This window comes from Planctomycetota bacterium (genome assembly GCA_018242585.1).
Lineage (GTDB): Bacteria > Planctomycetota > Planctomycetia > Pirellulales > PNKZ01 > JAFEBQ01.
The window spans coordinates 1-57,671 of the sequence record JAFEBQ010000009.1; the positions used below are offsets into that span (position 1 = coordinate 1).

General features: G+C 61.9%; 42 protein-coding genes (1 of these 42 running past the window's edge). 27 read left to right on the forward strand and 15 right to left on the reverse strand.

Features of this window, described 5'->3' with window-relative positions:
• Nucleotides 1-110 precede the first annotated feature (110 nt).
• On the forward strand, nt 111-446 hold the full coding sequence (locus JSS27_04390) for an Hpt domain-containing protein (GenBank protein ID MBS0208173.1): 336 nt from the start codon (nt 111-113) through the stop codon (nt 444-446).
• 39 nt (nt 447-485) lie between these two features.
• On the opposite strand, the gene JSS27_04395 is transcribed toward JSS27_04390, so the two are convergent.
• Nucleotides 486-1,952 (reverse strand): sigma-54-dependent Fis family transcriptional regulator, encoded by a 1,467-nt coding sequence (locus JSS27_04395; protein ID MBS0208174.1) that lies wholly within the window; start codon nt 1,950-1,952, stop codon nt 486-488.
• A 427-nt stretch (nt 1,953-2,379) separates the two neighbouring features.
• On the opposite strand from JSS27_04395, the gene JSS27_04400 reads away from it, so the two are divergent.
• From JSS27_04400 to JSS27_04410, 3 genes are all read left to right on the forward strand, one after another.
• A complete protein-coding gene (locus tag JSS27_04400) occupies nt 2,380-4,062 on the forward strand; it encodes a response regulator (protein MBS0208175.1) in 1,683 nt (560 codons plus the stop codon).
• Nucleotides 4,063-4,377: 315 nt separating this feature from the next.
• Nucleotides 4,378-4,575, forward strand: coding sequence for a carbon storage regulator (locus JSS27_04405; GenBank protein MBS0208176.1), 198 nt, complete (start codon nt 4,378-4,380; stop codon nt 4,573-4,575).
• A 208-nt stretch (nt 4,576-4,783) separates the two neighbouring features.
• Nucleotides 4,784-5,071, forward strand: coding sequence for a BON domain-containing protein (locus JSS27_04410; GenBank protein ID MBS0208177.1), 288 nt, complete (start codon nt 4,784-4,786; stop codon nt 5,069-5,071).
• A gap of 18 nt (nt 5,072-5,089) precedes the next feature.
• Here JSS27_04410 and JSS27_04415 read toward each other — a convergent pair whose 3' ends face one another.
• The 3 genes from JSS27_04415 to JSS27_04425 all read right to left on the reverse strand — a co-directional run bounded on the left by JSS27_04415 (nt 5,090) and on the right by JSS27_04425 (nt 7,309).
• Nucleotides 5,090-6,082, reverse strand: coding sequence for a DUF1571 domain-containing protein (locus JSS27_04415; protein ID MBS0208178.1), 993 nt, complete (start codon nt 6,080-6,082; stop codon nt 5,090-5,092).
• A gap of 163 nt (nt 6,083-6,245) precedes the next feature.
• Complete coding sequence (locus JSS27_04420; protein MBS0208179.1) at nt 6,246-6,413, reverse strand: DUF1328 domain-containing protein; 168 nt, start codon at nt 6,411-6,413, stop codon at nt 6,246-6,248.
• A 491-nt stretch (nt 6,414-6,904) separates the two neighbouring features.
• On the reverse strand, nt 6,905-7,309 hold the full coding sequence (locus tag JSS27_04425; protein MBS0208180.1) for a response regulator: 405 nt from the start codon (nt 7,307-7,309) through the stop codon (nt 6,905-6,907).
• A gap of 247 nt (nt 7,310-7,556) precedes the next feature.
• Here JSS27_04425 and JSS27_04430 point away from each other — a divergent pair, with 247 nt between their 5' ends.
• Nucleotides 7,557-8,144, forward strand: coding sequence for a hypothetical protein (locus JSS27_04430; protein MBS0208181.1), 588 nt, complete (start codon nt 7,557-7,559; stop codon nt 8,142-8,144).
• Nucleotides 8,145-8,271: 127 nt separating this feature from the next.
• Here JSS27_04430 and JSS27_04435 read toward each other — a convergent pair whose 3' ends face one another.
• Nucleotides 8,272-10,749, reverse strand: coding sequence for a TonB-dependent receptor (locus JSS27_04435; protein MBS0208182.1), 2,478 nt, complete (start codon nt 10,747-10,749; stop codon nt 8,272-8,274).
• A 353-nt stretch (nt 10,750-11,102) separates the two neighbouring features.
• Between JSS27_04435 and JSS27_04440 the strand changes: the two genes are divergently transcribed.
• The 4 genes from JSS27_04440 (at nt 11,103) to JSS27_04455 (ending at nt 15,537) form a co-directional block, all read left to right on the forward strand.
• Nucleotides 11,103-11,891 carry a phytanoyl-CoA dioxygenase family protein gene (locus tag JSS27_04440; protein ID MBS0208183.1) on the forward strand — a complete coding sequence of 263 codons (789 nt, stop codon included), beginning with the start codon at nt 11,103-11,105 and terminating at the stop codon, nt 11,889-11,891.
• Nucleotides 11,892-11,919: 28 nt separating this feature from the next.
• Nucleotides 11,920-13,221 carry an MFS transporter gene (locus JSS27_04445; protein MBS0208184.1) on the forward strand — a complete coding sequence of 434 codons (1,302 nt, stop codon included), beginning with the start codon at nt 11,920-11,922 and terminating at the stop codon, nt 13,219-13,221.
• A gap of 27 nt (nt 13,222-13,248) precedes the next feature.
• Entirely contained in the window at nt 13,249-14,214 is a 966-nt protein-coding gene (locus JSS27_04450) for a VOC family protein (protein ID MBS0208185.1), read from the forward strand.
• Nucleotides 14,215-14,283: 69 nt separating this feature from the next.
• Nucleotides 14,284-15,537, forward strand: coding sequence for a PQQ-binding-like beta-propeller repeat protein (locus JSS27_04455; GenBank protein ID MBS0208186.1), 1,254 nt, complete (start codon nt 14,284-14,286; stop codon nt 15,535-15,537).
• A gap of 17 nt (nt 15,538-15,554) precedes the next feature.
• Here JSS27_04455 and JSS27_04460 read toward each other — a convergent pair whose 3' ends face one another.
• From JSS27_04460 to JSS27_04470, 3 genes are read right to left on the reverse strand one after another with little or no spacing between them, the layout of a single operon-like run.
• The gene (locus JSS27_04460; protein MBS0208187.1) at nt 15,555-17,039 is read right to left on the reverse strand and encodes a hypothetical protein; all 1,485 of its coding nucleotides are present in this window, start codon (nt 17,037-17,039) and stop codon (nt 15,555-15,557) included.
• Nucleotides 17,036-18,400, reverse strand: coding sequence for a DUF1501 domain-containing protein (locus JSS27_04465; GenBank protein ID MBS0208188.1), 1,365 nt, complete (start codon nt 18,398-18,400; stop codon nt 17,036-17,038). The genes JSS27_04460 and JSS27_04465 overlap by 4 nt, the downstream gene beginning before the upstream one ends.
• A gap of 15 nt (nt 18,401-18,415) precedes the next feature.
• On the reverse strand, nt 18,416-19,903 hold the full coding sequence (locus tag JSS27_04470) for a DUF1553 domain-containing protein (protein ID MBS0208189.1): 1,488 nt from the start codon (nt 19,901-19,903) through the stop codon (nt 18,416-18,418).
• 1,034 nt (nt 19,904-20,937) lie between these two features.
• On the opposite strand from JSS27_04470, the gene JSS27_04475 reads away from it, so the two are divergent.
• Nucleotides 20,938-21,105: a hypothetical protein gene (locus tag JSS27_04475; GenBank protein ID MBS0208190.1), complete on the forward strand. Its 168-nt coding sequence runs from the start codon at nt 20,938-20,940 to the stop codon at nt 21,103-21,105.
• 152 nt (nt 21,106-21,257) lie between these two features.
• On the opposite strand, the gene JSS27_04480 is transcribed toward JSS27_04475, so the two are convergent.
• Entirely contained in the window at nt 21,258-22,157 is a 900-nt protein-coding gene (locus JSS27_04480) for a response regulator (protein ID MBS0208191.1), read from the reverse strand.
• Nucleotides 22,158-22,461: 304 nt separating this feature from the next.
• Between JSS27_04480 and JSS27_04485 the strand changes: the two genes are divergently transcribed.
• The 11 genes from JSS27_04485 to JSS27_04535 all read left to right on the forward strand — a co-directional run bounded on the left by JSS27_04485 (nt 22,462) and on the right by JSS27_04535 (nt 38,267).
• Nucleotides 22,462-22,821, forward strand: a complete 360-nt coding sequence (locus tag JSS27_04485; GenBank protein ID MBS0208192.1) for an STAS domain-containing protein — start codon at nt 22,462-22,464, stop codon at nt 22,819-22,821.
• Nucleotides 22,822-22,876: 55 nt separating this feature from the next.
• A complete protein-coding gene (locus JSS27_04490) occupies nt 22,877-24,046 on the forward strand; it encodes a SpoIIE family protein phosphatase (protein MBS0208193.1) in 1,170 nt (389 codons plus the stop codon).
• 145 nt (nt 24,047-24,191) lie between these two features.
• Nucleotides 24,192-24,734: a chemotaxis protein CheW gene (locus tag JSS27_04495; GenBank protein ID MBS0208194.1), complete on the forward strand. Its 543-nt coding sequence runs from the start codon at nt 24,192-24,194 to the stop codon at nt 24,732-24,734.
• Complete coding sequence (locus JSS27_04500; protein MBS0208195.1) at nt 24,731-26,155, forward strand: protein-glutamate O-methyltransferase CheR; 1,425 nt, start codon at nt 24,731-24,733, stop codon at nt 26,153-26,155. Before JSS27_04495 ends, JSS27_04500 begins: the two co-directional genes overlap by 4 nt.
• Nucleotides 26,152-26,748 (forward strand): chemotaxis protein CheW, encoded by a 597-nt coding sequence (locus JSS27_04505; protein MBS0208196.1) that lies wholly within the window; start codon nt 26,152-26,154, stop codon nt 26,746-26,748. Before JSS27_04500 ends, JSS27_04505 begins: the two co-directional genes overlap by 4 nt.
• 125 nt (nt 26,749-26,873) lie before the next feature.
• Complete coding sequence (locus JSS27_04510) at nt 26,874-28,550, forward strand: methyl-accepting chemotaxis protein (protein MBS0208197.1); 1,677 nt, start codon at nt 26,874-26,876, stop codon at nt 28,548-28,550.
• Nucleotides 28,547-31,126 carry an Hpt domain-containing protein gene (locus JSS27_04515; protein ID MBS0208198.1) on the forward strand — a complete coding sequence of 860 codons (2,580 nt, stop codon included), beginning with the start codon at nt 28,547-28,549 and terminating at the stop codon, nt 31,124-31,126. The genes JSS27_04510 and JSS27_04515 overlap by 4 nt, the downstream gene beginning before the upstream one ends.
• 51 nt (nt 31,127-31,177) lie before the next feature.
• Entirely contained in the window at nt 31,178-32,224 is a 1,047-nt protein-coding gene (gene cheB, locus JSS27_04520) for a chemotaxis-specific protein-glutamate methyltransferase CheB (protein ID MBS0208199.1), read from the forward strand.
• The gene (locus JSS27_04525) at nt 32,221-35,142 is read left to right on the forward strand and encodes a response regulator (protein MBS0208200.1); all 2,922 of its coding nucleotides are present in this window, start codon (nt 32,221-32,223) and stop codon (nt 35,140-35,142) included. Before cheB ends, JSS27_04525 begins: the two co-directional genes overlap by 4 nt.
• Nucleotides 35,143-35,434: 292 nt before the next feature.
• The gene (locus JSS27_04530; GenBank protein ID MBS0208201.1) at nt 35,435-36,004 is read left to right on the forward strand and encodes a sigma-70 family RNA polymerase sigma factor; all 570 of its coding nucleotides are present in this window, start codon (nt 35,435-35,437) and stop codon (nt 36,002-36,004) included.
• A 16-nt stretch (nt 36,005-36,020) separates the two neighbouring features.
• The gene (locus JSS27_04535; GenBank protein ID MBS0208202.1) at nt 36,021-38,267 is read left to right on the forward strand and encodes a protein kinase; all 2,247 of its coding nucleotides are present in this window, start codon (nt 36,021-36,023) and stop codon (nt 38,265-38,267) included.
• Nucleotides 38,268-38,300: 33 nt separating this feature from the next.
• Here the strand turns inward: JSS27_04535 and JSS27_04540 are convergent, their stop codons facing one another.
• Nucleotides 38,301-39,701, reverse strand: coding sequence for a c-type cytochrome (locus JSS27_04540; protein MBS0208203.1), 1,401 nt, complete (start codon nt 39,699-39,701; stop codon nt 38,301-38,303).
• Nucleotides 39,702-39,917: 216 nt separating this feature from the next.
• On the opposite strand from JSS27_04540, the gene JSS27_04545 reads away from it, so the two are divergent.
• Nucleotides 39,918-40,700, forward strand: coding sequence for an SDR family oxidoreductase (locus JSS27_04545; protein ID MBS0208204.1), 783 nt, complete (start codon nt 39,918-39,920; stop codon nt 40,698-40,700).
• Nucleotides 40,701-40,746: 46 nt separating this feature from the next.
• On the opposite strand, the gene JSS27_04550 is transcribed toward JSS27_04545, so the two are convergent.
• Both JSS27_04550 and JSS27_04555 read right to left on the reverse strand, forming a co-directional pair.
• Entirely contained in the window at nt 40,747-42,816 is a 2,070-nt protein-coding gene (locus tag JSS27_04550; GenBank protein ID MBS0208205.1) for an FAD-dependent oxidoreductase, read from the reverse strand.
• Nucleotides 42,817-42,935: 119 nt separating this feature from the next.
• Nucleotides 42,936-44,033: a beta-lactamase family protein gene (locus tag JSS27_04555; GenBank protein MBS0208206.1), complete on the reverse strand. Its 1,098-nt coding sequence runs from the start codon at nt 44,031-44,033 to the stop codon at nt 42,936-42,938.
• A 381-nt stretch (nt 44,034-44,414) separates the two neighbouring features.
• Here JSS27_04555 and JSS27_04560 point away from each other — a divergent pair, with 381 nt between their 5' ends.
• From JSS27_04560 to JSS27_04580, 5 genes are all read left to right on the forward strand, one after another.
• The gene (locus tag JSS27_04560; GenBank protein MBS0208207.1) at nt 44,415-47,024 is read left to right on the forward strand and encodes an SMP-30/gluconolactonase/LRE family protein; all 2,610 of its coding nucleotides are present in this window, start codon (nt 44,415-44,417) and stop codon (nt 47,022-47,024) included.
• A gap of 66 nt (nt 47,025-47,090) precedes the next feature.
• Nucleotides 47,091-49,595, forward strand: coding sequence for an SGNH/GDSL hydrolase family protein (locus tag JSS27_04565; protein ID MBS0208208.1), 2,505 nt, complete (start codon nt 47,091-47,093; stop codon nt 49,593-49,595).
• Between the two features lie 230 nt (nt 49,596-49,825).
• The gene (locus JSS27_04570) at nt 49,826-52,951 is read left to right on the forward strand and encodes a PSD1 domain-containing protein (protein ID MBS0208209.1); all 3,126 of its coding nucleotides are present in this window, start codon (nt 49,826-49,828) and stop codon (nt 52,949-52,951) included.
• A gap of 3 nt (nt 52,952-52,954) precedes the next feature.
• Complete coding sequence (locus JSS27_04575; protein MBS0208210.1) at nt 52,955-54,382, forward strand: DUF1501 domain-containing protein; 1,428 nt, start codon at nt 52,955-52,957, stop codon at nt 54,380-54,382.
• A 68-nt stretch (nt 54,383-54,450) separates the two neighbouring features.
• Nucleotides 54,451-54,600, forward strand: coding sequence for a hypothetical protein (locus JSS27_04580; GenBank protein ID MBS0208211.1), 150 nt, complete (start codon nt 54,451-54,453; stop codon nt 54,598-54,600).
• Here the strand turns inward: JSS27_04580 and JSS27_04585 are convergent.
• The 3 genes from JSS27_04585 to JSS27_04595 form a co-directional block, all read right to left on the reverse strand.
• Nucleotides 54,597-55,073 carry a hypothetical protein gene (locus tag JSS27_04585; protein ID MBS0208212.1) on the reverse strand — a complete coding sequence of 159 codons (477 nt, stop codon included), beginning with the start codon at nt 55,071-55,073 and terminating at the stop codon, nt 54,597-54,599. The two genes, JSS27_04580 and JSS27_04585, sit on opposite strands and share 4 nt — an antisense overlap.
• A 30-nt stretch (nt 55,074-55,103) precedes the next feature.
• On the reverse strand, nt 55,104-56,471 hold the full coding sequence (locus JSS27_04590; protein MBS0208213.1) for a PQQ-binding-like beta-propeller repeat protein: 1,368 nt from the start codon (nt 56,469-56,471) through the stop codon (nt 55,104-55,106).
• A gap of 370 nt (nt 56,472-56,841) precedes the next feature.
• Nucleotides 56,842-57,671 carry the 3' portion of a tetratricopeptide repeat protein gene (locus tag JSS27_04595; protein ID MBS0208214.1) on the reverse strand. It continues 1,300 nt past the right edge of the window, so the window shows 830 of its 2,130 coding nt (coding positions 1,301-2,130); the start codon falls outside the window, past its right edge; the stop codon is at nt 56,842-56,844.

Sequence of the window (57,671 nt, forward strand, 5' to 3'; positions counted from 1 at the left end):
ATTTAAGTCAATAACAGGCTCTAGTAATGACGCCGCAACAGGCAAATCAGCAAGAACGTGCGCCGGCGCAAGCCGCCGTGCCACGAGGGCCAGAACCCTTGCTCTTCGATATGAAGAATGCGCTCCGGCGCGTGAATGACAACACGCGACTCATGGCCGAGTTGATCGCGTTTTTCTGTGAAGATTCGCCGGTGCTGCTAACGCGCATCGACGACGCAAAGGCCGTGGGCAACGCGGCCGACGTGGGGCGCGCGGCACACAGTCTGGCAGGCTTGTCGGCCACGTTCGATGGCCATTGCGTGCGCGAGGTGGCGCTCCGCGTGGAGGAATTGGCCGATCAGGACCGTCTGGCCGACGCGACGACCGACATCGAACTGCTCCGCCAAGAAGTCGATCGTCTGTGCGCGGCCTTGAGAGCCTTCCCACTTTCGGCCTCGGCGACCTAGCGGTGTCGTCCGCAGACGCCTTCTCGTAAGCGCGACTGTCTAGACGGCCGCGCCGTTCACCGCGACCGCGTCCTCGATTTGCACGACGTGATCGATGGAAATGCCCAGGGCGTGAATCTTGTTGCGCAAGCTGCCGCGGGTGATGCCCAACATCTGCGCCGCCTTCGACTGGTTGCCGTGTGTAATCGACAAGACGCGCGTGATCAAATACGCCTCCATCATCGCTTGCGTCTCGGCGAACAATTGATGCGAGTTGGCGCGCAGGCGTTCGTCCAAGAAAGCGGCCAGGTCGCGGTTGGGAGACTCACTTGCCGCCGCGCCGCTGACGGGCTTTGGCGAGCCACGCAGCTCACTGGGGAGCGCGTCGGGCATGATCACGGGGCCCGTGGTCTGCAACAGCGCCTTGCGCAGCACGTTTTGCAACTCGCGGACGTTGCCGGGCCAGGCGTAGTGCGTCAGCAGTTCCAGCGCTTCGGCGGAGAAACCATGCACGTCCTTCCCCATTTGGCGCGCGAAGCGCTCGAGAAAATGCTCCAACAGCATCACCAGATCGGCCTCCCGCTCGCGCAGCGGAGGCAACGTGATCGAAAAGTCATTCAATCGATAGAACAAATCAGCGCGGAATTTTTCCTCGCCCACCAGTTGGTCCAGCGAGCGATTCGTGGCGGCGATGATTCGCACATCGCTGTTGATGGTTTCGTTGCCCCCCACGCGTTCAAAATCGTGTTGCTGCAAGACGCGCAGCACCTTGGCCTGGACCATTGGCGACATATCGCCGACTTCGTCCAGGAAAATGGTGCCGCCGTGGCACTGTTCGAACTTGCCAATGCGCCGACGGTCGGCGCCAGTGAAGGCCCCTTTCTCGTGGCCGAACAACTCGCTTTCCAACAATGTCTCAGTCAGCGCGGCGCAATTGACGGCCAGGAATGGCCCCGTGGCGCGCTGGCTGTGATGATAGATGGCCCGGGCGATCAACTCCTTGCCGGTGCCGCTTTCCCCCAAGATCAACACCGTCACGTCTTGCGAGGCGACGCGCCCGACAGCCTTATAGACGTCGAGCATGGCCGGGCTGCGGCCGACAAGCCGCTCGGAACCGTCGTCTTCCATCTCGCCGTTGGGCAGGCCGACGGGAACCTGCATCAATCGCCGGCTATCGAGCGCCTGCTCGACTTGCGCGCGCAGTTTGTTCAGATCAAGCGGCTTGGGGATGTAATCGTGCGCCCCCATCTTCATCGCTTCGATCGCCGTGTCGCTCGAGCCGCTGGCGGTGATGAAGATGATCGGCAGCTTGGCGTCGAAGGCGTGTATCTTTTGAAAGGTTTCCAAGCCCGACTCATTGGGCAGCACGACGTCGAGTAACACGACGTCGATCGGATCCTTTTCAAACAGCGCCAAGCCTTCGGCCGCGGAGGCGGCGGTTTTGACGTTAATATCGGTGTCGCGAAATGCCTCGCGCACCAGATGGACGACCGAACGGTCGTCATCAATGACCATGACATTGGGCATATACCCCTCCCAAGTTGATGGAAGTTGGCGCCAAGCAACCCGCCTTGTTCGTGGACCCGCTTGGGTGACCGTTGCGTCCCGGTCGCCTATAGTTTACGCATTCCCGGGGTCGCGAGCCATGAAGGGGTGCAAAGATTGCGCCAAACTAATCCCCTTCGTGGCGCGAGGTGTAATAATGGCGACTGCTAAGCGCAGGATAACTTTGACGACGCTGGGACGATTTGTCGCAGTGCTACAACCACCGTGAATTGCTCGTCGCGATTGATTTGTTGGTAACTGCCACGAAACCCACGATGGCATTACCACTGCGCAATGTCACTCTCGGGAAAAATCCACGGTCGACATGCGCCAGTTGCGCAAGTGAGTTCACTCAACACTTTCACATGATCTGCTGGCACGAACTGGCGGCGATCGAAGGGGCGTAGTCGTGTTCGAGTTTTTATCTCGGCTGTTCGATACCTCCGATTTTCCAGCGCGCTGGCATTGCGGCGCCTGGACCAGCGGCCATGGCTGGCTCCATATCATTTCCGATCTGGGAGTCTGGGCAGCCTATGTCACCATTCCCTGCGTTTTGGCCTACTTTGCCATTCGCCGCCGCGATCTGCCATTTCGCTCGATCTTTTATCTGTTCATCGCGTTCATTCTCTGCTGCGGCACAACTCATTTGATGGAAGCAATCATCTTCTGGTGGCCGGCCTATCGGCTGGCGGGAGTAATTAAGCTGATCACCGCCTTGGTGTCGTGGGCCACGGTGATCGCGCTGATCCCGACAACTCCCAAAATCCTCGCCTTGCGCAGCCCCCAGGAACTGGAACGCGAGATCGCCGATCGCAAGCGGGCAGAAGAAGAACTGCGCAAGCTGCACGTCGAATTGGAAGCTCGCGTGGCGCAGCGGACGACCGAATTGGCCCGCGCCAACGCCGCGCTGCAGGTCGAAGTGTCCGAGCGGTCCCATGCCGAGGAAGCGCTCAAGGAAGCTGATCGCCGCAAGGATCAATTCTTGGCGATCCTGGCCCACGAGCTCCGCAATCCGCTAGCGCCCATCAGCAACGCGCTGGAACTCTGGCCGCGGGTCGAGCATGACCATGGCCAGATGGAAATGCTCCGCACCATGATCGAGCGCCAGACGCGCCAGATGGTGCGCCTGGTCGACGATCTGCTGGACGTTTCCCGCATTACCCGCGGCAAAATCCAGCTTCGCTTGCAGCCGGTTGACGTGGCCAATATTGTCAACGGCGCGCTCGAAGCGGCCCGACCCTTGATCAACCAATGCGGCCATCAACTGACGGTCTCCTTGCCGGAACAGCCATTGTACATCAATGGCGACGTCGCCCGGCTGCTGCAGGCGTGTGGCAATATCCTCCACAACGCCGCGAAATATACGGGGCGTAACGGCTCGATTTGGGTCTCGGCCCAGCGCGAAGGGGAGCTAGCTGTCATCCGCATTCGGGACAACGGGCCGGGGATTCCGCCCGAAATGCTGGCGAAAGTGTTCGAGATGTTCACCCAGGTCGATCAAACGCTCGATCGCGCGTTCGGCGGCTTGGGCATTGGGCTGACGCTGGCCAAGACGCTGGTCGAAATCCAAGGGGGCAGCGTCGAAGCCCAGAGCGACGGCCCCGGTTGCGGCAGTGAGTTCATTGTCCGCCTGCCCGTCCTCGAACAGCCGGTGCCTGCGACCAGCCATCAAGAAAGCGCCCCCCCTGCCGCCAGCGGCGGCGTCCCATCGCATCGCATCGTGGTGGTGGATGATATTTCGGCTTCGGCCAAGACGCTGGCCATGATGCTCAAGGCGGCTAACCAGGAAGTCGAAGTCTTTGTCGACGGGCCGACGGCCATCGAGGCCATTCGCGCGACCCGGCCTGACATCGTCTTCTTGGACATCGCCATGCCAGGCATGGACGGTTATGAAGTCGCCCGCCGACTGCGGCAAATGACGGAACTGAAAGGACTGGTGATCGTTGCCCTGACGGGATATGGCCAGGACGACGATCGCCGCAAGACCCAGGCCGCCGGCTTTGATTATCACTTGGTCAAGCCAACGAGCATCGACACCCTGGAGCAGTTGCTCTCGTGCATCCCCGCCGGCGATCATCCAACGCGACAGTGACGCCAAATGGCGACGCGCATTGGTCGAACGACGACCAACATGGATTCCCATTTCGCAGCGTCGCCATCGTTAAACAAGGCATTACTAAATTCTCACAATTGCGTCGCAATGACTTTCTCGCCGAGGAATCTTGGACATTTTGTGGCGAATCTCGATGCAAGCCCAGCCGACACCAGGCGATGATTCGCTTTGGCACATAACATGCATGTTCCGCCGGGCAATGTTGCGTGGACCGCAACGATGGTCGATAGCGATTTGGCTAACGACCCGGGGCCTTTTGGATTCGGCTGGGGAATTGATCTCGGAGGAGCCGCGATGTTAGTGCTATCTCGCAGGATCGGTGAGGAGATTGTGATTGACGGTTCGATTGTCATCACCGTATTAGGCTCAGGCCGCGAACGGGTTCGCATCGGCTTGACCGCTCCCCGCTCGGTGCGCATCGATCGTAAAGAGATTCAAGACCGCCGCGAACAGCACGCGCCAGAGGAACTGGCGGTAGCTACCACGGCCTAGGACGGTCTCGGCCAACCAGGCGGCACATCACTCCAAAGACTTACGACACCAAGAGTCTGCGCCGCGGGGGTCGTGCGGTGATGCACGTCGCCGTTGATGGTGTCGCTGGCTTGCTCCGCCAGCGATGCCGGTCGTTTGCCCCTGGCTTTATCCACGGCAGACAAAACTGCTTTGTTTCCTCGAGACACTCAAGCCCCTGGCATTTGAAATGATCCCTCTTTGCAACGCCACTCAGTCGTTCGACGGCGAAGTCACTTTGGCTCAAACCCGCGACGAAATGCTCAAGCAAATCATTCACTGCTCGCTTAGCCAGACAGGCTACACCTATTTCCGCAAACTTGACGTTTCGGTCAGCAGCGGGATCGTCACCCTAGAGGGGTTGGTGCCGAGCTACTACATGAAGCAGAAAGCGCAAGCGGCCGTGCTGGCCGTCGCGGCAGTGGTGGCGTTGAAAAACAATCTGCTGGTCGGCAAGCCGAGCGAGCGGGCGCGTTGAGGCCGGATAGTTGGCGTGTTATTCCGAATCACGCCATTTACGGAAGCCATATGCCTGGTTCGACGTGCTGAAGTCGTCGTCGGTCAGCCCCAGATTGGTCGTCAGCCGCTCGTAGGTATAGTCATCGATTCGTGGTCGCGTGCCGCTGGCCGTGGCGGGCCAGCCGTCGCTTTCGTAGCGGATGGGCAAATTGGTTTCCAGATCGATATAGATCCGGGCCACGTGAAAGGTAAAGTGATCCTGCCGCCATTGATGAGTGATTTCCAGGCAAGCGCAACCTCGCCCGTTGACCGTTTCGCCGGAAACTAACCGAACCGCGCAGTCGTCGTGCCGCAGGTCTTGTTCGCCAACTTCGATCAATTGCTCGATCAATCGCCGGATGCCGACATCGGTGATCGGATGTCCGCAGGCTTGGGCGATCGGGTTGGTGGGTTTGAGTTCGACCACGCCCAAAAGCGATCCCTTCAATCCCGGCGGTCGAGCCAGCAACTTGCCGTTGTGCTGCCCCACCACGTAGAGGCACTCCTGTCCTTTCACGGCAACCGGCGCCAGAAAACGCAAGTAGACGCTGAAGGGCTCATGTCGCACTTTCATTTGAATTCGCTCACACTCGCGTAATCGCCCATGGACGAGTTCGCGCCGCACCAGAATGGCTGAGTAGTCCCTGATCTGCTTGATGTCGGCCAGCTCCGCTCGCGCCCAACGTAGCACCGGATTCAATGGATGCTCACCCGGCCGCTTGCACAACGTCGCGGCGATGCGCGAGTGAGCTCGCGCCGCTTCTGGGCCCAACGCGCCGTTGAGCGCCGTCGACTGGCCGCCAGCCATCACTCGTGGCGCCGGTTCGACCTTGGGTACGTCCGTAAGTGAGACTCCGGGACGATTGGATTCTTGGGCGCGGGCGCTGAACCAGGCTTCGTTCACACCGGCAATCCACGACATCGTTGCTAAACAACCAATGGCGAGCAGCAGTCCCAGCCGCGTGCGACTTAGACACAGAAGACGGTTCATTGTTGCTATTCCTCAACGATGCGCGTGGCTGGCGCACGTAACAAACATTTTTCCCAGCGACTGGCGCCAAGTTCCACGCCGTGGCACCAGCCCGACGGTGTCACTGCGAAATCATGCAGTTCCCGCGCTGGCCGGAACTGGGTATGCGGCCGCACGTTCGCGCCTAGACGATCGGACCTCGTCGTCCCACGAACAGACTCAGGACGAACAAGATCAAGAACAGCACGAATAGAACTTTGGCAATCTCGGCGGCCAGTCCGGCCAGCCCCGCAAAGCCGAAGAAGGCGGCAATAATCGCGATCACCAGAAATGTGAGTGACCAACTTAGCATGATCCGGGTTCCTTTCGCTTCTCAATCGATGACTGAGGACTCAGGGTGCGCGAGCACAAGGCCCCGGTTTGCTAGAAGGCAAAAGGCATGCCACGCGCGCATTCTTTTATCACTCCAACGCACATGCATTCGGCACGGAAGGTGCATCATCTGGTTCTCAGTGAGATCGAGCGAAATGCGTCGAATCACCAACTGATGATGGGAGCGCGAAGCGCGGGGAAAACGCTCCGGCGCTACGCAACCAAGAGGACCACACCTTCGCAATACACCCCTGAGGAAACATCAAAAAAGCGGTTCGCCGTGCTGTCAGGCCGCGCGACATTATGCCCCGGTCGCAAGGCCGAAACGGCACGGCGGCCGCGTTTGTTTTATTGGGCAGGAATGATTTCGCCCGAGCGCGAGTAGCGGGGAAGGACGAGAAGAAACGTCCATCTGGCCCTGGAAGTGGCCGACATTTGTCGCTGGCCTTTGACGGGCCGCACGTCGTTGACCTAGTCGTCAGTGGCCGGGCTCGCGCCGGGCGGGCCGACCAATTCGCGGACCACGCGCACCAGTTCGACGGCATTGACTGGCTTGGCAACCACATGGTCCAGGCCGCAATCAATGGCGGGAAAAACCTTGTCGATCGTGGTATACGCGGTCAACAGAATCCCGTGCATTTTAGGTTGCAACTCGTGCATTTTCTTGAAGACATCGATGCCATTCAGCGTTGGCATCTGATAGTCGAGGATCGCCAGATCGAATGTTTTGCGAGCAGCCAGCTTCAAGGCCACGTCCCCCGAACCGGCCGTGTCGATGTCGTAGCCTGCCATGGAGAGAATGCTTGAGACTGCGGCAATTTGGCCCCGATCATCATCCACCACTAACAGTCGTTGCGCCACCATACCTTCCCCCATCAGGGGCCTCCCGATTCCTCAAAATTTACACGCCCCTCGGAAAGCTCTGAGCAATTTGCATGCCCGGTTCAACGCCATCGGGACGCTCGACAGGTGCTGATTGGGCGACAAAAACTACTTTGGGGGGTCAGCGCTGAGCCGAGACGACTTCAACGCCTTGTCAAAGGTAGCGATGCCGCGTTGTGACGCTGATAGCTGGACACCAACCCTCGGATTGATCTTGCCCCAATCGATTCGAGCGGCTTGAATGGCCCCTCGCAATGGCATCGTCTGGCGTGCCGACGACCGGCTTGGCCGCGACGCTACCACATACTTCAAGGATGAACGTGTCATGAACAATCGATGGTCACGCCTGGCGATGGGTGTCTTGGTGGTAGCGGTGGTGGCGCTGATGTGCGGCCGCGGTTGGGCGATCTACAATGGGCTTGGCCCGTCGAAGGACGAATGGAAGCTGAAATACGACGTCCAGGTCGTTGCTGCAGATAGCGACACGCTGAACGTCGCGTTCACGCTTGTTGACGATGGGCGGCTGAAGCCGATCTATTCGATCGACCTGGTTGCATTTAGTAAGCAGACCGACAGCCAAGGTGGCCGCGCGTACGACGTCAAAGCGCCCGTCGTGTTGAAGCCGACCAACGATGGCAAGCGAGTCGGACACGTGCAAATCCGCAAGGAGTTTGCCGATCGTGCCCTGTTTCGGATTCTTACCCTGACGGTCGACGGCCAGAAACAACAGTATGCGGCCTACTACGACATTCCGCTGAACAAGTTCTTGGGCAAGACCTCGACGCAACCTTCCCTGGCCACCCCGCCCCGATCGAAAGTCACCAAGTAACGATCGGCCGGCGGCAGAGCGCTGGGGCAACGCCGATGATAAGGCCGTTTTGCTTGTGCGGCGCACATTCGCTGGTTCCAAGCCGCTTTGGTACGCGCCGATGCCAAACGAGGCACGGCGATCGCGATTAGAACGTCGCTCCCAGGCTGATACGGACATTCGACGGCATACCTTGGATCACCTGGTACTGGTTGATCGAGCTGACGGCGTAGTTAACATTGAAGATGTTGTCCCACACCAGGCCGCCACTCCACCGCCCTTGGTTGTAATAGACGCCGCTTTGCCAGGTGTTATACGATGGCAGGATGAGCGGCGAAGCATAGTCGCCGACGCGCTGTCCGACGTAAATGGTCCCCACGGCCAGGCCGACCGTGCGGTACTGGTTTTGCAGCAGGTTGTAGCGAGCCCACACGCTGCCAGTCCAATGCGGCACGCCACGGACGCGCGTTTGATCGATGGGCGTGCTCGAACCGGTCGCCGCTTGGGCTACACCGAACAGCAGGCTGTCATTGTAGCCAAAGTTGCTGATCGTGCTTAGCCGGCGGGTGAATTGCCCGGTCAGGTTGGTTTCCACACCTTGGCTGGTTTCCAAGCCGGCCTGCGACAGGACCGGCGTGGCGCCAATTACGGACTCGACATTCACGTTCTGTTGGCGCATGTAGTAGCCCGAAGTGGTCATCATCAGGTTATCGGTCAGCCTTTGCTTGACGCCACCTTCCCAAATGTCGCCGTATTGCGGCAGGAGGACCGTGGAGGACAGATTCGCCACGCCTACGCTGGGCGTAAACGAGCGTGCATAGGTCCAGTAAAGCGACGTTTCGTCGGGAACCAGGTCGTAGGTCATACCCACGCGAGGAGCATAGTTATAAAAGGCGTTTTGCGTGTAAATGTCGCCAGTGGCGAAAACCGGACCAACGCCGTTGATGTTGAACGTGTTGCTCCGCGAATAGGTTTGTTGCAGGTAATCGAAGCGACCGCCCACGAGCAAGTGCAACCGCGGCGTGAGGTCGATGATGTCCTGAAAAAACACGCCATAGCGGTTCTGGCGAAAGGCCGGGTTGTCGAACACGTTGCTGCCTGAGAATGGCGCTGCCGGTCCCAACGGAAACGAACTGCCACTGGCGAAGTTGGCCGCGCCAAATGAGCTGCCGGCGCCGAATGTCCCCGAGGTCGAAGTAAACGTGTCGTGATTGGTGATGAACCAGTCTTGCTCGGAGCCGAATACCGCCCGGTGGCGGAACACCGGACCTTCCACGTCGCCGGCCAAGGTTTCGAGAATGTCGTGGTTCTGCTCGTTGAACGGATTGGCCACCGTCTGATCGCGCCCCATGATCGGACTGGAGATGAGGCCGGCGCCATTTAGCGTGCCGTTGTCCGGGACCGTCGTCACCGACGGCGTGTTGTACCAGAGCGACATCTCGCCAACGCGGGCGGTCCAGTTATCGTTGATTTGGTGTTCCAACGTCAGCGTGGTGCGGTAGCTGGTGTAATCGGCAACGTCGCCATTCGGATCGCCGGTAAACGTGTTGCGCGAGATCGCAAATGGGTCGCCGTTGATGGCCGGCACGCCTTGGTACATGCGGAACCGGTCTTTTTGATATTCACCCGACCAGGTCAGGCTGGTGTCGTCACTGATCAGCCACGTGACGGTCGGAGCGATGAACGTGCGTTCGTTGAACACCGTGGCTACGTTGCTGTTGCCGTTCTGGTACGCGCCGTTGATGCGGAACAACAACGAGCCGTCACGACGCAAACCGTTGTTGACGTCGAACGTATAGCGCTGCAGGCCATAGCTGCCCGTCATAAAGCCAGCACGCGCGAACGGGTCGACCTGCGCCTTCTTGGTGACGACGTTAAACGTACCCGTGGGCTGCGCCGAGCCATACAACGTCGACGAGGGGCCCTTCAGCACGTCAATCCGCTCGATATTCGCCGGATCGCGCGGCATGTACGTGGGGTCAAGGTAGCCGTCCTTGCGCCAGTTCTGCGACGTGACTTCAAAGCCGCGGACAAAGAACTGGTCGGAGCGAATCACGCCGTCGCCGCCAAACGACTTGACCGCGCTCGGAATGTTGCGGATCACGTCATCCATGTACAACACATTCTGATCCCGGATCACGTCACCGGTAATCGTGTTGATCGAGCCCGGGAACGTCATCTGGGGCACGTCCATGAACGTGCCGACCGTCGAACTTTGCGCGTTGTACCCGCGCACCGGAGGGCTGGCGAAGACTGTCCCTTGTAATATCGAAGGGATGTTCATCCGATCGGCGTTGGCATAGTTGCCCGGCGCCGGCGGTTGGGCGGTAATATCAACGTCCGGTAGCGTCGGAACTCGCGGGGTGGCGGGCGCTGGCGTCGCGGGGGCCGGCGTCGCCGGAGAGGGTGTGCCAGGGGCCTGGACAAGCTTGACCACTTGAGGGCGCACGGCGGGCGTGTTGGCCTCTTCAACGGCGAACGCTGGAACGTCGGATGGCGGGACAGGCATGGCCGGCCCATTGGCCGACACGGGCAAAATGCGCTCGGCGCGAACCTCGAGCGGAACCCCACACAGACAGAGCCAACCGCACAATCCGAACAGGCTTCCACGTCCCAAACGCTTCATCATTAGTCCCTTCCGTGGTGCGCGCGAACCTATTGGTGACCACGAACGCTTGTGTTCATCGTCGCGCTTCGATGGGTCGGGCAACGGAAACATTCTGCCGTTCATCAAATTGACAAACGCCTGTTGTGTGCTGCCCCCTACAGCCCACACCGCCACCACGGTTTAACCTCCGGCTCTGCCGTAAATACCGTCCGCTCGGCGCTTGCTGCCTGTGCTGGCGCGACAATCCAAAGACACAATCCAGCAAGGGCTTAGCATTACCAGGCCTAGACTGGTTTCCCTTGCGTCCAAAGTGGTTTACGATATTCTCACGTTCGTATGATTGGTCGTATCAAGCACTTGCGAGTGACGCCGTGTCATCGACTTTGGAAACGCCCACCCCGCTCAGCAACGAACAATTGGCGCGCTATCGGGAAGACGGCTTTTTGATTTTGCGGAACGTGTTCTCCGCGGATGAAATGGCCGCGCTCGAGGCCGAAGCCAGCGCCCTCTGGTGGCGGCAGGATCTGGTCGACAAGGACAACATCCGCTGCCGCTGGAAAGATCACGTCGCGACCGGCGAATGCACCTTCGAGTGCTTCGATCCGGTCATCGACATCAGCCCCGTCTGCGAGCGGTTCGCCCGCGATCCGCGCGTCTTGCGCCCGTTGCAAGCGATCTATGGCTCGCCGGCGCACTTGTTCAAAGACAAGCTGATCTTCAAGCCGCCGGGAACCCTGGGCTACAACATGCACCAGGACTACATTGGCTGGGCAAACTTCCCCGAGTCATTCATCACGGTGTTGATCGCCATCGATCCGGCTGACGACGACAACGGCGCCACCGAAGTCTTCCCGGGTTATCATCGTCAGGGATACTTGTCGCCGAAGGACGGCATGTACCACGACCTGCCCGAGTCGGCGGTCGATCTGTCGCGCGGGGTCCGCTTGGACCTGCAGCCGGGGGACATCGCCCTGTTCGGCGCCTTCACGCCGCACCGTTCGGCGCCGAACCAGAGCGACCGCTGGCGGCGTCAGCTCTATCTGAGCTATAGCGCCGACCACGAAGGGGGCGACCAGCGCGACGCGCACTACCGCGAATTCCACGCCTGGCTCGTCGAGCGTTACGCCGAGTACGGCAAACTCGGCGTCTTCTTCAAGTAATGGTGCGGGGCAAGGGATTGGTCAATCGATGAGTAACGCGGAGTCGTCACCACCTGAGTCAACCGAGCGCGCCGGCCAGCCGTCGAACTACGGCTGGCTATTGTTGCCGCTGGCGTCGTTGGCCATGGTCGGCACGCTGCCCGGTCGGACCCACGGCCTGGGGCTGATTAACACGCCCCTGATGGAAGACCTCGGTATTTCAGTTACGACCATGGGGGATATCAACCTGTGGGCCACGTTGATCGGCGCGCTGTTCTGCCTGCCGTGCGGCTGGATGATCGACCGCTGGGGACTGCGGCTGTCGTCGACGGTGGTGATTCTTTCACTGGCTGCCGTCGTGATGGGAATGACGTATGTCACCACCGCGCCGCAACTGTTCGTGGCGGTCACGCTGACGCGCGGCTTTGGTCAAAGCATGCTCTCGCTGGTCAGCCTGGCCATCGTCGGCAAATGGTTCGGCGAGCGGAAGCTCGGCCTGGCGATGGGACTTTACTCGGTGTTGATGAGCATCGGCTTCGCCGGCGCGTTCCAAGGGGTGGGAACGCTGACCACGAACGAGGGCTGGCGTTACTCGTGGTGGATCGTCGGACTTGTTTTGGCGTTGGGACTGGCGCCATTAGCGGCCTTGCTGGCGCGAGACCCGCGGCCCGGCGCATCTGGCAAATCGTCACAAGCTCCGTCGACCTCGATGGGCGCGACGTTTGCCCAAGCGCTGACGACCCCTTGTTTCTGGGTGTTTGCCGTTAGCAGTTCGTTCTTCTTGGTCATCAGTTCGGGCATTTCGCTCTATAACCAGGCGATTCTGGCCGAGCGAGGATTCTCGCGTGAGACGTTTTTGGATATTGCCTCGTGGAGCTTTCTGATCGGCATGGCGGCCAACCTCGCTGGTGGCGGCGTGGCCCGGTTCTTTTCACTGCGCTGGCAATTGGTGCTGGCCATGACGCTGATCGCGGGCTCGCTGGTGGCATTTCCGTACGTTGACACGTACGCTGAGTTATACGTTTACACGGCGATCATGGCGGCCGCCGGTGGGCTGATGACCGTCGGTTTCTTCATGGTCTGGTCCCAAGCCTTCGGCCAGCGCGAACTGGGCAAGATTCAGGGGGCCGCCCAGAAAATGACCGTGCTCGCCTCGGCCGTCGGTCCGCGCATTTTGGCCGAAGCGCACGACAGAACTGGCTCGTTCCTGAATGTGTATCCTTACCTGGCGGCGGTTGCGGCATTGCTGGCCCTGGCGGCCGCGTTCACACCCTTGGCACGACTGGCCGACGGCAATCCATCCCCCGCTGAACTGACACCCGCGGCCCCATCGCCGGAAGCCTCGACTTGATCCAAGCGTTACCACGAAAGGTTCCCCATGTCTGTCGTTGACGCGACGCGCGACGTCGCCAATCCCAACACCGCCGAGACGCTGGTACGTTTTCATCTGTCGCTGAACGTGGCCGAGTTGGCCCGCTCGGTGGCGTTTTATCGGCAACTGTTAGGGGTCGAGCCGGCCAAGCTGCACGACGACTATGCCAAGTTCGAGCTGGCCGAGCCGCCGCTGGTCTTGTCGCTGATCCCGCACGGCCATGCGGGGGGCGGCGCGCTGAACCACGTGGGCATCCGCCTGGCCGACGCCAAACGGCTGGTCCAGGTGCAAGCCCGGCTCGAAACCGCCGGCTACCGAACCGAGCGCGAGGAAGGGGTCGAATGTTGCTACGCTAAGCAGACCAAGTTCTGGGCCGCCGACCCTGACGGCACGCTGTGGGAACTGTACATTCTGCACGAAGACATCGATCATTGCGGCGATGCCCAGACCACCGAACAGGCGATCATCAACGTGTCGACGACTGCCACGTCGAGTCAACCCCAGACGCCGGTGGCCGCCCCGACGAAATGCGAGTGGCGGCATTTGCTCTCGCAACCGCTTCCCGCGCGGATTCCGCACGACGACGCCAGCCTGGATGACATTTACCTACAAGGAACATTCAACCTCCGCGTCGATGCCGCGGCGCTCGACAAGTTCCTGCACGACGCCTGGCGAGCGTTGAAGCCGGGCGGGCGAGTGAGCGTGCATAGCCTGACGGCCGATCGGACATTCGACGGGACGCCAGCGTTGCCCGGCCCGGCCGCTCTGGTGCAATACGTGCCGACGCTTAGCGCGGTGATCGAAGCGCTGGGCAAAGCGGGCTTGGCCGGCGTCGAGTTTCAGAAAGTGGGCAAGTCGGCCTGCTTCACGGTCGACGGCGTCGAGATGCGCGAGTTGCAACTGACCGCGCGACGTCCGGACCCGAACGGCAAGAAGTTGTCAGCCTCGGCCTGTCACGGCGTGAATCACTAACGGCCAGACGCGACTACTCAGCTTGGCTAACACGTCGTCGCACCCTGCAAGCGGAAAGGAACAGCGAGCGTGTCGAAAATAATCGTGGCGATCGCGTTGCTGACATTGGCCGGGCCAGTCTGGGCCGCCGATTGGCCCCATCGGTTCGGTCCCTACCGGAATAATACGACACCCGAGAGCGTTGCGCCGTGGGCCGAGTCGTTGTCGGAAGCGTGGCGGCTCGACTTGGGCGAGGGGTACAGTTCTCCCACGGTGGCCGACGACCGGCTGTTCATCCACGCCAAGGTCAAAGACAAGAACGAAGAAGAGGTGCTGGCCTTCGACTCCGCGACGGGCAAGCAACTGTGGCGAGTCAGCTATGAACACAAGCCCTTCGAGAGCAACGTCGGCAACGGCCCGCGCACCGCGCCGACGATCGTCCGCGGCCGCGTCTACACGCTGGGCATCACGGGCGTATTGACATGCCTGGACGCGGCGACTGGCAAACAGTTCTGGCAAACGAACCTGCTCGACCAGTTCCAAGCGCCGATCATGAACTTCGGCACGTCGTCGGGGCCGTTGATCGAAGGGAACCGGCTCTACCTGGCGGCCGGTGGCGCTGGTTCATGCTTGGTCGCGCTCGACTTGGAGACGGGCAGCGTCGTCTGGAAAGGGCTCAGCGAGCCGCCAACCAGCGTCACGCCGATCATGTTTGCCCCCAAGATCGCTGGTCGCGGCGTGGTCCGGCACATCATTTACACGTCGACGCGCGGATTGATCGGCGTCAACCCACAGGACGGCCACGTGTTGTGGGAGTTTCCGCTGGCCGACTTGGCCATTGGCACCCTGCCGCCGCCGACCGTCGTGGGCGATACCGTCGTCGCGTGTTCGATGTTCACCGGTACGTTCGCGTTTCAGTTAGAGGACGTCAACGGCAAGCTCCAGCCGAAGGAAGTCTGGCGCAATCCCAAGCTGACAACCTATTTCACCCAGAATGTTACCGGTCCCGACGACAAGTTGTTCGCCATCAACGCCACGCTGATTCCCCAGGCTGAAATCGCATTGGCTTGCGTCGATATCAAGACGGGCAAGTTCCTGTGGCAGAAGCCGAAGATCGGACTCTATCAACTGAACATGGTCCGGCTGGGAGACGATCGACTATTGATGCTGGACGATACTCACGGCGATTTGATTTTGCTCGACACGCGCGCCGACGAGTATCGCGAGTTGGCCCGCGGCAAAGTCTGTCGACCGACGATCATCAGCTTTGCCGTCTCGAACGGCCGGCTTTACACCCGCGATGACCGGGGCGTGAATTGCCACGTCTTGCCCAGCGCCAAGTAGCGGGGAGCGTGGCGGCGTTACTTGCCGCGAGCTTCCGTGGCCGAAATCAAGCCATCGCTGTCGCCATCGAGGCGGCGAAAGGCGTCGGCTGGCCCCAAGAATTCGCGATCCGAAACATCGCCATCCCCATTGCGGTCCATCTTCTGGAACCAGGTCGGCCCGGCGGCCGTTGCACCTTTCGCCGCAGATTGTGAGGCAACCGCTTGGTGCGGACCAAGGCTCCAGGTCAACTCACAGGCGCGCGGCAACTCGGACCATTCCAACCGTTGATCTTGATTCACATCCCAGGGACTCAACGCGCCCCAACCGTGGCTGAGTTCGCGGGCCGTTAACTGGCCATCCGCGTCGACATCGAGCGTCTCGAAGAGTGGCACGCCCGACTGTCGGACACCGAGCACGACGCGCAGCCCGGCGCCGTCGCGCAGCAATGTTAGCCAGGACTCCAAATTCTTGAGATGCAAGCCTTGCCGATCGCCCCCGGTGACCAACAAGCCCAGATTGTCGCACGCTTGCCGAGCGCTGGATCGTTCCAACTCGGCGCGATCGAGCACTTGATCGCGGCTCACGTCGGCTTCGTCGAACTGTTGTAGCAGCGACTCGCGGGCAAACACAAACCCGTCGGCCCCCTGCCCTGCCGTTACCTGCAATGAAAGCAAAGAGGCCGGCCGCAAGGGAAGCGTCATCGTCATGCGGCGCCTTGAGCGACGACCGCGTGAAATGATTTCGCCCGCCACGGCCGGTGTTGACTTGCCGGCGCTCGAACCGAGGAGGTTGATCTCCAGGCGCTCGGTGACCGACTCGGGTAATCTTTCCTTGTTGGATGACAGGCTCGCGACGCTAAGCACGGGGCGAGTGTTCGGCGGAGAAGGCGGCTTTTCGCTCACTTGTTGCGCCGCGTTGTCCACCTGCTCGATTTCATCGCGCGAAAGCCATTCGTCGCGATTCAGGTCATATTGGTCCAGCGTTTGCCGCCAATGCGTCAGCGTGGCCGGCGTGACTGCCTGGCCCGACTCCGCCAGCCGGGTGAATAAACCTCGCAATGCCGGCTCGCTCAAGTTGCTTCGATCGGTCAGCGACTTCAACTCGGGAAGCGCGATCCCTTGCCCAAGATAGTACCGTGTCAATTGGTCCACATCGATTCCGGCCGAAGGCGACTTCTCCTTGAGTAGATCGGTCGATTTGACGAACTCCACCACTAGGTTGTCGAAGTCGCCGCGGAGCAACGTGGTCAACGTCGCCATGTTCGGAATGCGTTCCAACTCCTGGCCGGTCAACAAGCCGTCACGGTTGCGATCGAGCAGCGTAAACAGCCGGCCACACCAGTCGCTCCACCGGGCCTCGAAGGGGTCACCGCCGTAGCGCGCGGAGACGTCCAGCGCGATCGGGCCACCGGCGGTCTGAATCGTGACTTGATAATCAGCCGCAAGTTCGGCCTGGGCTGCGGAGCACCACGCGACGCCCACAAATCCGAATACAAGACGGAATAGCGCCTGGCGCATCATCGCACCAAGCCTGTCAGTGGCTGGGCGTCGTAATCGACCAGATGAATCGGACGCCCCGCGTTCGATGGGTTGGTTTTGTGCGGGTCGATGTCAAGCGCCTGGCACACCGTAGCCAGCAACTCCGAAATCGCGCACGGTCGATCGGTGACGGTTGTGCCATCGTCGCTCGTTCGGCCGACGACCTGACCTCCCTGGATCGCGCCGCCCCCCAGGACCGCGCTCCACGCCAACGGGAAATGATCGCGACCGGCGGTGCCGTTGATCTTCGGCGTGCGGCCGAACTCGCCCATCCAGACGACCAGCGTCGAGTCGAGCAGCCCATGGTCTTGCAAGTCGCGCATCAAAGTCGACCACGCCGGATCAAGCACGCCGCACAAGCGTTGCACGGTGTCAAAGTTGCCAACGTGGGTGTCCCAACCCATGCCACCGCTGTTCACGCCGCCGAGCGAGACTTCGACAAACGGCACGCCGCGCTCGATCAGCCGCCGCGCCAGCAAGCAGCCCTGACCGAACAAGGTGCGACCATAGGCGTCGCGCAGCTTTTCGGGCTCTTGTTCCAGGTCGAACGCGCTGGCCGCCGCGCTGTCCATTAGCCGAACCGCGCGCTCGTACGCGGCCTGGTGACTTTGGCCAGGGATGTCGGGATGGCCCGCGACGAACGAAGCTTCCATGCCGCGCCACAAGTCAAGTCGGCTCAACTGTCGGCGGGCGGCGATGGCCCGCCCAGGGACCAGGTCGGCCACGCGCAAGGCCGATTGGTACGAGTCGGCGGCTTGCTGTTGTGCCAGGGCGGGGGTCACATCGCCGACGATGAACGGCGCGTAACTCGGCCCCAAGAAGCCCGAGTTGTAGGCGGCCAAATTCGTGGCACGGTAAGGGGCCACACTGACAAAGTTCGGCAGCGCCGCCGTCGGGTTGCCCAGTTCCTTGGCCATCACCGAGCCGAACGCCGGATACTGAATCGCCGCCTCGGGGGCCCGGCCGGTGCGAACCAGGTACGACGCGCGACCGTGATCGGCCTCTTTGCCCGTCATCGAGCGCACGAGGGCCAGCCGGTCGGACCATCGGGCAAGTTGCGGCAGATGCTCGCCGATCTGCATGCCGGGAGTCTTGGTGGCGATCGGCTTGAACGGGCCACCATTCTCGTGATTGGGCTTGGGATCGAACGTGTCGATCTGGCTGGGACCGCCGTTCATCCACAGCAAGATGCACGATTTAGTTCGCCGCGTATCCGTCGCGGCCCGGGCCGCCAGCGCGCCAAGCCAGCCTGACATCGACCCACCCAGAGCGCCCAACGTCGACATGCGCAGCCAATCGCGGCGTGACAAAACCGGCAGCGAACTTTTTGGCCATTGATTCATCGATTGCGTGGTGCGTTAGTGGTTCAGTTTGAACTCGGCGCTGTTCAACAAGGCCCAAAAGACGTCAGCCAAGGCTTCGCGCTCGTCCAACTGGCTGCTTAGGTAGGTTCTCATTTGTGCCGACTCGGCCTCAGTAGGCTGGCGCGACAGTGTCGCTAGATATAAAGTCTCGATCTTAGCGTTGAGATCGAGAAACGGCGCGTCGATAACCGCGGCCAGCGTCTTGCTTTCCGACGGCGACGTGACCGTCGAAGCCAACTGGCCGTTCATCACTGCCAGCGACTGCAAGATCGACGTCTCCATTTCGTTGGGACGCTCCAGGCTGCTGAACCTGGTCTTGATCGCGCCTCGGCTTTCCTCGCCACAGCCGGTGGCGACCGCCAGGCTGGCAAACAATTGCTCGGGTGTCAGGCCGCGCAGCACCATTCGGGCAAACAGCGCCGGCTCCTGTTGCGAAGAGTCCGTTTGACGGCTGGTTCGTTGATAGGCCTGGCTCGAAACGATTGCGCGGATCAGAAACTTCAGATCGTAGCCGCTGGCCACGAACGCCTGGGCCAGTTCGTCGAGCAACTCGGGATGGCTTGGCGCGCTGATTCCTCCCAAGTCATCGAGCGGATTCACCAGGCCTCGCCCGAAGAAATGCGCCCATAGACGATTTACCGCGGCACGGGCAAAGTAAGGATTGTCATCGGCCGTGATCCAATCGGCCAACGCGGCGCGCGGGCTTTGCCGCTGGGACCAGTCGGGCTCGGCCCCGTCGAGGAACCGGGCCTGCACCGTGCGCTCGGTGCCCACGATCATCAGCGAGCGTCGGTCCATCATCTCGGGGGCCGCGGCAAACGCATTGTCGGGACGCAGCCGCTGGACGCCGGCGAAAAAGCCAGCGAACTCCCAGAACTGTTCTTGTTTCCAGCGCGCGAACGGGTGGTTGTGACACTGGGCGCATTCCAAATTGACGCCTAGAAAGACACGCGACACGGCGGACGCCAATGTCTCGGGCTTGAGTTCATTGGCCTGGTAAAACGCCAACGGAGTCGCCACGATTTGCGTGGTCGAGTTCGACGCGATCCGATCTCCCAACGGCACGGTGAGAATCTCGCGGACCATCTGATCGTAAGGAGCATTCTCGCGCAGCCGCTGGGTGAGCCAGCTTTCCAGTTGCGATTCGACAAAGGCCATGTCCTGCGCCGTCGCTTGAGCGAGCAAGATGGCGCGCCACACATGTGCGAAGTTGCTGACATACTCGGGACTAGCCAAGCGGCGCTCGATAGCCACGCGGCGCTTGTCGGCGGAAGTATCGGCCAGGAAGGCGCGAACTTCCGAGACGTACGGAATTCGCCCTGTAAGATCGAGCGACAGCCGGCGCAAGAACTCGGCGTCGTCCGCTTGGGGCGCTGGCTTGACGTGGGCCTGGGCGATTCGTTCGTTGAGGCGCGCGTCGATTCGAGTTGCCAGCTTCTCGGTGCCCGCATCGGAGCCGGCTTCCCCCCCCGCGGAGACCATCGCCCCGCCAAGGCATGTACCCAAGGCAACGGCAAGCGCGGCAACTACCCTTGGTCTCCGTACTTGGGAAAAAACTTGCATCATCACGTAAAGAAAAAAATCGGTTCGGTTTCTGGCCATTGAATTCATCTGGGCAGCCGCCGTGCTCGCCCTGTCTGTGATCGCGACCCAACGGGCGTGAGGAAAACCTTCACTAGTGTAACCAAGATGCGAATCCCTGTTAAACACCAGGGACGACGAGACCAATCAGGGGCCAACGCCTGGCTTGCCCGGCGGGTTTTTTCGATGATCGACACGACGTCTTCCATCGCAGCGGCGGCAACCACACTGGGGACGGTTCCTGGCGAAGCTTGACACCCCGTCCCTGCGCGTACGGCAGCGTCAAAAAAGGTGTCCCCCGGCTCAACTCGCTTTCGGCGCCAATCTTGCCGCCGCTCTGTTCGACAATGCCCCACACCACGGCCAGCCCGAGCCTCGTTCGCACCGAGCGCAACTAAAAGGCCCCGATTCGTGAGCCAGCCTCTCCGGGCCATCGCTGGCAGATCACCTGACAAGCAGCTCAGGAATCGAATCAAAGGTGGAACCGCTTTCCGACTGCGGCGATCTTTTGCGGCCCCTCAACGTCGCGTTATCTGCGCCCAGGCTTATCCGCAACGATCCACCTCAACAAGTTTGCCAACACCATTCGGGGGGCGTCCCCGACCATGACAAGGCTAGTATTTCAGCATCACTCTGGAAAAAAATGCCAAGCGATAATCCAGCCGGGGCCGCGTGCGCCAATATGATGCCCATCAGGGGCTTGCGCCTTAATCTCTTCCCCGCCGAAACGCACGAAACTGGTATACCAAAACGCCAAGCTTCGACAACACGTCGAAATGGTGACAGACGCCGGCAATATTCTATGCGGAGCAAGGGTGCTACGCGGGCCAAACGCCCCGCGCGAGCTCCCCAGCCCCCAGGGGAGGGTGTTGGGCAGGGAACACTTTCAACAACTTCTGTTGAAGGGCCGAACACCCCTTATCGGAGTCAGGGCTATGGACCAAGCAGAAAAAGAAGCCACGCGGGCAGTCAAGGCGGCGGTGATCGAAATGGTCCGCCGTCGCGCCGAAACGGCGGGGCGTCTGGCCACGACCACGTTCGTTTCAAAAGGCACGGACACTCTCAATCGGAACACGTCCTGGCGCGCGTCGGCCCAGCGTTAGACCAACCAAGGCAGCAACCGTGAGCCAGCGGTTATGCAACGCAAGCCCGAGGGGGTAGCCAGCCGGGCAGAATCTTGCGCTGCGGCACGACAGGCGTAAACGAGCAATGCCAGGCATGAAGCCTGGCTTTTTTTGCCGCAACCTTTTTCGCGCTAGTTCCGCGAACTAGTCAACAGCTCGCGCCGCTTGACCATCGTGATCTCGTTGCCGCGCGAGTTGTAGCGCACCTCGTCCAGAAAGGTGCGAATCAAGAACAAGCCGCGGCCGCTCAGCTTCTCGAGGTTCGCTGACTCGGAAGGATCGGGCACGATGGCTGGATCAAAGCCGTCCCCTTCGTCGCGGACGGCGATCACCGTTTCGGTGCGCGAGACACGCGCCACCACGGTCACGCGCCGCTGGGCATAAGGCTCGATTTGTCGGCGTTCCGCCACCAGTTTATCGAATGCGTCGCCGCTCCCCTCGCGCAGTTCGGAACTCACCTGCAGATTGCCGTGATAGATGGCGTTGACCAGCGCCTCGTGGATGGCCACGCCCAGCCGCATGGCGGTATTGTCGCCGCATTGGTGAATTTCCATCACCATGTTTTGGATGTAATTGGTCAGCGCCGGCACGCTTTCCACTTCGTTGTCGAGCTGGAAAATGGCCTCGGCCTGCTGCAGATATTGCATCAACTGATCGGGATGACGCATCTGGGCCACGGCCAGCAAACCATTGACCGTGCGGAGCAGATCCTGGGCTAATCGACGCTTGGGCACATAGCTGGCCGCGCCGCGTTTGAGGGCCTCGACCGCGATGTCGTCGCTGCCAAATGCCGTCATCAAGACGACCGGAATCGATGGACATTGATGCCGCATGGCCTCGACGAGTTCCAGGCCATTCATCTCGGGCATCTGCAGATCGGTCAGCACCAGTTGCGGATTGCCATCGACGGCCTGCTGGAGCCCTTCGCGCCCGTTACAGGCCAACCCGACCTCGTGTCCGCCAATCTGCAGCAACGCCTGGATCAGGCGGGCTTGAGACTCGCTATCCTCCACGACCAGCAACTTGGCCATTGGACGTTTACTCCCGCAAGCGACTTCCAAGCACCCATCCCGAAACGGGATGATCGTACCCTATCCTGTGAACGGCCAAGCATTTCGGCTGATGCCAACGGCGACACCTTGCCGTAGTATTATAGATGGGAGTTGCCAACCCCCATTAGAGTGGTATCATGCGTGAATCACCTGGAGAATGCAAACGGTTTTCGGTCGGCAAATTGTCGACAAGCAAAGCCCGACCGACCACCACTACGCAAGTCGGGGGGGTAATCCTGCACGAGGTGTGCAGCGGGATTCGTACGAAACGGAGGCCACTGTTATGAACGCCTACGAACACTTCCAAGTCTGCCAGCAGGAGGGCGCGACGGTCATCGAACTAAGTGACGCCCACTTGCTGGACCGCGTCTGTCTGAACGAGTTGCGCGGCGAGTTGGAAGACTTCATCACGACCACTCAGCCGAACCCATTGGTGATCAGCTTTCGCAACGTGACACGCTTCGGGACCGAAGCGGTCAACGTCATGCTGTTCACCCACAAGCAGGTCGCCCACTACGGCGGCGAAATGCATCTAAGCGATATGGATCGCGACATTCGCGAAATCTTCTCCGTGCTGCGGTTGGAACGGACGGTGTTCAACATCGTCGATACTTCGACCGCACTGGGCTCGAGCTCTTGCTAGGCCAAGGCGGCTTTGGCCGGCGACGCTTTGGGGTGCTTGTGGCGGGTGACTGACGATGGCTGATTCGTTTCGCGTGCTGGTGGTCGAGGATAACCCGCTCGACGTTCGCGTCATTGCGGAGCACTTGGCTCGCAGTCGGTACGCCAGCTTCCAGGCCGAAATCGCCAACTCCGTCGTGACCGCGCTCGACAAGCTGAATAGCGACCGCTTCAGCGTCGTGTTGCTCGATCTATCGTTGGGCTCGACGATCGGTCTGGAAACCTTCCGGTTGATTCAGGGCGCGCACCCGCGAGTGCCCATCGTGATCCTGACGGGGACCAATCACGAAGAGACCGCGCTCGTGGCGATGCAAAACGGCGCGCAGGACTATCTGCTCAAGGACCGGATCAGCGCCGATTCGCTGGCCCGCGCGCTGCGCTATGCCATCGAGCGCCACAGTCGGCGCCAACTCGAAGATCGCATGCGCGAAACCAACGCCGAGTTACGAATCGCGCAACAAATCCAACATGCGCTCTTTCCACGCCAGGCGCCGCAACTCGCCGGTTTTGACCTGGCCGGCACCTGGCACCCGGCTCAGGCGACTTGCGGCGATTACTTCGACTTCTTCCCCATGGGGGATCGCCACCTGGGCATTGCCGTCGGCGATGTGTGTGGCCACGGCTTGGGACCGGGGCTGGTCATGGCCGAAACTCGGGCCGTGCTCCGCAGCCTGGCGCCGACGCACTTGGATGTCAGCGAGATCATGACGCTGGCCAATCGACTGCTGGCCCAGGACCTCGACGGACAACGGTTCGTGACCTTGTTCTTTGCCCGACTGAACCTCGACACCCGGGCGTTGAGCTACGCCGGGGCGGGGCATCGGGCCTATTTGATGCATGCCGCAGGGGACGTCGAGATGCTGGACAGCACCAGCATGCCCTTAGGGCTCGATACGACCGAAGACGTCGAATGCGTGACCGGACTGACGCTGATGCCGGAGGATCTGCTGCTGATTGTGACCGACGGCGTGGAAGAAGCGACCTCCCCCAGCGGTCACATGTTCGGCCGCGAAAGTCTACTGCAGTTGGTTCGCGGCTTCCGCCACGAACCGGCTCGGCGGATCGTCGACCATCTGGTCCACGAACACCTGCACAGCTTCATCAACAATTCAGCCCCCGACGACGACTTTACCGCCGTGGTGCTAAAGGTCGACCACGACAACCAAACTAACGGGAAAGCAAGTTAAGCGGAGCCAGCCGTCACACGAGTTGAAACCAGTGCCAAGAACACCGACTTCATTTCCGTACAGGACACGCGGATAATACATTAGTCGCTCGCCAACGCGCAACAATCCGGAGGCGCTTGACGCGACGTTTGCCGCGAGGTGTCGTGTGACGCACGCGACCATCTCTCATACCGTTGCCGCCGACATCGCACGACCCGCCCCAGGCCGCGCCTACCTGGTCTTCATCTTGGCAGGCCAGCGTTACGCCCTGCCTGCGTCGCATGTGCGCGAGGTGCTGGCGCTGCCCGAGCTGGCACGTCCGGCCGGCATGCCGCCGCTGTTGGCCGGCTATGTCCGCATCGGGGCCACCGTCATCCCCGTGCTCAGTCTGGCACGTTTGCTTGGCGTGGCCGATACGGAGCTAGGCCTGTTCACACCCTTGTTGATACTGAACGTGCCCGATCGCCCGTTGACGCTGCTCGTTGATCAGGCCGACGAGATCGTTAGCCTCACCCCCGGCCAACTGACGCCGATCAATCGCGAGCAGAGCTTCAATGACTGCTCGATCGCGGTGGCGAGCGTCAAGGAACGCACGGTGATTATTCTCGATCCGGAACGGCTGCTGAGCGAACAGGAATCGCGGCGGCTGGCCGAATTGGATGCACTTGCCCGCGAACGCATGACCACCCTGTCGGATGAGTCGTCATGAATGCCGTCACCGCGCTGGATATTTGCGCCGATCCCGACTTCGAGCAATTGAAGCGGCAGGTTATCCATCTGACCGGGCTAGCCTATTACCTGGGGCGCGACGACGAGTTGTCGATCAAACTAGCCAACCGCATGACCGACGTCGGCGTGCAACGCTGTGGCGACTACCTGCGGCTAATCTCCGAGACCAATGCCGAGACCGAAGTGGCCGGGATGGCGGCCGAGCTGACCATTGGCGAGACCAGCTTCTTTCGGCACTTCGAAGCATTTGAAGCGCTGCGCCGCGAGGTAATTCCCGACTTGATCCAACGCAATCGCGGGCAGCGCCGGCTGCGCATCTGGAGCGCCGGCTGTGCGACCGGCGCCGAGCCCTACTCGATCGCCATCATGCTGCGGCGCGAGTTTGCCGACGAACTGTCGGGCTGGGACGTCTCAATCCAAGGGACCGACATCAACCAGCGCTACCTGTCCCAGGCGCGCGAAGGGTTTTTCAGCGACTGGTTTTTTCGCACCGCCCCCGCCGACCTGAAGAGCGCTTGCTTCCATCAACGCGGCTCGAGTTGGGTGATCAACCCGGAGTATCGCCGTGGCGTGTCGTTCAAGTACCACAATCTGGCGCGCCACCCGTTCCCTTCGCCACTGCACGATCTGTTTGGGTTTGATCTGGTTTTGTGCCGGAACGTGATGATCTATTTCGATCAGTCGATGGTTCGCCGACTGCTCAAGCAATTCCACGATTCGCTGGTCGACACGGGCTGGCTGCTGGTCGGGCACGCCGAGCCAAACGTCGAAATGTTCCAGGACTTTACGGCGTTCAACTTTCCCGGCGCGGTCCTGTATCGCAAGCGGTCGGGCGATTACGCACCGGTCGGGCCGACGCAGGTGCCCGTCCCCGTTCCGCTGACCTGGACACCAGCCACAAGTTTCTCGCCAATTCGGCCGCCAAGCCCAGCTTCGGCGACGAGTTCGCCCCGCCGTCGTTCCGCCAAACAGGGCGATCCGTCGCCCGTGCGGCCAACGGTGGCCTGTCAACTCAAACTGATTCGCGAACAGCTTAACTTGGGTCAATTGGACGCCGCCCACGACGCCTGTCGCCGGCTGACGAAGAGCGACCGCTTGAATCCGCTGGTCCACTTCTACGACGCCCTCGTCGCCGAGCAACTCGGCCATCACACCGAAAAGGAACACGCGCTGCGCCGGGCCATTTACCTGGACCGCGGCTTCGTGCTGGCACACTACTACCTGGGCATGACCCTGCAAAAGAAACGCGAGCGGCGTCCCGCCGAGCGGGCGTTTCAAAATGTCCTGTCGCTCCTGAATCAGCGCGACAAGGACGAAACGATCGACAACGCCGACGGCCTGACCGTGGATGCCCTCAGGCAACTGACGGAGATGCACCTGAAAGTGCTGCAAGCCATATGAACGGCAAATATCGCATCGACTGGACTTCCGTGCGCACGCGATTGAACGAGGTCCAGCGGGCCACTGAACAAGGTGGCGCCGCCCAGACCGAGCGTTTCGCGCAGGTGTTGCGTGAGCGCGCGCGACAGCTTGCCGCGCGGTCGGGCGATGCGCACGTGATTGCGGCATCGACGCCGTTTCTGGTCTGCAAGCTGGGCGTGGAAAAGATTGGCTGGCCCCTGTCGGCGGTCGCTGAAGTGGTCACGTGCCGCGGACTGCGCCCATTGCCCGGCTCGGGCCCGAACGTGCGCGGGTTGATTAACGTGCGAGGGGAAGTTGTCGCCGTGATTGACCTGGCCAATTTGCTCGCGCTGCCAGAACAGAAAGAGCTCGCCGATGGGCCTGTGCTTTTGGCTCGTTGGAACAAGCGGTTGATCGGGTTGTTGGTCGACGCCGCGGAACGGACCACGCTCGTCGACCTGGCTGCGATCTTGCCGTTCAGTTCGCTGGAGGGCGGCCCATCGTTTCGCTTCGCCTGGGGACGCACGAACGCGGGCCTGACATTGATCGATCACGCTAAGCTGCTCGCCACCATTGCCAGCGACGCCGCATGACACACGAACGAAGAGCACCACGACGAGTGGCTTGTTTCAGACAACCTGACACACCGAAGGCCCGGGCCACGATTGGCGGCCGGCTTTCCATGACGAAGCACTGTGATCCTTGAGGGGGGACAACCATGACGAACCGGATGTGGTCGAAATGGAACACGATGTCGGTGTCGCGCAAGCTGACCGTGATTCCACTGCTATTCATTGCGGCAATTGCCGGGGTGCTGGCTTACAACGTGAAGGCGCTGAATGACATGCAGACTGACGGCTTCCTCATTCACATGGCCGCCCGACAGCGCATGCTCCTCCACCGACAGATGACCCAAGCTCTGCTGATCACGCATGGGTATGAACATCCCAAACCAATGCCGGCCAAGCCTGATCGCGACCGCTATCTGGCACTGACGCGGAATGCCGACTATTTGGCCACTCGGCAACTGGCGATGGACACTCTGGAGGGCATGCTTGCGGGCACCCATATCTTTGAGATGCAATCTGGTGCTTTCCGCGACGTGCCTAGTCCTTACAGCGAAGAGCTCCGTGCCAAGCTGATTGCCTCGCGGACGGCCTTCATCAACTACTTCGACCAATCGGACAAGTTCATGAAGTTGTCGCCGAGCGATCCGGGTTATGCCAAGGCGCTGGAAGACTTGCTCGATACCTGTGACAAAACCGCCACGCTGGTGCGCGGGGCGGCTGTCCAGACGTCCACCGACATGCAAACGCGAATTAGAAATATGATCGTTCGCCAGGCGATCCTTTGTTCGGTGGCGACGTTGCTCGCCTTGGTGGCGGGCTGGTTGATTACGCGCGGCCTTGCCAATCGTCTGGGCCAGGTCGTTGGCCTGGCCGCCGAGATCGGGCAAGGCAACCTCGCCGTGAAGCAGTTGCACGTTGACTCCGCCGACGAGGTAGGAGAGCTGGGGCAGACCTTCAATCAGATGATCGTCGCCTTGCGCGAGCTCACCAGCAGCACCAAGCAGGCGGCCGAGAATCTGAAATCGGCGTCAACCGAGATTCTGGCTTCGACCCAGGAACAAGCCGCCAGTTCAAAAGAACAGGCGGCCACGATCCAGCAGATTTCGACCACCATGGAACAAGTCCGCCAGTCGGGCACCCAGATCACCGAACGGGCGCAGAACGTCGCCACCTCGGCCGAGGCGACGTCGGCCATTTCGCTGCAAGGGCTTTCGGCCGTGCAGGAGACGACGCGGACGATGGAGTCGATTCGCGAACAGATCGAGGAAACCGCCGAAACAATTGTCGCCCTCAGCGAAAAGACTCAACTGATCGGCGAAATCATCACCACGGTCAACGAACTGGCCGAGCGTTCACACTTGCTGTCGCTTAACGCCGCCATCGAGGCGGCCGCCGCCGGCGAACAGGGGAACCGCTTTTCGGTGGTCGCCAGCGAAATGAAAAACCTGGCCGACCAGGCCAAGGAATCGACCGTGCAAGTCAGGCAGGTCTTGAACGAAATCCAAAAGGGGATTCATGGCTCGGTGATGCTCACCGAAGAGGCCGTCCGCCGCTCCGAGGCGGGCAAGCATCAGTCCGAGATCACCGAGCAGACGATCCGCCGCATGACCGACACGACCCAAGAAAGCATTCACGCCTTCCAGCAGATCATCGGCGCGACCGGCCAGCAACAAATCGGCTTCGAGCAAGTGACCCAGGGCATGCATGAAATCCGCCAGGCGGCCACCCAGACCGCCGCCAGCACCACGCAGTTGGAAAAAGCGGTCAAGCATCTCGACTTGCAGGGAACCCAACTGCGTGATGCCGTCGAAAGGTATCAGTTGTGAGCGATATCAACCAACAACTGATCGAGGCTTTTCAAATCGAAGGCGCCGAGCACCTGGCGACCATTCGCGCCAGCCTGGCTGCCTGGCCCAACGATCGCGTGCCTCCTAATATCGACGACGTTTTCCGCCGCGCGCACAGTCTGAAAGGGGCCGCGCGAATCGTGGGCATGGCGCCGGTCCAGGAGTTGGCGCACCGGCTCGAAGACCTCTTTGCCGGCATTCGCGACGCCACGCTGACACCAGCCGCCGAAGTCCAGACCGTGATTCATGCCGCGCTCGACCTGATTGAAGACACGATCGGGAACTTGCTGCTGGCACAGCCAGCGGCCGACACCGCCGAAATGCTGCGCCAACTCGACAGCTTGGTTCGCGGCGAAGGGCACTGCAAAGTCAACACCAACGGCGACGACCGGCACCGGCGCCTGTTGCGCGAGGCGTTTCAGGAGGAGTATCCGGTCCATCTCGAGACCATGCGCCGCGCCACCGAGCAGGCATTGAGCGATGCCAACGGCGCGCGCTTTGACCACGAAGTGATCATTCGCTGTGCGAACAGCCTGGCGGGAGCGGCACACCTGGTTGGCGCGACGACCGTCGAGTCGATCGCCCACGAATTGGAGATGTCGGTCGTCAACCTCAATGGCGACGACACACACGTCGACCCCGCGCTGGTCCAACGGGTCATTCGCCAACTCGCCGCGATCGAGGCCGAAGCGGCCCAATATCGCTTGGACGACGAAGCTCCGCCCTCGTCCGTCGTGGCGGCTCCCCTTTCGGTGGGACCGATCGCACAGGAGACGACTCCCGCTCCGGCAATGTCGGACAAGTTCCCAGTCACGCCGGGCATTGATACCTTGCGGCTCAGCGCGGAAAGCCTTGACCGCCTGCTTGAATCGGCCGGTCAGTTGTTGACCGAGAACCTGCATCAGGACTTCCTGGGCCAGGAACTACACGGCATCGCCCAGCAGCTTGCCTCGGTCGAGCGTCAATGGCTGGTCTTGTCGCGGGCCGATGGCCGACACAGTCGCCGACATCTGTTGCGCGACGAGGAAGATCGCACGATCCTGTTACAACACGAAATCCGCGCCCTGGCGCGTCGGCTGCGCGCCATCAGGATTCACCAACAGCAATCGACCTGGTCGGTCAAGGCGTTGGCCACGCAGTTGCACCGCGACATCCAGCAAGCCCGGATGGTTGCGGCCGAGAGCGAATTTCACGGCTTCCGCAAGATGATGCGCGATCTGGCCCGCGATCAGCGGAAACAGGTGGAGTTCCTGACGACGGGCCTCGAAGTGCGCGCCGATCGCATGGTGCTGCAAACGATCAAAGACCCGCTGATGCACATCTTGCGTAACGCGATTTGCCACGGCATTGAATCACCCGATCAACGGCAAGCAGTCGGCAAGCGCCCCGTCGGCGCTGTCTCGCTCGACCTGCGCATCAGCGGCAACCAGTTGATGATCACAGTGACGGACGACGGCCGTGGGGTCGACTTGAACCAGATTGCGCGGCTGGCCGTTCGCCAAGGTCTGATCTCGCAAAACGACCCGCAACTCCGGCGGCCGGCCGAGTTGCTGCGCGTGTTGTTGCTACCAGGCTTCTCGACGTCTCGCAATGTCGACGATCTGGCCGGCCGGGGCATGGGCCTGTCCGCCGTGGCCGAGGCGGTGTCACGCTTGCAAGGCTCGCTCGAAATCATTCCCGCCGAACCGGCCGGCCTGTCGCTGGTCATCACAGTCCCACTGTCGATCGCCACGCATCAATTATTGCTGTTCCGCGCTGGCGAGACCGTGTTGGCGCTGCCGGCGTTTGGAGTGACGGGACTGCTGCGATTGAAGCCCGATGATCTGATTCACGTGGAAGGAAAACCAATGGTCGCGACCGGTGGCCAGTTGGTTCATCTGGCGATGCTCGACGAGTTGCTAGCCAGCGGTTCCGCAATCAGCGTGGGCAGTGACGGCGCCTGGTCGGCGGTGCTGGTGCGGGTTGGCGCGCAGCGAATGGCCATCGTGGTTGACGCGATCATGGCCGAGCGCAAGGCGCTGATCAAACCGCTCGGCCCGCCGGTCGATCGGTCGCCACTGTATCTGGGCGCCATCGTCCTGGAAGATGGCGCGGTGGCGCCGGTCCTGAACCCGGCTGAACTCGTCAAGCGCTTCAAACCAACTCACTTGCGGGTCGCTGAAACGCCACGACCGGCGGCGCCCCAGCGCGACGTGCCGACCATCCTGGTGGTCGACGATTCGTTCACCACCCGCACTTTGGAAACCGGCATCCTTGAAACGAATGGCTATCGGGTGCGGGTGGCTGTCGATGGGATCGAAGCACTGTCGCAATTGCGCGCCCATCCAATCGACCTGGTCATCTCCGATATCCAGATGCCTCGGCTCGACGGCTTTGGGTTGCTGGAACAAATGAAGCGGGACGCGCACCTGGCCAAGATTCCGATCATTATCGTGTCGTCAGTCGACCGCACCGAGGAACAACGTCGTGGGCTCGACCTGGGGGCCGACGCCTACATCGTCAAGCAACGGTTCGATCACCAAGAACTGCTGAACACCATCCGACAAATTATCTAGCCCAGTCTGACACTGGCCCGGACCATGACACCCAAACGGCGCGTTCGCGTAATGATCGTCGAAGACTCGCCGGTGGCGCGCGCCTATTTGCAGCATCTGATCCGCCAGGATGCTCGCTTGGAAGTGGCGGCCAGCTTTGCAAGCGGCGAAGCAGCCATCGAGCACTTGCCGCAAGTCGCTCCGGACGTGATCTCGATGGACATTCGACTGCCAGGCATGAACGGCTTTGAGGTCACTCGGCGCGTGATGCGCGAACATCCCACCCCCATCGTGGTCGTCTCGGCCAGTATCGAATCGGAGGATTTGCGAATCTCGATGAACGCCCTGCGGGCCGGCGCGCTGGCCGTCGTCGAAAAACCGGCCGGGCCCGATCATCGTGACAGCCAAGTGATGGCCGCGCGGCTGTGCGACCAACTGGCGCTGATGAGCGAAGTAAAAGTGATTCGCCAGCGACTCAGCGGATCGCCGGCAATCTTAGCGCGCAACGGCGCGAGCGCAACGCGCCCAACTCGCGAACCTTTGCCGGCCAGCCTCGTGGGTATTGTCGCTTCGACCGGCGGGCCAGCGGCGTTACAGACCGTTTTGTCCGCGCTGGGCCCACATTTCCCCGTGCCGATCGTGCTGGTCCAGCATATTGCCCCCGGCTTTGTCGAAGGCTTTAGCAGTTGGCTGAACAGCGTCTTGCCGCTCGAAGTGCGGCTGGCGCGCGATGGCGAGCTGCCCACGCCGGAAACCGTGTACGTCGCGCCGGCCAATCACCACCTGGTGGTTCAGCACGCGCGCCTGCGGCTACTCGGCGAGCCAGCGACGCACCTGCACCTTCCCTCGGGCACGATTCTCTTTCAATCGCTGGCGCGGAATGTCGGCTCGTCGGCGGTTGGCGTGTTACTGACCGGCATGGGGGACGACGGCGCCGAGGGGCTGAAGGCCATGTACGACGCCGGCTGTCACACGATCGCCGAGGATGAATCGACAGCGGTTGTCTATGGCATGCCGGCCGTGGCCGTGAAACTGAACGCGGTTCGCGAAAGCTTGCCGCTGCCTGAAATCGGCACACGCATCCAACAACTTGCGCTCGCCGGAAGGGAACGCCGATGACCCCACGCATTTACCACATTTTGCTGATCGAGGACTCGCGGACCCAGGCCGTCGAGTTGACGTACGTGCTGCAAAAGGAAGGCTGGGAAGTCCAATGGGCGGCCACGGCGCAAGATGCGCTGGCGGCGATCGGTCGGCGCGCGCCCGACTTGATTGTGATGGATTACTATTTGCCCGGCATGCGCGGCGACGAGCTGTGCCGTCGCATTCGGATGAACATCGACACGCGCAATATCCCGATTCTGATGTTGACCACGGCCGCCGGCCAGCAAGCCGAAATTCAAGGGCTGGAAAGCGGCGCCGACGATTTCGTGGTCAAGCACGCCGATGCCGACGTGCTGCTGGCCCGGATTCGCACCTTGCTTGCCAAGTCCAAGGAATCGCCCAGCATCCTCCACCCCGTCGAGCAGGCGTTGCAGTCGGCGCGGATACTGACCATCGACGATAGCGCGACCTATCAGGAATACCTGCGCGAAGAATTGACTAAGGAAGGTTATCGCATCGAAAGCGCTGCGGGCGGGGCCGAAGGGTTGGCGCTACTCGATCAGGAACGCTTCGATTGCGTCCTAGTCGACCTGGTCATGCCCGTAATGAACGGCATTGAGGTCTGCGGCAAGATCAACGAGCTGCGACTGGCGCGTGAAGACACGGTTGCGGTCCTGATGCTGACTGGGCGAGAGAACAAAGAGGATCTGACGCGCGCCTTCGAGGCCGGCGCTGACGATTTCGTGGGCAAATCGAGTGACATGGCGGTGCTGAAGAGTCGCATTCGCGCGCTGCTGCGGCGCAAGGCTTTCCAGGAGGAAAACCAGCGGATCGTCGCCGAGCTGAAGAACAAAGAAATCGAAATGCTGCGTGCCCAGACCGCCAAGGAAGCCGCCGAAGCCCGCGCCGCCCTGGTCGGCGAATTGCAGCGCACCGCCGACGAGTTGCGCATCTCGCAGGTCGAACTGCGCTCGGCCAAGGACGCCGCCGAAGCGGCCAATCGGGCCAAGAGCGCGTTCCTGGCCAACATGAGCCACGAAATCCGCACTCCCATGAACGGCATCATCGGCATGACTGAGTTGGCGCTCCACACCGAGTTGACGGCCGACCAGCACGAGTACTTGTCCACCGTAAAACAATCGGCCGAGTCGCTCCTCAGGCTGCTAAACGACATTTTGGACTTCTCGAAGATCGAAGCCGGAAAGCTCGGTCTCGAGTCGATTACATTCAGTCTGCGCGACTGCCTGGGAGATGCGGTTCGCACGTTGGCCATCGCCGCCCATGCCAAGCAACTTGAGCTCGCTTGCCACGTGCCACCCGACGTGCCCGACGCGCTGGTCGGCGACCCCGGCCGGCTGCGGCAGATCGTGGTCAATCTGGTCGGCAATGCCATCAAGTTCACCACCGCCGGCGAGGTCGTGGTCGATGTGTTGTCGTCCCAGGCCCAAGACCAGCAGCTCGAACTGCACCTCGTCGTGCATGACACCGGCATTGGCATTCCACCCGAGAAGCAACAAGTGATTTTCGACGCCTTTAGCCAGGCCGACTCCTCAACCACGCGGCACTTCGGCGGCACCGGCCTGGGGCTGGCCATCTCGGGCCGCCTGGCGGGAATGATGGGAGGAAGAATCTGGGTGGAAAGCGAGGTGGGCCGCGGCAGTGATTTCCATTTGACCGCGCGATTCGGCCTGGCCAACGAGCCGATCACTCACTTTCACCTCGACGCCGCCGCCCTGCGCGGCACCGAGGTGCTGGTGGTCGACGACAATCAAACCAATCGCCGCATCCTGGAAGAAATGCTCGGCAGTTGGGGCATGGCGCCCGTCATGGCCGAAAGTGGCACCGCCGCGCTCGCCTACCTGAGACAGGCCGCCCAGGCTGGTCACCCCTTTTCACTGATGCTCGTCGACTGCCTAATGCCGCAGATGGACGGGTTCCATCTGGCCGAGCAAATCAATCGAGAACCGCTGTTGGCCGGCACGACCATGCTCATGCTTTCGTCGTCCGGGCATCCCGATGACGCCACCCAGTGCCAATCGCTCGGCATCGTCCGCTGCTTGACTAAACCCATCAAGGAATCTGAATTGTTCGATGCCATCGCGCGCGCCTTTGACAGCCAGCGTACGAGTCGGGCGGCGGCACAGGTTCCCGCGATCAAGCCGGCCGCGACGCCGTTGCGCGTGCTGCTGGCCGAAGATAGCCTGGTTAATCAGAAGGTCGCCACTGGCCTGCTGGCCATGCGTGGACACCAGGTCACGATCGCCAACAACGGCCGCGAGGCGGTCGAGGCGCTCGAACGCGAGACGTTTGACGTCGTATTGATGGACGTTCAAATGCCCGAGATGGACGGGTTGGAAGCCACGCAACTGATTCGCCAACGGGAACAAGGCACCGAGCGCCACGTGCCGATCGTTGCCATGACGGCCCATGCCATGAAAGGTGACCGGGATCGCTTTTTGAGCGTTGGCATGGACTCGTACGTGTCAAAGCCGATCGAAGCCGAGGCACTGTTCGCCACGATCGAGCGCTACGGTGACATGCGTCTGTCACCCACCCCTGAAAAACGCCGTCCCGCCGCGCTCGACTGGGACCAAGCCCTGCACTTCATGCACGATCGCCACGACTTGCTCGTGGAAATCGCCCAATTATTCTTACAGGAGTGCCCGAAATTGATCGGGGAGATTCACGAAGCGATCTCTCATAAAGACTCGATTCGACTTCGCCGCGCTGCCCACACGCTGAAGAGTTCGGCGGCCATCTTCGCCGCCAGGCCGACCATGGAGGCGGCCTTGAAGCTCGAACAACTGGGCCAGCGCGGCTCGATTAGCGAGGCGATCGAGGCCTGTGACGCCCTGGAACAGCAGGCCAGTCTGCTGATTCCATCGATTGCCGAACATTTAAACGAAATTGATTCCATGAACCACGGACAATGAAGGTTTGGGAGCTTGTGGGTGTTTTCACAAAGTCCGAATCGAGTATTGCTTCCTGAGTTGCAGACATCGTTAACAAAGACAGACGATGAATGCCCAAACTTTGATCCAACGAGCGCGCACTCAAGCAATTATTTCAAGCGTGAATTCAAAGGTTGCATCCCAAACGGGTTGTCGGTAGCCTACGAAGTGTCTCTAGTGGTGTGTACAGCCAAGCGGGGGCCAAGATCCTGTGACACACGTTGACGATCGAACTAATTCCGGCGCAGGCGAATCAGGTTCGACTTCCACCAACATGCTGCGCGGCATGCGCGCGTACGATCCACTGCAGTGGAAGCGGATGGTCGGCGCCTTTGCGCCGTTGATCTACCGCTGGTGCATTCGCGCCGGAGCGCGCCCGGACGACGCGCCCGACATCGTGCAGGAGGTGTTTCGCGTGGTGGCGGCGAGAATCGACGACTTCAACAAGACGAGCGACGGCAGCTTTCATGGCTGGTTGTTGATGATCACTCGCAACAAGCTGGGCGACACCTTTCGCCGCAGCAAATCCGAACCCACGGCAATCGGCGGTTCCGATTTTCTCAATCGGGTGCATTTGATTCCCGACGAGCGTTCCGATCCGCTGGTCAGCGCCAACGACGGCCTGGCGGATATCTACCAAGGCATTCTCGCGCTGATTGGCGAAGAGTTCTCCGAAAAGACCTGGCAGGCGTTCTGGCTCACCGCCGTCGAGGGACGCTATCCGGCGGATGTGGCGCAAGAGTTGGGCATGAGCGTCAATTCGGTCTACCTGGCCAAAGGGCGCGTGCTGCGCCGCTTGCGCGAAGAGATCGAGCCGCCACCAGGCCGCGGCGCCAAGCCTTGAATACCGCCGAGGAGCCATGGGCAATCACGAACCCATCGACGCCTGTGCCACTCGCGAAGTCTTGCTCGAGTTTGCCTCGGGCGTCTTGGCTGACGATCGTGCCGAGCGGATCGCGGCGCACCTCGAACATTGCGACTCGTGCGCCGAAGCGCTCGGCGCGCTCGATCTGACATCCGATCCGATGCTGGCGGCGCTACGCCAGATTGCCGGCCGCGGAACCGCGCGCGGCGAAGCGCCCGAGATGCTCGTCAGTCTAATCTTGGCCACGGTGCCAGTCCCGCTGGCCGCCAATGACGCGCGGGCGCGATCGTTGCTTTTGCCGGCCGACACCCTGCAGGATGACGACCAATCGTTGCCGTCAACCGAGCCCTCGGACCACCAACGCCAGCACGGTTCGCGTGAGAGCTTGTTGGAACTCGAAGAGACGATCGACTGCTACCAGCTCATCAGCCTGCTGGGCGAAGGCGGGATGGGCACGGTCTACAAAGCCCGGCACTTGCACCTGAACTCCATTGTCGCCGTCAAATTGCTGTCGCCTCACCGCCTGCGCAGCCCCCACGCCGTGGCGCGGTTCCACCGCGAGATGCAAGCCATCGGCCGGCTCGATCACCCCAATATCGTGGGCGCGCGCGACGCCGGCCGGGCCGACGACGTCGACTTCCTGGTCATGGATTACGTCGACGGTGTCGACTTGAAGACCCTGGCGCGGCAAATCGGCGCTTTCCCCATGACCGAAGCTTGCGAGATCATCCGCCAGGCGGCCTGCGGCTTGCAACATGCCCACGAGCATGGCCTGGTTCACCGCGATCTGACCCCGGCCAATCTGATGCTGACGAGTCATGGCCAGGTCAAGATTCTCGATCTCGGGCTGTCGATGCTGACGCTTGATGAGGATGAAACCCTGAGCACCAGCGAAGTGACTTTGGGAACCGTCGATTACATGGCGCCCGAGCAAATCCGCAATAGCCACGACGCCAGTCCTTCGTCCGACTTGTACAGCTTGGGCTGCACGTTGTATCGGCTGCTGCTGGGACAATCACCTTACTCGGGTCCGCGCTACAATTCGATTGCCAAGAAGTTGCTGGGACACGTGCAAGCCCCGGTGCCCCACCTGATTGACTTCTTGCCCACCATTCCCCCGGTGCTCGACAAGATTGTCCATCGGCTGATGGCCAAGGCGCCGCGAGATCGGTTTCAGTCGGCGGCCGAATTGGCCGCGGCGCTCGCGCCGTTTGCCGCCGGTTATGACTTCAAGCGCCTTACCGCCGCGACCGTGGCGCTGCCTCCCAAGGCGGTTCCGCGCGGCGCCTGGATTCGTGTCGGCAAACAGATCGCTCTGACCGTCTCGCTGATGTTGCTTGGTTGCGCCGTGACACTGGCCATCCAGTACCTGGGTCGGCGGCAAGTGGAACCTTCGTCCGAAAATCTCCCGGCTAACCCTTCGCCACTCGATCCTCATAGCCAGCCGTCACAGCGTGACGTCGCCAAAAGGCTCCTAGCGTTGGGCGCGCGGCTGGTCGTTTACAACGACCTTCACAAAGAGGTGGAAGTCGACAACGTGTCCAACTTGCCCGACGCCCCCTTTAAGGTCTTCAAAGTGGTGCTCAGCCACAACGAGAAAGTCACGGACGCCGATCTGGATGACCGGTTCGTTTTCAGCAACATGAGGTCGCTCAATCTGAATTTTACCCGCATCTCGGACGCTGGCGTGGCCCATCTGACCAACATGTCGTCGTTGGGTTCGCTGTCGCTGGACGGAACTCGGGTTACCGACGCAGGACTTCAAGCGATTGCCACGGACGTGAGCCTGCACCACCTGACTCTGGGCTGGACTCCCATCTCGGACGAGGGGCTTGGCTCCCTGAAATCACTTAAGCATCTGTCCACGCTGGCCCTCAACCACAGTCCGATCAGCGGGCAGGGCCTGGCCAAACTGGGCGAAATGCCCGAATTGACAATGCTTTATCTGAGCGGCATCAACATTCGGGACGACGAACTTGCCGTCCTGAAACAATTCCCAAACCTGCAGTCCCTGCACCTGGACCAGACCGACATCTCGGACGCCGGCGTGACGTGGCTGATCACCTATCCCAAGCTCCACACGCTGGCCGTCCGGGGCACGCGCATTACCGACGCGGGGCTCGAGCAATTGCAAGCGCTGCCCTACTTGCGGCAACTCTGCATCTCCCACGAGCAATACTCCGCCGCCGCGATCAAGCGTTTCACGGACGCGCGGCCTGACTGTTCGCTGAAGCAAAAATAGTCGCCGCGAGTAGCCCTCGCAGCCGTGGCGCGCTCAGAGCGTCTTCAAGTACTCAAGCACCGCGCGCTTCTCGGCTTCGGTCAAGGCATCGGGAAATCGATGCCCGGCGGCGCTCTTGCCCAAGTCTTCGGTATTGTACCACCGTCGGCGGCGCGACGGAGGCGACGATTCCGCGTCGGGCAGTTCGCCGGCTTCGACCACCTTTAACCCGACACGCTCCTGGTCATATTCGGTGGGCGAGCGCTTCCAGACCGCCGGGCGCTGGTCCGCGCGCAACACGTGCCACAACGTGGGAACCGAGCCATTGTGAAAGTACGGGGCCGTCGCCCACACCCCGTCAAGCGGCGGCGCTACATAACCGATCGGCTTGACGACCGTGGTCACCTTGGCGTCCTGGGCAAACCAACTTTCCGAGTACCGCTGCCGCCCTTCGCCCGCCAAGGCGTCGAACCGCACCCGATCGGTTCCCAACTCGTCGATCGACACGCACCGCTCGGGATAGTTCCCCTCTTCGCCGTACGTGCCGTGGCACTCGGCACACACCCGATTGAACGCGGCCCTCCCCTGCTCGGCCAACCCGCGATCGATTGGCCACGGATACTTCGGCGGCTCGATCGTTTCGATCCAGGCTAGAATCTGCGCATAATCCCCTTCCCAGGCGCGGAAGTGCTCGGCCTTGTTCCGGGGAATCAGCAAGAACTGCATCAGCGCCCGGGCTGTCTTGGGCGCAAAGCCATCGATGTACATTCGCTGCTTGCGCTTCAAGTGCCACCAGGCCGGCGCGTCCATGTCGTGATGCGGCAAGCTCGGCGGAATCCGCCGTTCGACCAGCTTCAACTCCGCATCGCGATAACCCAGCAGCAGCTTGCCGAACACCACGGCATTGGTCGTCCCCACCGAGCTGCCCAGGGGAACAATCGTCAGCCCCTTGTCCATGTGTGACAGGGTTTTCCCCAGCCGCAACTTGGTCGCGCGCACGTCCTCGATGAACGATTGCAGATCCAAGTGGGCGTTCGGCAAGCCGGGAATGTACTGTCCGTTGACCGCGCCCCCGTGACAGACCAGACAGTGCATCGCCCAGCCGGTGTGGGCGGGTTGCTGATCGGCCGGCGGCACGCGCGCGTATTGAGCAAAGCTGACGGTCGCGTCCTCGGCCCGCAAAGGTTCGCTGGCGTACAAACCATAGCGCGCCAACGTCAGACGTCGCCGCTCGGCTAGCGTGGCGTTTTCGGCCGCGCGACGATCATCATCATCACTCCACGTTTGCCAAAGCTGATCGAACACTTCCTGGTCGAAGTCGCTCGGCAAATAGGCCTTGGTCGTCAGCAACCGATAGCCGGGGTGATCGCTCGCGACCGATTGCGCCTGGGCCGTCGAACATGCGCCGGCAATCGCAACCAGGCACGCCAGCCACCACACTTTCCCGCACCTCATCGCCCCTGATCTCCGCGGCCAATCCTTGATGACTCCGAAGCCTTGAGTGTATCGCGTGATCCGCGCGCTGGCAATTCAATGCTTGTGGGGGAGACGACGCGCGCCGTGGTTCGATTTGCGTAGCCCCCGGCTGTACACTAGCTAGCGACTGCGTGCCGCGGTGACCGTGGTGCGCACCCGCCCTCCTTCTCACCACCTTGTCAGGCAGTTACGCACATGAGCATCTTCGACCGCTTTCGACTCGACGGCAAACGACTGTTCATCACCGGCGGCAGCCGCGGCCTGGGGCGAGAAATGGCGCTGGCCATCGCCGACGCCGGGGCCGACGTGATCCTGGTCGGTCGCGAAGCGAGCAGCCTGGAAAAAACCGCCCTCGACATTCGCCAATTGGGCCGGCAAGCGTTCGTGCTGCAGGGGGACATCGGCCAGCCCGCCGAATGCGAAGCCATTTGCCAGCGCGCTCTCGACGAGTTCGGCCCGATTCACATCCTGATCAACAACGTCGGCGGGCGCGTGGTGCCGACGCCGACCATCGAGCTGCCGACCGAAACCTGGCTCGAGTTGATGGACCTGAACCTGACCAGCGTATTCATCTGCACCAAACTGATCGGCGGCGAAATGGTGCGGCGCGGCCAGGGGGGTCGCGTGATCAACATCGCCTCGATCTCGGGGATGATCGCCAACAAGGGGATCGGCGGACGCAGCTACGAGACCGCCAAGGCGGCAGTCATCCACTTTACCCGGGCCACCGCGGTCGATTGGGCCCCGCATCGTGTAACGGTCAACGCGATCTGTCCCGGCGGTTTCATGACCGAGCCGAACGTCCGCTGGTCCCAGGAAAAGCCCGAGGTGATCGCCGGCTTTCGCGCCGAGATCCCGCTGGGCGATTTTGGCCAGCCCGAGGATCTGGGGCCGCTGGCGGTCTATCTGGCGAGCGACGCCTCGCGCTACATGACCGGCGCGGCACTGGTAATCGACGGCGGGTATACGCTGCTGTGACGCGGCATTGCTGTCGAGCACGCGCCGATCAAATCCTCGTCCCGCGCTACGGCAACGGCAACAACTGTACGGCATCGACAATCACGTGGCCATCGGTGCCCGTCGTTTCGATCGCTAGCTTGTAAGGTGCTCCGGCAGTAAACGGCAGCACGCCGAGTTTGTGGAACCGGCCGTCGATCTCTGGGGCTTGCCGCTGGTTCACGGTGTAACGGTGTTCGCCATCATCCGCCATTACGGTCACTGGCACATTGGTGGCCCGGTTGGCGAGCGCCGTATAGCTGATGCGAACCTCGTACCGACCCGATTGCTTGATCGGCAAGGCAAAGACCAGCCGTTTCGTCCCCTTGTCGGCGTTTTCATCGTGAAGGTACCCGCTGCCAACGTAGCCTGGCACGGTTCGCCCTTCGGCCCACGTGCCGACGGATTTCGCCTTGTCGTCGTCGAGCACCATGCCCGGGAGCGACGCCGCCGACACGCCGCGATAAGGCTTGGGGCCGGTCCAATCAAGAATTTGCTGATCGGCCAGCAACCGCTCGCGCAATTTTGAATAATCAATCTGCTGGAGGTCGCAGCTTGATTCGATGGCCTGCACCGCCGCCGACGCGGCCGACTGTCCCAGCACCATAAAAACCGGCTCCATGCGGATCGAGCCATAGGCAATATGCGAGGCCGACAAGCAGACTGGCGCCAACAGGTTGCCGCACTCGCCTTGCTGGGGGACGATCGCGCGATAGCTGATGCTGTACGGGGGAAAGCCACCAACCTGCACGTCCCCTTCGTTCAGGGCGAAGCCATCGCGGACATTGCGCTGGACGTTGTGCGAGTCCATTGTATAGGCCGCCAGGCCGACCGAGTCGTCCACCGTGCGGTCACCGCGGCAGTGATGCTCGGTCATCACCAGCGCGCCGATCATGCGTCGCGCCTCGCGAACGTATAACTGGTGGGGCCAGTGGTGGTTGTCGACGAATTCGTCCTTCGACAAGCCCCATTGGTTGACCTGGTCGTGAATGCGCTGCGGCACGCGCGGATCGTTGGCCAAGAAGTAGCACCAACCTTGCTGATACTGCTCGTGCTCTTGCCAAATCCGTTCGCGCGTGGCGTAGTCGCCGTCGGGATAGTCGTAGTTCATCCCGATGTTGTCCGACGAGAAGGCTCCGTTGTTGTTCGTGTCGGTCTTGCGATTCGGCATCGGCGTGGGCGACCCCAGGCCGTCCCATTGCCCGGCCAGGATCGCCCGCAGCGCCAGTTCATAGCGCAGGGGGTCATAACCCGCCGGCTGGGGGAACGGCACGCGGTTAGGTTCGGCGTCGGTCAGGCACATGCGAAAGTTATAGGCCTGGACCCGGTGATCGCCGGTGCCATGCTCGCCCGGCCCGCCAGCCTGGACGCCCGGCAACAGACCGCTCGCCGGATCGCCTGGTTTGACGAACGGATCGACCTGTACTTTGAACTGGTGATGTTTCTGCCCCAACTGCACGCCGTTCAGCGTTTCGTCATACACCGAGTTGGCTTCGCGCCCCACGTGGTAGCGGACGCCGGCCTTGGCCATCAGATCCCCTTCGTAGCTGGCGTCGATGAACATCTTGGCGGTGAACTTCCGGCCGCTTTCCATCGTGATCGACACAATTCGATTGCCGCGTTTGGTGACGCCCGATTTCAGGTCCAGCCGCTCGCCGTGAATCACCGGCACGGCCAGTTCCTCGAGCATCTCGCGGTAAATCCGCTCGGCCACGCGAGGCTCGAACGTCCACATCGTGTCTTCGTTCAGGTCAAAGCCGCCGCGTTTGCGCGCGCCGTATTGTTTGAACGTTTCCTGCTTCCAGACCGCCGGCTGGTTGTAATAGGCGCGGATGCGGCGATAGAAATCTCGCGCCAGCCCGCCGATCGCTTTCTTGTTGCCGATGTCGGTGGCTCCCAGTCCGCCGGAAGTGAGCCCCCCCAGGTGTTTGCCCGGTTCGACGATCACGACCGACTTTCCTTGCTTGGCCACTTGAATCGCGGCCGTGATCCCGCCACTGGTGCCGCCGTAGACAAGCACGTCGTGCGCCGCAGGTTCGTCGGCGCGCACCACGCCGGCAATGGTGACCGCGATCAAGGCCCAGGCCGTAGCGCGCATGACAACTCTCCTGCAAAAAAACTCGGCAGCGAACACAGACTGCCTGCGATTGTCGTTGGAAAGTGCACTCGTGGCAAGTTAGCGGGGGCCGCAACTGACAACGGACATCAGACAACCTGTCACTTCGCCGCCAGCGCTACTTGGGCCGCGGCAAGTTCCCTCGGGTGCGGCTTAACGGCCCGGCCAGGCAACGAGGTTAGCACGACGCAAATCGTCTGGCTCGTCGGATCGGCCCACGCCAACGTGCCCGTCGAGCCCGTATGGCCAAACGTCCGCTCCGAACAGCCCGGGCTGCCGGCCGCCGCGCCGACCACAAATCCCAACCCGCGCGCCGTCTGGCCCGGTGGGTTGTGATTCATGGTCATCAGCCGCGCCGTCTCGGGACGCACGACCTTGCCTTGCTGCAAGAGAAACTCCGTCAGAAATCTGGCGACGTCCCCTGCCGAGCAATGAGTTCCCCCCCAGGGGGCGCCAAGTTTGCGCCAGTACGCGCTGTTCCAATCCCAGTCCTTGGCGCCGGGATCACCAGCGCCGGCCTCGGGGGCGGCAAACTCGGTCTGCACAGGCACCAACTGTTCCAACGCGAAGCGACCGAGCCCTTGCGCCGAGTGTTGCATCCCGAGCGGCTGGAACACGGTTCGATCGACCAGACTCAGAATATCGGTCCCGCTCAGCAACTCGGCCACGCGCGCCGCCAGCAGGATGCCCATGCTGGAGTATTGGTAGCGCGACCCTGGCGTGAATTCGAGCGGCGTGCGAATGGCCTGGGCCACGAACTCGCCCAGCGGTGCGTGCCGCCGGCGCAGCGCGTCATTATCGCGCAATTGATCGGGCAACCCCGACACGTGCGTCAACAAGTGTTGCATCGTCACCGTCTCACGCCCATCGCCCCTGAACTCCGGGATGAACTTTTTCAGCGGATCCGCCAGCTTGAACTCGTCTCGATCAAAGAATGTCATCAGCGACGTCATCGCGATCGGCTTGGAAATCGAACCCAGCAAGAACATGGCGCGCTCGCCCGCGGCTTTGCCAAACGCGCGCGTGAACGACTCGTTTCGCCGTGAAACGTGAAGCGCCGCTGCCGCCACTTGCCCCGAGGCCGTCGCGCGATTCAACACATCGACGGCATCGTCGAGCCGGGCCCGCTGCAACGCCGCCAACAACGGACTCCCCAGGGTCGAGACAACTCCGAACTTGAGCAGCGTGCGTCGATTCATGGTGCGTTCACCCTGGTGGCGTGGATGATGGGCAGGCACATTGAGGCATTTTGCCTATTACTCGGGCTTACGCAACGCGCTTGCAACCCGGTCGCGCCGACTTTCCTCTCGACGGCTTGATAATCTTTTTGCCAGATTGCAACCAACGACAACGACAGGACTCTCCCCCATATCCCAGGCGGAATCGACCGCTCGGAACGACACTCGCCGAGTTGAAACCGCTCCTCGGCCTGATGATCGCACCAGGTGTCGACGCGCCACTTCGCGGGCATATTTCTGCTTGCCGCGCTTGCCAATTGGGTCGGGCTGGACGATCATCCAAGCTCGCAGCAGTAATACCTGCTCGCCCCGCCCCACCTTCTTTGGATTGGCTTGCCTACCATGATTCGTCTCAGCGTCGCCGCCCTTGCCTTGCTTTGCGCCACGTTAACACTTCGCGCGGCCGACGCGCCGAAGCCGGTGCATCCCGACCGGCAAGCCCAGCCCGGCGTGCCGCAAGGCAAGATCACCAAGGGAGTCTTTGAAGACAGCAAGATTTTCCCCGGCACGCGGCGGGACTACAGCGTTTATGTCCCGGCTCAGTATTCGCCCGAAAAGCCGGCCAGCCTGATGGTGTTCATGGACGGCAACGGCTACGCCAAGGCGGACGGCGCGTTTCGAGTGCCGGTCGTGTTCGACAATCTGATTCATCAAGGGGCCATGCCAGTTACGATTGCCGTGTTCGTGAGCCCCGGCAACATTCCCGCCACGCAGCCCGGCGCCAAGGACCGGAGCAATCGCTCGTTTGAGTACGACTCGATGGGGGACCGCTACGCCCGGTTCTTGATCGATGAGTTCCTGCCCGTGGCGCTCAAGGACTTAAACGCCTCGACCGATCCCAAGCAGCGAGCCGTGTGCGGCATTTCGTCGGGCGGCATCTGCGCGTTTACCGTGGCCTGGGAAAAGCCCGAGCAATTCGGCAAGGTGCTCAGCCACATCGGCAGCTTCACCAACATCCGTGGCGGTTGGGCTTACCCGGGCCTGGTGCGCAGGACCAAAGCCTCGCCCAAGCCGATCAAGGTTTACCTGCAAGAAGGCAAAGACGACTTGAACAATCTGTTCGGCAACTGGCCGCTGGCCAATCAGGATCTGGCCGCGGCCTTGCGCTTCGCTGGTTACCAGCATCAACTGGTGATGACCGATGGCGGGCACAGCGGCCAGTTTGGCGGCGAAGCGTTGCCCGACGCGCTCCGCTGGTTGTGGGGAACCCAGGAGATGCCTGCGCCAGTTGCAGCGAATCCCGACGCGAACAAAGCTGCTACCAACTGGCAGCCACACCCCGACGCGGTGCCGCGCGACGACGTGCCCCACGGCACGGTCGAGAAGATGGCGACCTGGGAATCGAAGATTTTCCCTGGCACGACGCGCGACTGGGCCGTCTACGTCCCGGCCCAATACAACAAGGAAACACCCGCCGCGCTGATGGTGTTCCAGGACGGCCACAGCTACCTGGACGTCAAGGGTCGCTGGCGCGTGCCGGTGGTGTTTGACAATTTGATTGCGCGCGGCAACATGCCGCCGACCATCGCCGTGTTTATTAACCCCGGGCACGAGGTCTCGAAAGCGAAGCCAAACAGCCCGTGGCGCTCGTCGAACCGCAGTTACGAGTACGACAACCTGGGGGACCGCTACGCCCGGTTCCTGCTCGAAGAGATTCTGCCCGAGGTCGAAAAGCGCTACAACGTGACCAAGAATCCCGAGTTGCGCGCCATCGGCGGCGCGAGCTCAGGGGGCATCTGCGCGTTTACCGTGGCTTGGGAACATCCCGATTCGTTCCGCAAGGTGCTGTCGACCGTCGGCAGCTTCACGAATCTGCGCGGCGGCAATGTCTACCCATCGTTGGTGCGCAAGACCGAACCCAAGCCGTTGCGAGTTTACCTGGCCGATACCAGCGGCGACGTCGACAACCAGTTCGGTAGCTGGCCCTGGTCGAATCAATTGATGAACTCCGCGCTGAGCTACATGGGCTATGACGTTCGCTTTGATTGGGCCGAGGGGTACGCGCACAACTCCGATCACGGCGGCGCGTTGTTTCCCGAAGCGCTGAAATGGCTGTGGCGCAAGGAGCGATACGCGCCCGAGATTGATACCAAGGGTGACCTGCGCGGCGACATGACGCTGTTGAAGCTGCTGATCCCTGGCGAAGAGTGGCGGCCGGTGGCCGAGAACCTGGGCTTTGCCGACGCACCGTGTACCGACACCGAGGGGAACTTCTACTTCTCCGACATGAAGGCCCCGGCCGTTTACAAGTTGAACGTGGCTAAGGGTTCGCGGATCGAGCTGGTCAAGGAAGCGGTCAGCGGGTTGGAGTTCGGACCCGATGGCTTGCTGTATGGCTGTCAGGGAGCGAAGAGCCGCGTGATCTCGATCGATCCCAAAAGCGGTGCGGTCAAGGTATTGGCCGAAAATGTCGCGCCGAACGATTTGGCCGTCACCGCCGATGGTTTCGTATTGATCACCGAGACCAAGCACAGTCGCGTCACGCGCATCGACACTCGTACCGGCGAGGTGGCCGTAGCGGCGTCGGGAATTACCCGTCCCAATGGCATCGCTCTGTCGGGTGACGGCGGGACGTTGGCCGTCTCGGACTCGGGGGGCGAAAACGTCTGGACCTTCCGCGTGAATGCCGGCGGCGTGCTCGACGCGCAAATGCCCTCGATGACCATGCGCCTGCTGATCGATCCCAAGGGCGAGTTCAAGTTCAACGAGCCGCCCCCGTACCAGGCCGCGTCGCGCGGCGACGGAATGGCCGTTGACAAGTCAGGGCGCTACTACGTCACGTCGGCGGCCGGCGTGCAGGTGTTCGACCCGACCGGTCGCCAGTGTGGCGTGCTGCCCAAGCCGATCGAGTCGCAGCCGTTGACGAGTTGTGTCCTGGCCGGCGCGGGACACGAATACCTTTACGTCACCAACGGCAACACCATCTTCCGCCGCAAACTGAAGGTAGAGTAGCGGGCCAGGCTCGCAAAGTTAAGCTGACCAGCGGCACGTAGAAGGCGCAACAACTTGGCTCGACAAATGGCAATACTCCGGCTTGGCGGTTTGATCCTGACAATCGTGCTGGCCGCATGGAACGGTACAACCTGCGCCGCTGAGAACCTGTTGCTGAACAGCCAGTTCTCGTTCCATGCGTTCGACAGCTCGCGCACCGGGACGCCGGGCACGTATCGCAGCGGGTCGGTCCCCTGCTGGAACACCGACGCTTATGGCGACGTGGAAGTCTGGCGTTCGACGCGCGCTCCCCAACTGCGCCCGCCGCGCCCGACCGATGGCGTGGTCAAGTTGCGGCCTGGCAAACGATTCTCGCAGTTCATGCTGCTGTGCGAGGTCGGCCTCGACCACGGCGACCAGGTCAGCTTGCAAGTCTTTGGCCGACAGTCGCGCCCCGGTGCTTTGCAAGCGGCTGTGCATTGTCTGCGGCTCGACAACCAGCCGGGCACCTTCAGCAATCCGCCCGACGCCCGGGTGTTTCCCAAGCATTCGCGCGGCGAGTTGGTGCGCGGGCCCAGCTACACCTCCGGCGCCAACGCCGCCGGCGATGTCGTCGTCAAAGTCGAAAGGGCCACAATCGTCGGCAAGTTCACCGAAAGCGCCGACGCGTCGAATGACGAGCCCAACACCATCGGCTTGCTCATCGAGTTCACCAATACCTCAACCGACGATGTCTGGTTCTACAGCCCCACGCTGTGCCGTGGCCCGAAGGCGCAAGGCAATCTTGCCGACGCGCGGGCGACGCCCGAGCTGTACCGAAGCATTCCGCGCACCATGCAAAAGCTGTGGCGCGGCGAACCGTTGCACATCATCGTCATGGGAAGCAGCATCGATCGCGGCAGCGCCAACCCGCGGCTGGTCCTCTATGACGAGGATCCTCAGTCGTCAACATTCAAGCAAGCGCTGACCGGCAGCGACTTCGACGGCGAGAAGATTGGACGCCCCGAGTGGAACGACTACATCGGCTGGTGGCAGCATCACTTCATGTATGGCGGCCGGCTGCGTCAACTGCTGATGCAGAAGTTCGATTATCCGATCGACAAACTGTTGCTAAACACGATGGCCTGTGACGGTTCCTCGGTCGGAGAGTCCCACTCGGGACTAGCCGAGTATGCCGAACTCCGCGTTCGGCCAAACCCAGCGGCCAATGGCCACCGCGAAGGAAAGTCCTGGCGCGAGCTGTATCCCACGGTGTTTGCTCGTGCGGAAGGCGCGCGCCCCGACCTGGTCGTCTTTGGCAGCGGGGCCAACGAGCACATCGACGGCCCGGACGAGGTGGCGGTCTTCGAGGGAGCGATTCGCTGGTTCCAGCGGCATTACCCCGAGACGGAGTTCGTCTTCTGCATGTGGCAGAACCGCGAGGCGTATTCTCCCAACCCACCCCATCTCGACGAGTTGGCCCTGCGTTACCAGATTCCCCTGGTTGATCTAGGTCGCACGCTCAGTCTGACCACGCGGCATTGCAACAGCTATGCCCTCTGTCCCAAAGACGGCCACCCGCAGGCGGCCGGGCACTACTTGTGGGCCAAGCAATTGGAACAAGTGTTCGACGCGCCGGGACCAATTCGCTCGGGCCTGGCCCAACTTCAACTCCCCGAACGGATCAGCCCGCAATCGATCAGCTGGGAAGCCGAGATGACGACCTACGACGCGGGGCACTCGCGCCTGCGCGGCAAGACCGCGGTGATCCTCGACGATACCGTGGTCAATCTGTGGGCCAAGACAAAGAGCGAATTGGTGACGATCGTGGTGGATGGCGCCACCATGCCCAATCAGCGCCGGCCCTCTCCGCGCCGCGACACGCGCAACTCGACCGTGGCGCTGGGGCGTTTGACGCTCGGAGACCGACACATTGTCGAAGTGACTGGCGATGGTGTTGAGCTGGTGGCGGTCGATATGAAGACCGCACTCAATCGACGCTGGTATGGCGTGGAAAATCCGCTGTGGAGCGGCCAGTCCGCGTTGCAACCGCAAGCGAGCGGCGCCAGCGCGAGTAAAGCAGCCGAACCGTTCACATCGAGTTGGGGCGCCCCCTTCGGCAACCAGCAACGCATGCTGAAGCCCGGTGAATCAATAGAGATCATTGCCCCTGCCACGGACTTATCAGTGGCCTTTGCCGACGACCCAGCGGGGGGCGAACTGCTGATCACGGTTGACGAAGCCGACGCTTTGAAGCTGGCGACCAATCAGCCGTTTGTCATGGCCAACGGCGAAAAAGTATTTGGCGAAAACCGTCGCGGCATTCGCGGCTTGCCCTACGGCCTGCACCTGGTGCGCGTGACGGCTCAAGGGGACAACGTGCGGCTGTTGGGGTTGTTCGCCTATGACACGCGCGCCAATCGAAACCACGAGCGCGTGCTGCGCGGCTATGCCTCGCCCGGCGAGCGAATTGATTTCGCCACGCCGTTCAAGGCGCGCCCCTTGGTCTTTACGACCGGCGGGCTGAATGTCGAGCGAGTGACTGAGATTCGGCCCGAAAGGGTCACGTTTGGCGGCTCGGCGGCCGGTGGCTACGAGATCATCGGCGAATGATCCTGGCCGGGGTGCGTGTGCCTCTCAGCGCATTCTCAAGGGCGAGAGCGGGCGAAATCGACCATCGTGGCGCGCGATTCCGCCAGGAAAGCTCGGGTTTTGTGCTGTCGACGGGCTTTTTGTATTGAAGTGCCGGCCGGGCGTTTTCACAATAGACTGATTAGCCCGCCCCGCGTATCGCCTCTCGCCCCTTGCCGGCCGGCCTTGCCCCGCGTCGGTCTCAGCGTGCTATGAAATCTGTCCTTCATATTGCGATCATTTTGTCGGCACTGAGTGCGCTGGCGCCTCGCGCCGCTGCCGAGCCGCGTCCCGTCGATTACAGCCGCGATGTGCAGCCGCTCTTGGCCGAGCACTGCTTCCATTGCCACGGCCGCGACGAGGGTTCACGCGAGGGGGGCCTGCGACTCGATGTCCGCGAGCTCGCTCTGCAAGGGGGCGATTCCGAGAAGCCCGCCATTGTGCCGGGGCATCCCGAGCGGAGCGAGTTGCTGGCCCGCATCACGTCGCCAGACGCCGACGAAGTGATGCCGCCGCGCAAGCAGAACCACCCGGTCAAGGCCGCCGATGTCGGGTTGCTGCGCCGTTGGATCGCCGACGGAGCGCCCTATGGTCAGCACTGGGCGTTCGTCGCGCCGGTCAAAGCGCCCCTCCCCAAAGGATCAAAGCAACCGGTCGATGCGTTCATCGGCGGTCGATTAAAGGCCGCCGGCCTGAAGATGTCGGAGCCAGCACCGGCGACGACGCTCTGTCGCCGTTTGTACCTGGACCTGATCGGCTTGCCGCCAGCGCCGGCCGAAGTTGACAAGTTCGTGGCCCAGGCCACCAGCCAGGGGACGCCGGCCGCGGCGAGCGCACTGGCCGAGCAATTGATGAACGACCGCCGCTTTGGCGAGAAGTGGGCGCGGCTGTGGCTTGACGTGGCCCGCTTTGCCGACAGCAACGGCTACGAGAAGGACTTGCCGCGCGAGCAATGGATTTGGCGCGATTGGGTGATCAACGCGCTGAACGCCGACATGCCCTACAACCAGTTCCTCGTCGAGCAAGTGGCCGGTGACTTGCTGCCCCATCGGACGCCCGAGCAGTTGATCGCCACCGGCTTTTTGCGCAACGGGATGGTGAACGAGGAAGGGGCGATTGTGCCCGAGCAGTTCCGCATGGAAGGGATGTTCGATCGGCTCGACGTCATCGGCACCGGCATTCTGGGCATGTCGCTCAAGTGCGCCCAGTGCCACTCACACAAGTTCGACCCGATCTCTCACGCCGAGTACTACCAGACGTTCGCGTTTCTGAACAACACCTACGAAGCCCAGTCGTGGATTTACAACGAAGCGCAGCAACGCGAGATCGACGACCTGCTGGCCAGGATATTCCTGCTCGAAGCCCGGCTCAAGGAAGAACATCACGACTGGCGCGAGCGCTTCAATGCCTGGCTGGCCGTCGAGGCTAAAGCTCAGAGTGCCGTTCCCTGGATCTTCGTCGAAGCGGACGATCTGCATTCATCGTCCGAGTTGAACCATCCGACCATGCTGGCCGACAAGTCGATCACCGTGCTGGGGCACCGGACGATTCATGGCGACGTGCATATGTTCGCCGAGCCCAAGGTCACCGGCGTGACGGGCATTCGCGTGGAAATCTTGAAGTATGGCGACTTGCCGTTCGGCGGGCCGGGACGCAGCTTCAAGGGAACCTGGGCATTGACCGAACTGGTGGTCGAGGCCAAGCAACACGGCACCGACAAATGGGAACGCCTGAAGCTGAAAAACGTCACGGCTGACTTCGCCGAGCCGGAAGGCAAAATGGAGCCCGAGTGGGAGAACGCTTCGCGCGATAAAGACCACAAGCGAACCCGCGGTCCCGCCAAGTTCCTGGCCGACGGCGACGAACAGACCGCCTGGCGCGCCGACCGTGGTCCCGGCCGCCGCAACAGCGAGTCGGTCGCGGTCGCCCAATTCGAATCGCCCGTCACACTGCCCGAGGGGACACGGCTCAAGGTCGCGCTGGTCACCAATCACGGCGGCGACGACAACGGCCCCAAGAACACGCAGATTGGCCGCTTCCGCGTCTCGTTGACCACGGCCCCCGACCCCAAGGTGAACGGCACACCCTACGCCGCCGTGTTGGCGCTACAAACACCCGCCGAGCGCCGCACCGCCGCGCAGAACTCGGCGTTGTTTGCCGCCTGGCGCGCGACGGTGCCGGCGTACAAAACCATCAACGACGAAATCGACTCGCTCTGGAAAAAGTATCCCGAGGCGATGACATCGGTCCTCCATCTGGCCGAGCGGAGCGGCGACGATGCACGCGACACGTTCCTGCTCGATCGCGGCGGCTGGGACAGGCCCAAGGCCAAGGTCCAGCCGGGCGTGATTGCCGCGTTCCATCCGCTGCCGACCGACGCCCCTCAGGATCGGCTGACGTTCGCCCGCTGGCTGGCCGATCGTCGCTCGCCGTTGACCGCGCGCGTGGCGGTGAACCGAATTTGGCAAGCAATATTCGGCCTGGGCCTGCAAGAAACGGCCGAGGACTTTGGCACACGTGGCAGCGAGCCGACCCATCCCGAGTTGCTCGACTGGCTGGCGGTCGACTTTATGCAACACCGCTGGAGCCAGAAGCACGTCATTCGCCAGATCGTCAACTCGGCGGCTTATCAGCAATCGTCGCGCGTCACGCCCGAGTTGCTCGAAAAGGATTCTCGCAATCGCCTGGTCTCGCGCGGGCCGCGGTTTCGCGCCGACGCGGAAGTGGTGCGCGACATCGCGATTGGCACTTCAGGATTGTTGTCCAGCAAGTTCGGCGGGCCGAGCCTGTTCCCGCCGGTGCCGCAAAACGTGCTGGAATACAACTACTTCAAGCCGACTTACTGGCAGGTGGCCGAGGGGCCCGATCGTTACTGCCGCAGCCTGTACGTGTTTCGCAAGCGTTCGATGCCGGACCCGTTGTTGAGCAGTTTCGATGCGCCGAACGGTGACTTCACGTGTCCGCGCCGGGCGCGCTCGAACTCGCCGTTGGCGGCGCTGACATCGTTGAACGAGCCGGTGTTTGTCGAAGCAGCCCAGGCGATGGCTCTGCGCGTATTGCGCGAAGGGGGGAAGTCCGACCCCGAGCGAATCGATTACGCCTATCGCTTGTGTACCGGCCGACCGGTACAACCGGCCGAGCGCGACGAGGTGCTCAAGCTGCTCGCTTCGCGCCGTCGGCAACTGGCCGAAGGGTGGTTGTCGATGCGCGAGATTGCCACCGGCGACCCGGCCAAGCTGCCCAAGCTTCCCACCGGCGCCACGCCGCAAGACGCGGCCGCCTGGACCATCGTGGCCCGCGTGCTGTTGAATCTGGATGAAACCCTGAACAAGAACTAAGTCATGAATCTGCTCGCCGACATTCAACGTGAACAGGCTCGCCTGGCGTCGCGCCGCTGGTTCTTACAAGACTGCGGCCTGGGGCTAGCAGGGATTGCTCTATCGTCACTGCTGGGTCGCGACGCTTGGGCAGCCACGTCAACGAACCCCCTGGCGCCGCGTCGGCCGCACTTTGCCCCCAAGGCCAAGCGAGTGATCTATCTGTTCCAAGCCGGCGCGCCGAGCCACCTCGAGCTGTTCGACTACAAGCCCGAGTTGGCCAAACGGAGCGGGCAGTTGCCGCCGGCGGAGTTGCTGAAGAATTATCGCGCCGCGTTCATCAAGCCCAACTCGGCCCTGCTTGGTCCCAAGTACAAGTTCGTCAAGCATGGCCAATGCGGCATGGAGATCAGCGAACTGCTGCCTCACACGGCGGGAATCGTCGACGACATTTGCCTGATCCGGACCATGCAGACCGACGCGGTCAATCACGCTCCAGCGCAGATCATGATGAACACCGGTTCCCAGAACTTCGGCCGCCCTAGCTTTGGCGCATGGACGTTGTATGGGCTGGGAAGCGAGGGGGACGATCTGCCAGGCTACGTCGTGTTGACCAGCGCCAAGGGGACCAGCGGCGGGGCCAGCAACTACGGCTCGGGCTTTCTGCCCGCGACCTATGGCGGCGTGCCATTGCGTTCGAGCGGCGACCCGATTCTGTACCTGTCGAACCCGCACGGCATCGATGATGAGACACAGCGCGAGTCGCTGGAAACCCTCAGGCATTTGAACGAAATCGGCCTGGCCGCCTCGGGCGATCCCGATACGGCGGCGCGAATTCAAAGCTACGAAATGGCCTATCGACTGCAATCGAGCGCGCCGGAGTTGGCGAATCTGAGCAGCGAGTCCCCCGAAACGCTTGCCATGTACGGCATCAAGGATCCGAACGAGGCGAACTACGCCCGCAACTGCCTGCTGGCGCGGCGCTTGATCGAACGCGGCGTCCGCTTCGTGCAACTGTTCCACGAGGCATGGGACCAGCACGCCAATCTGACCAAGGCCATCAAGAAGAACTGCGACGATACCGACCAGGCCAGCGCGGCACTGGTCAAGGACTTGAAACAACGCGGGCTGCTGGATGATACGCTGGTTGTGTGGGGGGGTGAGTTTGGCCGCACGCCGATGGTCCAAGGTGGCAACGACGGCCGCGACCACCACAATCGTTCGTTCTCGTTCTGGCTGGCCGGCGGCGGCGCGAAGCGCGGCTACGTGCATGGCGAGACTGACGAGCTGGGTTTCAACGTGGCCACGCACCCGGTACACGTCAACGACCTGAACGCAACGCTGCTGCACTTGCTCGGTTTCGATCACAAGCGGCTGACGTTCCGCTCGCAAGGGCTCGACATGCGCCTGACCGGTGTCGCCGGCGAGCTGGTGAAGCCGATCCTGGCCTGAGCGAGCGCGATCCGGACGAGGTCAACAATCTGGCCGACGATCCCAGCTATGCGCAGTTGCGCCGCGAGATGAGCGAGCGATTGTTGGCCCGATTGCGCGAGACTGACGATCACTGGCTCGAACGCTACCAATTGCCCCTGCCGGGCGAGCAAGTGAACGTCACGCTGCTGCCTCCCAAGGGCTACGCCCCACCGCGGAAAAAGACCCGCGAGAACTAGCCGCGTCTCGCGTCCTTCTTCTGCGTGCCCAAATCAGCGCGGCCAGGAAGCAGTGCGGAGATCGAGGGACAGTTAGCTACTAAACCGACCAAGTCCCGTACGGTAACGACTGGCCGCACCTGGACAAGCTGCTCGTCGGGCGGGAACTGGCGGCCACAATCCGCGATGACTTTTTGGATCGTTTCATCCAAGTCTTCGTCGACCATTCCGTAGATGCGGCCAATGTCATCGTCGGCGCGGATCGGGAACGTGGCCGCGGCATCGGCGCACCACCTTTGAAGCTCTGCGTAAACTGCTAGTAGCACTTCCTGCGGGGGTTCGTGAGGGGCGAACGCCGCTCGGAACGTATCGAAGTTCTCACCAGACCTGGAAAGCGCTGTCCGCCGGGTGCGTACGCGAATCCAGATCGTGCCGACCACGATGAGTAACGCGCACGCTCCGAGGGCAAAGACGACACTGTCCACTTGTTTCAACCCTGCGCAAGTGTTCGAGCACCCTTACTCCTACCGCTCTTCGATCCGATACAAATGCGTATCGGTCCTGAGGTAGATCGCTCGGTCGGCGAAGGCCAGTGATGCCAGGGTGCGGCCGTCGACCTGGTTGACCGCCAGCTCCTTGTACTCTTCGCCCGGCGCGATGACCGTCGTCTTCCCCTCTTCGTCGGTCAGGTAAATCCGCCCGTCGGCGTCACTGGGCGAGGCCGAGAAGTTGCCCCCCACGCGCTGATGCCAAACCTCTTCGCCGCTCGCGGCGCGCAGGCACGTCAGAATCCCCTTGTCGCTGATCAGGTACAGCTGCTCGCCCAGCAGCAGCGGCGAGGGATTGTGCGGCACGGCCTTGTCGAGTTTCCAGGCTACGTGCGACTCGGTGATGTCGCCGCGACCGCCCAGCCGCACCGCCAGCAGCGACGGCCGATCGTAGCCGGTGCAAATGAACGCCAGCCCGTGCCCCACGACCGGCCGCGGCACCAGCGAGTAGCCGTCGTACTTGACTTGCCAAATCTCGTCGCCGCTCGCCGGATCATAGGCCGTCACCGAGTTGCCGCCGGTGCTGATCAGTTGCGGCCGACCATCGACCGGAACCAACAACGGGGTCGAGTACGCCATCTTGCCGTCGCGCGAACTCTTCCAACGCACCGCCCCGGTCCGCTTGTCGAGCGCCGCCAGGTATTGCACATCGGTCCCGTCGCAACTCACTAGCAGCAGATCGCCAAACAGCACCGGCGAGCCACCCGGCCCGTGACGATGTTCGTACTTCAACTCTTCGGTCCGCCAGACGATTTTGCCATCGGTCGTCAGGCACGCGGTGCCATGGGCGCCGAAGTGGACATACACGCGACCGTCTGCGAAGATTGCGGTCGGCGAGGCGTGGCTGTTCTTGCCGTGAATGCCCGCCACGTGATCCTTGCGGAACAGCTCGACGTCATGCACCACCTTGCCGGTGGCACGATCCAAGCAGACGGCGCGCAAGGTCACGTTGACCAGCGCGGGCGGCTTCTTGGCCGGCGGTTCGGTCGCCTTGGGCGGAGTCGCGCCGTCGGTAGCCGGAACGCCGGCGGCCGCTGGGGCAGTGGCAACAGCGGCCGCGTCGGCCTTCGGTTTGGCAGGTTCAACCGGCGTCGGCAGCTTTTCGACCAGCGCCGTGGTCAGCCAGATCTGCGGCCCGACGATCACCGGCGACGACCAACCCAAGCCCGGCACCGGGGCTTTCCAAGTGACGTGTTCGGTCTCGCTCCAGGTGAGCGGATAGCCCCGGTCGGCCACGTGCCCTTCGCCGCTGGGCCCGCGAAATTGCGGCCAGTCGGCGGCGCGGGCCATCAAAGGCATCAACAACAATAGAGCTACGACCAACGAACAAGTCTTGAGCGTCATTGGGTTGACTCGCGGCGGGAGAAACGGGGCAGGAGCGTCGATGCAGTTGCTCGCGGAGGTTCGAGCGCAAGTGCGTCGTTCGGCAGGAAAGATCAGCAGGCGGACCAGTCCAATATGACAGCTAGCCGCGCCGCTGACCAGAGTTTTGCGGTATCGTGTCTCACCCCAAGCCGGCGGCTCCGCCGCCGTTCCGGGTGGCAAAGCCACCGGCTTGGTTTCGGAAACTCGGGTAGCACCGACAACTTATTGTCGGTGTCGCGCAGCGATCAGAGGGCAATGGAACACCGGTCCTGAACCCTCTTGCGGCTGCGCCGCCCAGACAAGCGAGTTGTCTGGGCTACCCACATAATTCAACTTCCGCACGCCACTCCTACCGCGTGAACGTCAACCGCGTCGTGTCGTTGATCGGGGCAAAGGCCAGCGACCCGTCCGGGTTCAACGTGATGTCGCTGATCATTGTGCCGCCCGAGTCAGGTTGCATCACCAGGTTGTTGCCGCGCACGATGTACGCGCCGGCCATTTCTTGCGCCTGCCCGTCGCGGGTGAACTGCCAAGTGAACTTGTCATCGCTCCCCAGGTTCATCTTGAACTTGCCGTCCTTGGTGTTCGACAGCCAATTGCCTTGCAGCTTGTCGAGCGGATAGGCCGGCTGGTCGTAGTTTGACGCCGCGCCACCTGAAGCTGACGACGCAGGGGCCGGCGCCCCAGGAGCAGACGCCGCGGGGACGGGCGTGCCATTTGCCGCCACGGCCTGGTCGGGCTGCGATCCGTACATCTGCAGCAACTGCGAGGACAGCTTGTCCTTGGGCTCGATCTGTGTGACCAGCTTCAACTGTTCGACCGCGGCGGCCTGCTGGTCGATGGTCACGTACTGATAAGCCAGCAAGAAATGCCCGTCGGCTTGCTTGGGGTTCGACTTCACGTAGGTCTCGAGCGCACGCAACTGCTTGGTGTAGTCGTCCTGGTTGCCGTAGAGCGAGATCATGGTCGTCCAGTCCCAGCCCGGCCCGCCGGCCAACACCGCGTGCAAAGTGGCGGCCGCTTCGCGGTATTGCCCCACGGCGAACAGGCAGAGCGCGCGGAACTCGTTCACCGCCGCGTCGCGCGGCGCTTGCTTCAAGACGTCGTTCGTCATCTGCAGCGCTTGGGCATATTGCCCGCTGTTGAAAGCCTGGCGCGCGGCGTCAAAGCCCTGCGTCA

Coding starts and splice junctions, on each gene's coding strand:
- JSS27_04390 (MBS0208173.1), top strand. CDS start 111: ATGAAGAATGCGCTCCGGCGCGTGAATGACAACACGCGACTCATGGCC.
- JSS27_04395 (MBS0208174.1), bottom strand. CDS start 1,952: ATGCCCAATGTCATGGTCATTGATGACGACCGTTCGGTCGTCCATCTG.
- JSS27_04405 (MBS0208176.1), top strand. CDS start 4,378: ATGTTAGTGCTATCTCGCAGGATCGGTGAGGAGATTGTGATTGACGGT.
- JSS27_04410 (MBS0208177.1), top strand. CDS start 4,784: ATGATCCCTCTTTGCAACGCCACTCAGTCGTTCGACGGCGAAGTCACT.
- JSS27_04415 (MBS0208178.1), bottom strand. CDS start 6,082: ATGAACCGTCTTCTGTGTCTAAGTCGCACGCGGCTGGGACTGCTGCTC.
- JSS27_04420 (MBS0208179.1), bottom strand. CDS start 6,413: ATGCTAAGTTGGTCACTCACATTTCTGGTGATCGCGATTATTGCCGCC.
- JSS27_04425 (MBS0208180.1), bottom strand. CDS start 7,309: ATGGGGGAAGGTATGGTGGCGCAACGACTGTTAGTGGTGGATGATGAT.
- JSS27_04430 (MBS0208181.1), top strand. CDS start 7,557: ATGGCCCCTCGCAATGGCATCGTCTGGCGTGCCGACGACCGGCTTGGC.
- JSS27_04435 (MBS0208182.1), bottom strand. CDS start 10,749: ATGAAGCGTTTGGGACGTGGAAGCCTGTTCGGATTGTGCGGTTGGCTC.
- JSS27_04445 (MBS0208184.1), top strand. CDS start 11,920: ATGAGTAACGCGGAGTCGTCACCACCTGAGTCAACCGAGCGCGCCGGC.
- JSS27_04450 (MBS0208185.1), top strand. CDS start 13,249: ATGTCTGTCGTTGACGCGACGCGCGACGTCGCCAATCCCAACACCGCC.
- JSS27_04460 (MBS0208187.1), bottom strand. CDS start 17,039: ATGATGCGCCAGGCGCTATTCCGTCTTGTATTCGGATTTGTGGGCGTC.
- JSS27_04465 (MBS0208188.1), bottom strand. CDS start 18,400: ATGAATCAATGGCCAAAAAGTTCGCTGCCGGTTTTGTCACGCCGCGAT.
- JSS27_04470 (MBS0208189.1), bottom strand. CDS start 19,903: ATGGTCTCCGCGGGGGGGGAAGCCGGCTCCGATGCGGGCACCGAGAAG.
- JSS27_04475 (MBS0208190.1), top strand. CDS start 20,938: ATGGACCAAGCAGAAAAAGAAGCCACGCGGGCAGTCAAGGCGGCGGTG.
- JSS27_04480 (MBS0208191.1), bottom strand. CDS start 22,157: ATGGCCAAGTTGCTGGTCGTGGAGGATAGCGAGTCTCAAGCCCGCCTG.
- JSS27_04485 (MBS0208192.1), top strand. CDS start 22,462: ATGAACGCCTACGAACACTTCCAAGTCTGCCAGCAGGAGGGCGCGACG.
- JSS27_04490 (MBS0208193.1), top strand. CDS start 22,877: ATGGCTGATTCGTTTCGCGTGCTGGTGGTCGAGGATAACCCGCTCGAC.
- JSS27_04500 (MBS0208195.1), top strand. CDS start 24,731: ATGAATGCCGTCACCGCGCTGGATATTTGCGCCGATCCCGACTTCGAG.
- JSS27_04505 (MBS0208196.1), top strand. CDS start 26,152: ATGAACGGCAAATATCGCATCGACTGGACTTCCGTGCGCACGCGATTG.
- JSS27_04510 (MBS0208197.1), top strand. CDS start 26,874: ATGACGAACCGGATGTGGTCGAAATGGAACACGATGTCGGTGTCGCGC.
- cheB (MBS0208199.1), top strand. CDS start 31,178: ATGATCGTCGAAGACTCGCCGGTGGCGCGCGCCTATTTGCAGCATCTG.
- JSS27_04525 (MBS0208200.1), top strand. CDS start 32,221: ATGACCCCACGCATTTACCACATTTTGCTGATCGAGGACTCGCGGACC.
- JSS27_04530 (MBS0208201.1), top strand. CDS start 35,435: ATGCTGCGCGGCATGCGCGCGTACGATCCACTGCAGTGGAAGCGGATG.
- JSS27_04535 (MBS0208202.1), top strand. CDS start 36,021: ATGGGCAATCACGAACCCATCGACGCCTGTGCCACTCGCGAAGTCTTG.
- JSS27_04540 (MBS0208203.1), bottom strand. CDS start 39,701: ATGAGGTGCGGGAAAGTGTGGTGGCTGGCGTGCCTGGTTGCGATTGCC.
- JSS27_04545 (MBS0208204.1), top strand. CDS start 39,918: ATGAGCATCTTCGACCGCTTTCGACTCGACGGCAAACGACTGTTCATC.
- JSS27_04550 (MBS0208205.1), bottom strand. CDS start 42,816: ATGCGCGCTACGGCCTGGGCCTTGATCGCGGTCACCATTGCCGGCGTG.
- JSS27_04555 (MBS0208206.1), bottom strand. CDS start 44,033: ATGAATCGACGCACGCTGCTCAAGTTCGGAGTTGTCTCGACCCTGGGG.
- JSS27_04560 (MBS0208207.1), top strand. CDS start 44,415: ATGATTCGTCTCAGCGTCGCCGCCCTTGCCTTGCTTTGCGCCACGTTA.
- JSS27_04565 (MBS0208208.1), top strand. CDS start 47,091: ATGGCAATACTCCGGCTTGGCGGTTTGATCCTGACAATCGTGCTGGCC.
- JSS27_04570 (MBS0208209.1), top strand. CDS start 49,826: ATGAAATCTGTCCTTCATATTGCGATCATTTTGTCGGCACTGAGTGCG.
- JSS27_04575 (MBS0208210.1), top strand. CDS start 52,955: ATGAATCTGCTCGCCGACATTCAACGTGAACAGGCTCGCCTGGCGTCG.
- JSS27_04580 (MBS0208211.1), top strand. CDS start 54,451: ATGAGCGAGCGATTGTTGGCCCGATTGCGCGAGACTGACGATCACTGG.
- JSS27_04590 (MBS0208213.1), bottom strand. CDS start 56,471: ATGACGCTCAAGACTTGTTCGTTGGTCGTAGCTCTATTGTTGTTGATG.